The 45,189-nt window shown below is 70.8% G+C and carries 46 protein-coding genes and 2 pseudogenes; 26 read left to right on the top strand and 22 right to left on the bottom strand.

The features are described 5' to 3' along the window. Positions 1–61, bottom strand: a 61-nt coding sequence (locus tag A5655_RS28595) for a hypothetical protein (protein ID WP_231999088.1), incomplete at its 3' end; no start/stop codon positions are given. An 18-nt stretch (positions 62–79) separates the two neighbouring features. Here A5655_RS28595 and A5655_RS06660 point away from each other — a divergent pair. Both A5655_RS06660 and A5655_RS06655 read left to right on the top strand, forming a co-directional pair. Next, positions 80–250 (top strand): annotated as a pseudogene (locus A5655_RS06660) (hypothetical protein); the annotation flags it as partial. 13 nt (positions 251–263) lie between these two features. Next, positions 264–710, top strand: coding sequence for a ferritin-like domain-containing protein (locus tag A5655_RS06655; RefSeq protein WP_067007102.1), 447 nt, complete (start codon positions 264–266; stop codon positions 708–710). Between the two features lie 6 nt (positions 711–716). Here A5655_RS06655 and A5655_RS06650 read toward each other — a convergent pair whose 3' ends face one another. Genes A5655_RS06650 through mqo form a run of 8 tightly spaced genes read right to left on the bottom strand, consistent with a single transcriptional unit; the run spans position 717 to position 11,139 of the window. Further along, positions 717–2,465, bottom strand: a complete 1,749-nt coding sequence (locus A5655_RS06650) for a proline--tRNA ligase (protein WP_067007099.1) — start codon at positions 2,463–2,465, stop codon at positions 717–719. A gap of 51 nt (positions 2,466–2,516) precedes the next feature. Continuing rightward, positions 2,517–4,109: an MFS transporter gene (locus A5655_RS06645; protein WP_067007096.1), complete on the bottom strand. Its 1,593-nt coding sequence runs from the start codon at positions 4,107–4,109 to the stop codon at positions 2,517–2,519. Between the two features lie 33 nt (positions 4,110–4,142). After that, a complete protein-coding gene (cobA, locus tag A5655_RS06640) occupies positions 4,143–5,348 on the bottom strand; it encodes a uroporphyrinogen-III C-methyltransferase (RefSeq protein ID WP_067007093.1) in 1,206 nt (401 codons plus the stop codon). A gap of 9 nt (positions 5,349–5,357) precedes the next feature. Then, entirely contained in the window at positions 5,358–6,725 is a 1,368-nt protein-coding gene (locus A5655_RS06635; protein ID WP_156764740.1) for a cobyrinate a,c-diamide synthase, read from the bottom strand. Beyond that, the gene (gene cobO, locus A5655_RS06630) at positions 6,722–7,336 is read right to left on the bottom strand and encodes a cob(I)yrinic acid a,c-diamide adenosyltransferase (protein ID WP_067007086.1); all 615 of its coding nucleotides are present in this window, start codon (positions 7,334–7,336) and stop codon (positions 6,722–6,724) included. Before cobO ends, A5655_RS06635 begins: the two co-directional genes overlap by 4 nt. A 16-nt stretch (positions 7,337–7,352) precedes the next feature. Beyond that, a complete protein-coding gene (locus A5655_RS06625; RefSeq protein ID WP_067007082.1) occupies positions 7,353–9,191 on the bottom strand; it encodes a magnesium chelatase subunit D family protein in 1,839 nt (612 codons plus the stop codon). After that, positions 9,188–9,661, bottom strand: coding sequence for a GNAT family N-acetyltransferase (locus A5655_RS06620; protein ID WP_067007080.1), 474 nt, complete (start codon positions 9,659–9,661; stop codon positions 9,188–9,190). Before A5655_RS06620 ends, A5655_RS06625 begins: the two co-directional genes overlap by 4 nt. Then, a complete protein-coding gene (gene mqo / locus A5655_RS06615) occupies positions 9,658–11,139 on the bottom strand; it encodes a malate dehydrogenase (quinone) (protein ID WP_156764739.1) in 1,482 nt (493 codons plus the stop codon). Before mqo ends, A5655_RS06620 begins: the two co-directional genes overlap by 4 nt. Positions 11,140–11,253: 114 nt before the next feature. Here mqo and A5655_RS06610 point away from each other — a divergent pair, with 114 nt between their 5' ends. Then, a complete protein-coding gene (locus A5655_RS06610; protein ID WP_067007074.1) occupies positions 11,254–12,264 on the top strand; it encodes an alpha/beta hydrolase in 1,011 nt (336 codons plus the stop codon). 9 nt (positions 12,265–12,273) lie between these two features. Continuing rightward, positions 12,274–13,653, top strand: a complete 1,380-nt coding sequence (mtr, locus tag A5655_RS06605; protein ID WP_067007071.1) for a mycothione reductase — start codon at positions 12,274–12,276, stop codon at positions 13,651–13,653. Here mtr and A5655_RS06600 read toward each other — a convergent pair. Beyond that, positions 13,636–14,124 carry a Fur family transcriptional regulator gene (locus A5655_RS06600; protein ID WP_067007068.1) on the bottom strand — a complete coding sequence of 163 codons (489 nt, stop codon included), beginning with the start codon at positions 14,122–14,124 and terminating at the stop codon, positions 13,636–13,638. The genes mtr and A5655_RS06600 overlap by 18 nt on opposite strands. Positions 14,125–14,224: 100 nt before the next feature. Between A5655_RS06600 and A5655_RS06595 the strand changes: the two genes are divergently transcribed. From A5655_RS06595 to A5655_RS06500, 20 genes are all read left to right on the top strand, one after another. After that, on the top strand, positions 14,225–15,301 hold the full coding sequence (locus A5655_RS06595; RefSeq protein ID WP_231999087.1) for a HoxN/HupN/NixA family nickel/cobalt transporter: 1,077 nt from the start codon (positions 14,225–14,227) through the stop codon (positions 15,299–15,301). A 115-nt stretch (positions 15,302–15,416) separates the two neighbouring features. Beyond that, positions 15,417–15,752 (top strand): hydrogenase maturation nickel metallochaperone HypA, encoded by a 336-nt coding sequence (locus tag A5655_RS06590; protein ID WP_067007063.1) that lies wholly within the window; start codon positions 15,417–15,419, stop codon positions 15,750–15,752. A 28-nt stretch (positions 15,753–15,780) separates the two neighbouring features. Continuing rightward, entirely contained in the window at positions 15,781–16,551 is a 771-nt protein-coding gene (gene hypB / locus A5655_RS06585) for a hydrogenase nickel incorporation protein HypB (protein WP_067007059.1), read from the top strand. A 310-nt stretch (positions 16,552–16,861) separates the two neighbouring features. Beyond that, the gene (locus tag A5655_RS06580) at positions 16,862–17,917 is read left to right on the top strand and encodes a hydrogenase expression protein HypE (protein ID WP_067007058.1); all 1,056 of its coding nucleotides are present in this window, start codon (positions 16,862–16,864) and stop codon (positions 17,915–17,917) included. 43 nt (positions 17,918–17,960) lie between these two features. After that, entirely contained in the window at positions 17,961–19,760 is a 1,800-nt protein-coding gene (locus A5655_RS06575; RefSeq protein ID WP_067007057.1) for a nickel-dependent hydrogenase large subunit, read from the top strand. Between the two features lie 56 nt (positions 19,761–19,816). Then, positions 19,817–20,710, top strand: a complete 894-nt coding sequence (locus tag A5655_RS06570; protein WP_067007055.1) for a NifU family protein — start codon at positions 19,817–19,819, stop codon at positions 20,708–20,710. Further along, entirely contained in the window at positions 20,707–21,339 is a 633-nt protein-coding gene (locus tag A5655_RS06565; protein WP_067007052.1) for a DUF5947 family protein, read from the top strand. The genes A5655_RS06570 and A5655_RS06565 overlap by 4 nt, the downstream gene beginning before the upstream one ends. After that, on the top strand, positions 21,336–21,989 hold the full coding sequence (locus A5655_RS06560; protein ID WP_067007049.1) for a DUF6084 family protein: 654 nt from the start codon (positions 21,336–21,338) through the stop codon (positions 21,987–21,989). Before A5655_RS06565 ends, A5655_RS06560 begins: the two co-directional genes overlap by 4 nt. Then, entirely contained in the window at positions 21,986–23,308 is a 1,323-nt protein-coding gene (locus A5655_RS06555) for a hypothetical protein (RefSeq protein WP_067007044.1), read from the top strand. Before A5655_RS06560 ends, A5655_RS06555 begins: the two co-directional genes overlap by 4 nt. Positions 23,309–23,457: 149 nt before the next feature. Beyond that, positions 23,458–23,955 carry a hydrogenase maturation protease gene (locus A5655_RS06550; RefSeq protein ID WP_067007041.1) on the top strand — a complete coding sequence of 166 codons (498 nt, stop codon included), beginning with the start codon at positions 23,458–23,460 and terminating at the stop codon, positions 23,953–23,955. Beyond that, entirely contained in the window at positions 23,955–24,221 is a 267-nt protein-coding gene (locus A5655_RS06545; protein ID WP_067007037.1) for a HypC/HybG/HupF family hydrogenase formation chaperone, read from the top strand. Before A5655_RS06550 ends, A5655_RS06545 begins: the two co-directional genes overlap by 1 nt. A gap of 1 nt (position 24,222) precedes the next feature. Then, positions 24,223–26,562 carry a carbamoyltransferase HypF gene (gene hypF, locus A5655_RS06540; protein ID WP_067007033.1) on the top strand — a complete coding sequence of 780 codons (2,340 nt, stop codon included), beginning with the start codon at positions 24,223–24,225 and terminating at the stop codon, positions 26,560–26,562. After that, positions 26,559–27,272, top strand: coding sequence for a HypC/HybG/HupF family hydrogenase formation chaperone (locus tag A5655_RS06535; protein WP_067007030.1), 714 nt, complete (start codon positions 26,559–26,561; stop codon positions 27,270–27,272). The genes hypF and A5655_RS06535 overlap by 4 nt, the downstream gene beginning before the upstream one ends. After that, positions 27,269–27,940 carry an SIS domain-containing protein gene (locus tag A5655_RS06530; RefSeq protein WP_067007027.1) on the top strand — a complete coding sequence of 224 codons (672 nt, stop codon included), beginning with the start codon at positions 27,269–27,271 and terminating at the stop codon, positions 27,938–27,940. The genes A5655_RS06535 and A5655_RS06530 overlap by 4 nt, the downstream gene beginning before the upstream one ends. Continuing rightward, on the top strand, positions 27,937–29,049 hold the full coding sequence (hypE, locus tag A5655_RS06525; RefSeq protein WP_082978520.1) for a hydrogenase expression/formation protein HypE: 1,113 nt from the start codon (positions 27,937–27,939) through the stop codon (positions 29,047–29,049). Before A5655_RS06530 ends, hypE begins: the two co-directional genes overlap by 4 nt. 24 nt (positions 29,050–29,073) lie before the next feature. Then, positions 29,074–29,346, top strand: coding sequence for a HypC/HybG/HupF family hydrogenase formation chaperone (locus A5655_RS06520; RefSeq protein WP_067007025.1), 273 nt, complete (start codon positions 29,074–29,076; stop codon positions 29,344–29,346). A 13-nt stretch (positions 29,347–29,359) separates the two neighbouring features. Then, on the top strand, positions 29,360–30,490 hold the full coding sequence (gene hypD, locus A5655_RS06515) for a hydrogenase formation protein HypD (RefSeq protein ID WP_067007022.1): 1,131 nt from the start codon (positions 29,360–29,362) through the stop codon (positions 30,488–30,490). Further along, complete coding sequence (locus tag A5655_RS06510) at positions 30,487–31,230, top strand: DUF6390 family protein (protein ID WP_304441653.1); 744 nt, start codon at positions 30,487–30,489, stop codon at positions 31,228–31,230. Before hypD ends, A5655_RS06510 begins: the two co-directional genes overlap by 4 nt. A gap of 49 nt (positions 31,231–31,279) precedes the next feature. Beyond that, a complete protein-coding gene (locus A5655_RS06505) occupies positions 31,280–31,924 on the top strand; it encodes a hypothetical protein (protein WP_067007014.1) in 645 nt (214 codons plus the stop codon). Between the two features lie 29 nt (positions 31,925–31,953). After that, positions 31,954–33,066, top strand: a complete 1,113-nt coding sequence (locus A5655_RS06500) for an alkaline phosphatase family protein (RefSeq protein ID WP_067007011.1) — start codon at positions 31,954–31,956, stop codon at positions 33,064–33,066. 9 nt (positions 33,067–33,075) lie between these two features. Here the strand turns inward: A5655_RS06500 and A5655_RS28200 are convergent, their stop codons facing one another. Continuing rightward, positions 33,076–33,270 (bottom strand): hypothetical protein, encoded by a 195-nt coding sequence (locus A5655_RS28200; protein ID WP_197508616.1) that lies wholly within the window; start codon positions 33,268–33,270, stop codon positions 33,076–33,078. Between the two features lie 398 nt (positions 33,271–33,668). Here A5655_RS28200 and A5655_RS06490 point away from each other — a divergent pair, with 398 nt between their 5' ends. Next, complete coding sequence (locus A5655_RS06490) at positions 33,669–34,538, top strand: PPE domain-containing protein (RefSeq protein WP_231999086.1); 870 nt, start codon at positions 33,669–33,671, stop codon at positions 34,536–34,538. A gap of 7 nt (positions 34,539–34,545) precedes the next feature. Here A5655_RS06490 and A5655_RS06485 read toward each other — a convergent pair whose 3' ends face one another. Both A5655_RS06485 and A5655_RS06480 read right to left on the bottom strand, forming a co-directional pair. Further along, positions 34,546–34,851, bottom strand: coding sequence for a hypothetical protein (locus A5655_RS06485; protein ID WP_067007005.1), 306 nt, complete (start codon positions 34,849–34,851; stop codon positions 34,546–34,548). Further along, positions 34,852–35,508 carry a DJ-1/PfpI family protein gene (locus A5655_RS06480; RefSeq protein ID WP_067007002.1) on the bottom strand — a complete coding sequence of 219 codons (657 nt, stop codon included), beginning with the start codon at positions 35,506–35,508 and terminating at the stop codon, positions 34,852–34,854. A gap of 73 nt (positions 35,509–35,581) precedes the next feature. Between A5655_RS06480 and A5655_RS06475 the strand changes: the two genes are divergently transcribed. Then, positions 35,582–36,532, top strand: coding sequence for a GlxA family transcriptional regulator (locus A5655_RS06475; RefSeq protein WP_067006999.1), 951 nt, complete (start codon positions 35,582–35,584; stop codon positions 36,530–36,532). On the opposite strand, the pseudogene A5655_RS06470 reads toward A5655_RS06475, so the two are convergent. The 9 genes and pseudogenes from A5655_RS06470 to A5655_RS06430 form a co-directional block, all read right to left on the bottom strand. After that, positions 36,519–37,285: pseudogene (locus A5655_RS06470) on the bottom strand (3-oxoacyl-ACP reductase). The gene A5655_RS06475 and the pseudogene A5655_RS06470 sit on opposite strands and share 14 nt — an antisense overlap. Next, the gene (locus A5655_RS06465; RefSeq protein WP_067006996.1) at positions 37,285–38,652 is read right to left on the bottom strand and encodes an aldehyde dehydrogenase; all 1,368 of its coding nucleotides are present in this window, start codon (positions 38,650–38,652) and stop codon (positions 37,285–37,287) included. Before A5655_RS06465 ends, A5655_RS06470 begins: the two are co-directional and overlap by 1 nt. Next, complete coding sequence (locus A5655_RS06460; RefSeq protein WP_067006993.1) at positions 38,649–39,389, bottom strand: gamma-glutamyl-gamma-aminobutyrate hydrolase family protein; 741 nt, start codon at positions 39,387–39,389, stop codon at positions 38,649–38,651. The genes A5655_RS06465 and A5655_RS06460 overlap by 4 nt, the downstream gene beginning before the upstream one ends. Before the next feature lie 31 nt (positions 39,390–39,420). Next, positions 39,421–40,773: a glutamine synthetase family protein gene (locus A5655_RS06455; RefSeq protein WP_067006990.1), complete on the bottom strand. Its 1,353-nt coding sequence runs from the start codon at positions 40,771–40,773 to the stop codon at positions 39,421–39,423. Positions 40,774–40,784: 11 nt separating this feature from the next. After that, entirely contained in the window at positions 40,785–41,336 is a 552-nt protein-coding gene (locus A5655_RS06450) for an alpha/beta hydrolase (protein ID WP_067006987.1), read from the bottom strand. Positions 41,337–41,395: 59 nt separating this feature from the next. Further along, the gene (locus A5655_RS06445; protein WP_067006985.1) at positions 41,396–42,892 is read right to left on the bottom strand and encodes a cobyric acid synthase; all 1,497 of its coding nucleotides are present in this window, start codon (positions 42,890–42,892) and stop codon (positions 41,396–41,398) included. Between the two features lie 14 nt (positions 42,893–42,906). Then, positions 42,907–43,764, bottom strand: a complete 858-nt coding sequence (gene map / locus A5655_RS06440) for a type I methionyl aminopeptidase (RefSeq protein ID WP_067006982.1) — start codon at positions 43,762–43,764, stop codon at positions 42,907–42,909. 39 nt (positions 43,765–43,803) lie between these two features. Next, the gene (locus A5655_RS06435; protein WP_067006980.1) at positions 43,804–44,388 is read right to left on the bottom strand and encodes a DUF1707 domain-containing protein; all 585 of its coding nucleotides are present in this window, start codon (positions 44,386–44,388) and stop codon (positions 43,804–43,806) included. 44 nt (positions 44,389–44,432) lie between these two features. Then, positions 44,433–45,189 (bottom strand): penicillin-binding transpeptidase domain-containing protein (locus tag A5655_RS06430; RefSeq protein ID WP_255361991.1); only part of this gene is annotated, 757 nt, incomplete at its 5' end.

Here is a 45,189-nt window from a genome sequence, read left to right as displayed (position 1 = left end):
CGAGCGGATCGACGGCGTTGACGTACGTCGTGAGGAACATGGCCGATTGCGACTCGCCCACGGCGACCACGTGCCGCCCCCGCCGCCGCCGGTGCCGGACGTGATCAATTCGCTGCGCGCGTCCGCGGAGGCCGCCAGCCGGCTGGTGACGACCGAGTCGGGCTACCGGGCCGGGCTGCTGGCGTCGATCGCGGCCTCGTGCACGGCTTCGGCGACCGTGGCGCTGGTGCCCGGGGGGCCGTCGATATGAGCTCGGGCTCGATATGACATCAGGAAAAGACGCCGACAACGCGGCCCTGTGCGACGCGCTGGCCATCGAATACTCGACCGTCTACGGCTACGGCATCGTGTCCGCGCTGTCGCCGCCCAGCGTGAACGACATGGTGGTGGAGGCCCTGGGCCAGCACCGCCAACGTCGCGACGACGTGATCGCGATGCTGGCCGCCCGCAAGGTCACCGCGCCGGTCGCCGCGGCCGGCTACCAGCTGCCGATGCTGGTGGGCAGCCCGGCGGACGCGGCGCGGCTGGCGGCCCGCATGGAGAACGACTGCGCGACGGCGTGGCGCGCGGTCATCGAGCACGCGGAGACGGCGGACGACCGCGCGTTCGCCTCGACCGCGCTGACGCAGAGCACGGTCTTGGCCGCCCGGTGGAACCGGGTGCTGGGCGCCTGGCCCATCACAACGAGCTTTCCGGGCGGCAACGACTAACCCGGGCTAGGAGTCCAGGGCCGCCGCGACGTCGGTGGCCAGCGACTCGCGCACGGTCAGCTCGCTGGTCTGCCCACTGAAGCGGTCCCGCAGCTCGACCTTGCCGTCGGCCCAGCCGCGCCCCACCACGACGATCCGCGGCACGCCCAGCAGCTCGGCGTCCTTGAACTTGACGCCGGGCGACGCCTGGCGGTCGTCGAGCAGCACCTCCAGGCCCAGCCGATCCAGGTCGGCGGCCAGCGCGGTCGCCCCGGCGCGGGCCTCCGCGTCCTTGTTGGCGATGACCAGGTGGACGTCGAACGGCGCGACGGCCTTCGGCCAGCGCAGGCCGAGCTCGTCGTGGTGCTGCTCGGCGATGACGGCGACCATCCGTGACACGCCCAGGCCGTAGGACCCCATGGTCAGGCGCACCGGCTTGCCGTCCTCGCCGAGGACGTCGACGGTGAAGGCGTCGGTGTATTTGCGGCCGAGCTGGAAGATGTGCCCGATCTCGATGCCGCGCGCGGACACCAGCGGGCCGGCGCCGTCCGGGGACGGGTCGCCGTCGCGCACCTCGGCGGCCTCGATGGTGCCGTCGGCCGTGAAGTCCCGGCCCGCCACCAGCCCGACGACGTGCCGGCCGGGCTCGTCGGCCCCGGTGATCCAGCTGGTGCCGTCCACCACCCGCGGGTCGACGAGGTAGCGAACACCGTTGTCCCGCAAGGCTTTCGGTCCGATGTAGCCCTTCACCAGGAAGGGGTACTTGGCGAAGTCGGCGTCGTCGAGCAACGCGTAGTCGGCGGGTTCGAGCGCCGCACCCAGCCGCTTGTCGTCGACCTCCCGGTCCCCGGGCACCCCGATGGCCAGCAGCTCCCACTCGCCGCCGGGCTGGCGGACCTTGAGCAGCACGTTCTTCAACGTGTCGGCCGCCGTGACGGTCCGGCCCAGGCCGGCGCCGTTGGCCCACTCGACCAGCGTCGCGATCGTCGGGGTGTCGCCGGTGTCGTGGACCACCGCCTCGGGCTGCCCGTCGATGGGCAGCGCCTCCGGACGGGCGGTGATCACCGCCTCGACGTTGGCCGCGTAGCCGGATTCCAGGCACCGCACGAAGGTGTCCTCACCGACCGGGCTCTCGGCGAGGAATTCCTCGGACGCGCTGCCGCCCATCGCGCCCGACACCGCGGACACGATGACGTAGCGCACCTGCAGCCGGGCGAAGATGCGCTGATACGCCTCCCGGTGTGCGTGGTAGGCGGCCTCGAGCCCGGCCTCGTCGATGTCGAACGAATAGGAGTCCTTCATCACGAACTCCCGGACGCGCAGGATGCCGGCCCGCGGCCGCGCCTCGTCGCGGTACTTGTTCTGGATTTGGAACAGCAGCAGCGGAAAGTCCTTGTAGGAGCTGTACTCGCCCTTGACGGTCAGCGCGAAGAGCTCCTCGTGCGTGGGGCCCAGCAGGTAGTCGTTGCCGCGGCGGTCCTGCAGCCGGAACACGCCGTCGCCGTATTCGGTCCACCGGTTCGTCGTCTCGTACGGCGCGCGCGGCAGCAGGGCCGGGAACAGGATCTCCTGCCCGCCGATCGCGTTCATCTCGTCGCGGACGATCCGTTCGATCTTGCGCAGCACCCGCAGCCCGAGGGGCAGCCAGCTGTACAGCCCGGGCGCGACCGGCCGGACGTAGCCGGCCCGAATCAGCAGCTTGTGGCTGGGCACTTCGGCGTCGGCGGGGTCGTCGCGCAGGGTGCGCAGGAACAGCTCGGACATCCGGGTGATCACAGCGGGCAAGCCTAACGGCGACCGTGCGCCTGCCGAAAATCGTGACGCGGGCTAGAGCTCGCCGGCGTCGATCGCGTCCTTGACCTCTTGCGCGTGGGCGACCTGCTCGGGGGTGTAGCCGATGAGCAACGCCGCGCCGCCGACGATGACGGCCACGCCGGCCACCCACAGCAGCCCGTAGGTATAGCCGTGGTCCAGGGCCTGCAGTTGCGCGGCGTTCATGAACTTCACCGGGCCGTTGGTGCCGCCCAGGTACAGCGTGCGCGAGGTGATCACGGCCTGGATGACGGCCAGCACCAGCGGCCCGCCCAGGCTCTGCAGCATCAGCGCGATCGCCGACACCGGACCGATCTGGTCGAAGCCGACCCCGGCGATCGCCGACAGGGTCAGCGGGACCACGCAGATGCCGATCCCGACCCCGCCGACGATGATCGGCAGGACCAGGTTGGGGAAGTACGGCACGCCCCGGTGCATGAAGAACGAGCCGTAGATCATCGCCCAGAACAGCAGCAGCCCGCCGCCGATCGTCAGCACCCGCGGTGAGAACCGCGACACGAGCTGCGACGACACCCCGAGGCCGATGCCCATCGCGATGACGAACGGGATGAAGCCGACGCCGGCCCGCAGCGCGCTGTAGCCCAGGATGTCCTGCACGTACAGGCCGATGCAGACCGTCAGGCTGAACATGAGTCCGCCGGCCAGGAAGATCGCGGCGAACGTGACCAGCCGGTTGCGGTCGCGGAACAGCTCGAACGGAACGACGGGGTTCTCGGCGCTGCGCTCGACGACGATGAAGGCGAGGGCCGCCGCCGCCGCCACCGCGCCCGAGCCGATGGTGGTGATCGAGACCCAGCCCTTTTCCGGGCCCATCGAGAAGGCGTAGACGGCGGCGGTGCAGGCCAGGGTGGCCAGCATGGCGCCGGTCGCGTCCAGCTTCATCCGTTCCCGGTTGGTTTCGCGCAGCGCGGTGCGGGCCAGGTAGATCATCACCAGCCCGATCGGCAGGTTCACCAGGAAGGCCAGCCGCCAGGACACCTCGGTGAGCGCGCCGCCGACCACCAGGCCCATCACGGAGCCGATCGCGGTCATCGCGGCGAAGACGGCCGTCGCGGCGTTACGGGCCGGCCCCTTCGGGAAGGTGGTCGCCACCAGCGCCAGGCCGGTGGGCGACGCGATGGCCGAACCGATGCCCTGCAGCAGCCGGGCGATGACCATGGTCGCCTCGTCCCAGGCGACCGCGCACAGCACGGAGGAGATGGTGAACAGCGCGACGCCCACGATGAACGTGCGCTTGCGCCCGATGGTGTCGCCGAGGCGACCGCCCAGCAGCATCAGCCCGCCGAACGTCAGCACGTATGCGGTGATGACCCAGCTGCGGCCGGCGTCGGAAAGGCTCAGCTCGTTCTGGATCCTGGGCAGCGCGACGATCGCGACGGTGCTGTCCATGGTCGCCAGCAGCTGCATCCCGCCGATCGCGATCACGGCCGCGATGAAACGCCACGAAGGCAGCCACGCGGGCGAATACCTGCCGATGCGCGAGGAGGCGGTCTCCGCCGGCGGCGTAGCGCGCACCGGGGCCGGACGATCGGGGCGCGCGGAGGTCCAATTTTGGGCCGCGCGCTCTGCGTCGTTGAGAGCCGTCATAATGGGTTACCTTACAGTAATCTTAAGAATCGTTTAAACGCCGAATGCCGCTACGGCCCCGATCACGATGATCGCGGGAGGTCGGATCCCCTCGGCGCGGATCTTCTCCGGCGTGTCGGCCAGGGTGGCCCGCAACGTGTGCTGAGCTGCGGTTGTGCCGTGCTGGACCACCAGCACCGGCGTCTGTGCAGGTCGGCCGCCTTTCATCAGCACATCGACGAACTGCTCGATGCGTTCGACGGCCATCAGCAAAACGATGGTGCCCCGCATCGCGGCCAATGCATCCCAATTCACTAACGATTCGGGGTGACCCGGCGCAACGTGGCCGCTGACCACCACGAACTCGTGATTTATCGCCCGATGCGTGACCGGGACGCCCGCCAGCGCGGGCACGCCTATGGCGCTTGTCACACCGGGCACCACCGTCACCGGAATTCCGGCCTCGGCGCACGCCAGCACCTCCTCGTAGCCGCGCGCGAAGACGAACGGGTCGCCGCCCTTGAGGCGGACGACGAAGCTCCCGGACCGGGCCCGCTCGATCATGACGTGGTTGATCGCGTCCTGAGCCATGGCGCGCCCGTACGGGATCTTGGCCGCGTCGATGACCTCCACGTGCGGCGGCAGTTCCGCGAGCAGTTCCGGCGGCGCCAGCCGGTCGGCGACCACGACGTCGGCCTGGGCGAGCAGCCGCCGGCCGCGCACGGTGATCAGTTCGGGGTCGCCGGGGCCGCCGCCGACCAGCGCGACCCCGCCGCGCACCACGTCGTCGCCGTCCGGGCTTTCCAGGGTGATCACCCCGCGCTGCAGGGCCTCACGGATGGCGGAGCGGATCGCGGCCGATCGGCGGTGCTCGCCGCCGGCCAGCACCCCCACCGACAACCCGGCGTAGCTGAAGGTCGCCGGGGTCACCGCGGTTCCCTCGACGGCGACGTCGGCGCGGACGCAGAAGATCTGGCTGCGTTCGGCCTCGGCGACGACGGCCGCGTTCACCCCCGCGTCGTCGGTGGCGGCGATCGCGTACCAGGCCCCGTCGAGGTCGCCGTCGCGGTATTCGCGCACCGACAAGACGATGCCGCTCATCGCCTCGACGGCCGGGGTGGCGGTGCGCGTGATGACGTGCACCTCCGCCCCGCTGGCGATGAGCAGGGGCAACCGGCGCTGCGCGACGGTCCCGCCGCCGACCACGACGACCTTCTTGCCGGCCAGCCGCAGCCCGGCCAGGTAGGCGTTGTCGGTCACCCGGCAAGCCTAAGGGTTGTGCGACGGCCGGCCCGCGCGCGCGACGAAGCGCGCCACGGCGCCCGGTGCCGCGGCCGGGTGGGTGTGCAGGTACGAGGCGTGCACGCCGGCGTGCACGGCCCCGTCGGAGACCGCGTCCGCACCCCCGCCCCGGTACACCCACGCCGGCTGGTAAACGCGGGCGAAAGTGACTGCGGTGCGGTGGAATTCGTGCCCGACCGCTCGCTCCCCGACGGAATAGAGCGGCGAATCGGCCACGGCGACGGCCTCGCGGTAGGCCAGCGTGAGGTTCGGCGTGAAGCGCGCCGACCCGGCCAGCACCCCGCACATCGGGTGCCCGTCGAGTTCGGCGGCCAGGTAGATCAGCCCGGCGCATTCGGCGTGCACGGGCGCGCCGGCGGCGGCCAGCTCGTTGATCTGGCGGCGGACGACATCGTTGGCGGATAGCTCCGCGGTGAACTGTTCGGGAAAGCCGCCGGGCAACAGGACCGCGTCGGTGCCGTCGGGCAGCGCGTCGACGAGCGGGTCGAACTCGGCGACGTCGGCGCCGGCGGCGCGCAGCAGCTCCGCGTGCTCGGCATAGCCGAAGCTGAAGGCCTTTCCGGCCGCCATGGCGACGGTGGCGCGCGCGGCCGGCTGCTCCCCCACCGCCGCGGCGGGGTCCCACGGCCGGTCGGCGCAGCCGCAGCGGGCGGCGGCCACCACGGCGGCCAGGTCGACGTGGCGGGCGACCAGGGCGGTCATCGCCGCCACCGCGTCGTGCGCGCGCCGCCCGTACTCCACGGCCGTGACGAGCCCGAGATACCTTGTGGGAAGCTCCAATTCGGCCGACCGGGGGATGGCGCCCAGCACCGGCACGCCGGCCCGCTCGCAGGCCTGCCGCAGCACCTGCTCGTGCCGGTCCGATCCGACCCGGTTGAGGATCACGCCGCTGATGCGGGTGGCGGCGTCGAAGGTCGAAAACCCGTGCAGCAGCGCGGCGATGCTGTGACCCTGGCCGCGCGCGTCGACCACCAGGATCACCGGGGCGCCCAGCAGGCCGGCGACGTGCGCGGTGGAGCCCGCGGCGGGCGCCGTCGTCCCGATCCGCCCGTCGAAGAGCCCCATCACGCCCTCGATCACCGCTATGTCCGCGCCGGCGGCCCCGTGCGCGTAGAGCGGCCCAATGAGCCGCTCCCCCACCAACACCGGATCGAGGTTGCGGCCGGGGCGCCCGGCGGCCAGGCCGTGGTAGCCCGGGTCGATGAAGTCGGGGCCGACCTTGAACGGCGCGACGGCGTGGCCCGCCCCGCGCAGTGCGCCGATCAAACCCGTTGCGACGGTGGTCTTTCCACTGCCCGATGCGGGCGCGGCGATGACCACCGCGGGGACGCTCACCATTCGATGCCCTTCTGCCCCTTGCGCCCCGCGTCCATCGGATGCTTGACCTTGGTCATCTCGGTGACCAGATCGGCGGCGTCGACCAGCCGTTGGGGGGCGTCGCGCCCGGTGATCACCACGTGCTGGTGGCCGGACCTGGCCAGCAGCACGTCGACCACGTCGTCGACGTCGACCCAGCCCCACTTGAGCGGATAGGTGAATTCGTCGAGCACGTAGAAGTCGTGGCGCTGCGCGGCCAGCCGGCGCGCGATCTCGGCCCAACCGTCGGCCGCGGCCGCCGCGTGGTCGATTTCGCTGCCCGACTTGCGCGTCCAGGACCAGCCCGAGCCCATCTTGTGCCATTCGACTTCGCCGCCGACGCCGTCGCGGTCGTGGAGTTCGGCGAGCCGGCCGAAGGCCGCCTCCTCGCCGACCTTCCACTTCGCGCTCTTGACGAATTGGAACACCGCCACGCGCAGCCCGGCGTTCCACGCCCGCAACGCCATTCCGAACGCCGCCGTCGACTTCCCCTTGCCCGCACCGGTGTGCACCGCCAGGACGGGCGTGTTGCGCCGCGCCCGGGTGGTCAGGCCGTCGTCGGGCACTTCGAGCGGTTTTCCCTGTGGCATGGACGCGTATCCCCGCTCAGGCCGCGCCGCGCACGGCGCGCGTGAGATGGTCGGCGCGCAATTGCTCCAGCCGCACCGCCGGCGCGCCGAGCTGATCCGCCAGTTGACCGGCCAGCCCCAGCCGCACGTACGAGGTCTCGCAGTCCACGACCACCGCGGCGGCGCCCTCGGCGAGCAGCCGGGCCGCCGCGATCCGGCTGCGCCCCAACGGGTCCGGCCCGGCGGTGGCCCGGCCGTCGGTGAGCACGACCACCAGCGGGCGTCGCGCGCGGTCGCGCGCCTTTTCCCGGACGATCAGCTCGCGCGCGGCCAACAGGCCCTCGGCGAGCGGGGTCTTGCCGCCGGTGTCGAAGCGGGCCAGTCGCCGCCCGGCGATGTGCGCCGACGATGTCGGCGGCAACAACAGCCGGGCCTCGGATTGGCGGAAGGTGATCACCGCGACCTTGTCCCGGCGCTGGTAGGCGTCGCGCAGCAGCGACAGGGCGGCGCCGCTCACGGCGGCCATGCGATCCCGCGCGGCCATCGACCCCGACGCGTCGACGACGAAGATCACCAGGTTGCCTTCGCGCCCCTCGCGGATCGCGCGGCGCACGTCCCGCGGGTCCGGCCGCAGCGGTCCCGCCCCGGCGCGCTCGGCGGCCGCCAGCATGGTCGCGAACAGGTGTAGCCCGTGCGCGCCGGTTTCGCCGCCGTCGGCCGCCGCGACCACCCTGCCGGAGGCGTTGCGCGCCCGCGACCGCCGCCCGGGTGCGCCCTCGCCGACCCCGGGAACGGTCAGCGCGCGGGTGCGAAACGTCGCCGACGGCGGCGCGCTGGGTTTCGTCGAAGATGCGGGCCGCGGCGTCGAATTCGGTTGCGGCGCTGGCGCGTCCGCGGCCTGGCCGCCGCCCGGCGGATCGGGATCGGGCTCGGGGTCGTCGGAGCCGGCTTGCGCCAGGGCCTCGTCCAGCTGGTCGCGGTCGATGCCGGGGTCGTCGAACGGGTCGCGGCGGCGCCGGTGCGGCAGCGCAAGCTCGGCCGCCACCCGGATGTCCTGCTCCTCGACGGTCGTGGCGCCGCGCCACGCGGCGTGTGCGACGGCCGTGCGGGCCACCACCAGGTCGGCCCGCATGCCGTCGACGTCGAACGCCGCGCACAGCGCCGCGATGCGCCGTAACTCGTTGTCCGGCAACGCCACCTGGTCGACGAGGGCGCGCGCCGCGGCGAGCCGGCGGGCCAGTTCCGCGTCGGCGTCGGCGTAGCGCGCCGCGAACGCGTCCGGGTCCGCCTCGTAGGCCATGCGCTGCCGGATGACCTGTGCACGCACGTCGACGTCGCGCGACGCGCGCACGTCGACGGTGAGGCCGAAGCGGTCCAGCAGCTGCGGACGCAGCTCGCCCTCCTCCGGGTTCATGGTGCCGATCAACACGAAGCGCGCCTCGTGCGAGTGGGAGACGCCGTCGCGCTCGATGTGCACCCGCCCCATCGCCGCGGCGTCGAGCAGCACGTCGACCAGGTGGTCGTGCAACAGGTTGACCTCGTCGACGTAGAGCACCCCGCCGTGGGCGCGCGACAGCAGCCCCGGCAAGAACGCGTGCTCGCCGTCGCGCAGCACCCGCTGCAGGTCCAGCGACCCGATCACGCGGTCTTCGGTTGCGCCGAGCGGCATTTCGACCAGCGCCTGCTCCCCGTTTGCCGCGTCGCGTCCCGACGCGGCGGCCAGCAGCCCGGCCAGCCCGCGCACGGCCGTCGACTTGGCGGTGCCCTTCTCGCCGCGGATGAGCGCGCCGCCGATCTCCGGGCGCACGGCACACAGCAGCAGGGCGAGGCGCAGTTGGTCGTGCCCGACGATCGCGCTGAACGGATACGGCTTCACGGCTGCTCCACCGCACCGGAGCGGGAGGGCTTGAGCATCGGCACGTGCGGGATGCCGTCGTCGACGAAATCGTCGCCGGCGCGGACGAATCCGTGCTGGGCGTACATGTCGGCCAGGTACGTCTGCGCGTCGATCCGGCACGGGTAGTCGCCGACCTCGGCGAGCGCGGCGCGCAGCAGCCTGGTGGTGTGGCCCTGTCCGCGGGCGCTGCGTTTGGTGCACAGCCGCCCGATCCGGAACGCCTTCTCGCCCCCGGCGTGCTCCTCCATCAACCGCAGCGTGCAGATCACCTCGCCGTCGGGCGTTTCCAGCCAGAAGTGCCGGGTCTCGGCGAGCAGGTCGCGCCCGTCGAGCTCCGGGTACGGGCAGGCCTGCTCGACGACGAACACCTCCACCCGTAGCTTGAGCAGCTCGTAAAGGGTTGGGACGTCAAGGTCTTTGGCCCACACCCGGCGCAGCGCTTCGGTCATGCCGATGCCTCCAGCCCCAGCGCCTTCGTGCCCCACGACCAGACCTCGTCGTACAGCGCGGGTTCGCGCGACAGCTCCGTGCCCAGCGACGGCACCATCTCCTTGAGCGCGGGCGCCCATGATTCATACCGGTCGGCGAAGCAGCGCTGCAGCACGTCGAGCATGATCGGCACGGCGGTCGACGCCCCCGGGGAGCCGCCCAGCAGGCCGGCGATGCTGCCGTCGCCGGCGCTGAGCACGGTGGTGTTGAAGTCGAGCGCCCCGCCCCGGCGCCGGTCGCGGCGGATCACCTGGACCCGCTGCCCGGCGACCGTGAGCTCCCAGTCCGAATCTGCTGCGCTGGGGGCGAATTCGCGCAGCGCCCGCACCCGGCCGGGTTCGGAGAGCCGCAGCTGGCCGATCAGGTAATTGACCAGCCTCAGCTGGGTGACCCCGACGCCGAGCATCGACAGCAGGTTGTGCGGCTTGATCGAGCGGGGCAGGTCGGTGGAGTGGCCGTGTTTCAAGAACTTCGGCGACCAGCCGGCGTACGGCCCGAACACCAGCCACGACTTACCGTTGACGAACCGAAGGTCGAGATGCAGCGCGCCGAGCGGCGGCGCGCCCGGCGCCGGGGTGCCGTACACCTTGGCCCGGTGCGCGGCGGTGAGCGCCGGGTGGTCGGCGCGCAGGAACCGGCCGCCGATCGGGAAGCCGGCGTAGCCCCTGACCTCCTCGATGCCCGACTTCTGCAACAGCGGCAGCGCGTCGCCGCCCGCGCCGACGAAGACGAATTTCGCGTTAAGCCGGCGCTTTTCGCCCGTACGCCGGTTGCGGACCAGCAGCGTCCAGCTGCCGTCGGATTGGCGGGACAGGTTGCGGACCTCGTGGCCGAACAGCGCCGTCGCGCCGCGCCGCACGCAATAACCGACGAGTTGCCGCGTCAGCGCGCCGAAGTCGACGTCGGTGCCGTCGGCGGCCCAGTTGAGCGCGGTCGGCTCGGAGAAGTCGCGTTTGGCGGCCATGAACGGCAGCCGCCGGGCGAACTCGTCGGGGTCGTCGATCAATTCGGTGCGCGCGAACAGGGGGTTGTGGGCCAGCGCGCGCTGGCGCCGCCGCAGGTAGTCCACGCGCCGCGCCCCGCGCACGAAGCTGGCGTGCGGGACCGGATTCAGAAAGCCGCGGTCGGTCAGGATGCCGTTCTCCATCGCGTACGCCCAGAACTGGCGGGTCACCTGGAACTGCTCGTTGATCCGGACCGCCTTGGTGATGTCGATCGAGCCGTCGGGGTTCTCCGGCGTGTAGTTCAGCTCGCACAGCGCGGAGTGCCCGGTGCCGGCGTTGTTCCAGGGGCTGCTGCTCTCGGCGGCGACGGCGTCGAGCCGCTCGATCAGGGTGATGTCCCAATCCGGCTCCAGCCGGCGCAGCAACGCCCCCAGCGTGGCACTCATGACACCGGCGCCGACCAGCGCGACATCGGTGCGTGCGGTTCCGCCCAGGCCTGACACCGTCCCAGGTTATCCCGGCGCCATCCGGGCACTTACCGCGTGCGGGCCCTCCGTCACCAGCAAAACCTTTAAGCTGGCTTGGTGACTGGCGGGGCGACTGGCTGGGTGCCCGACGTGCTGCCCGGCTATTGGCAGCACACCATCCCGCTCGGGCCCGATCCCGCCGGCGAGGGCGAGATCGTGGCAACGCTGATCCGGCGCGGCGAGCCCACCGCGGCGCGCCACGCCGTCCTGGCCGTGCACGGCTACACCGACTACTTCTTCCACACGGAGTTGGCCGATCACTTCGCCGATCGCGGCTTCGCCTTCTACGCGCTGGACCTGCAGAAGTGCGGCCGGTCCCGCCGCGACGGCCAGACCCCGCATTTCATCACCGACCTGGCCCACTACGACGCCGAACTCGGACACGCCCTGGCCGTCATCCGCGAGCCCGGCCCGTCCGGCCGGCGAGCCAAGGTCCTGGTTTACGGCCATTCCTCCGGCGGGCTCATCGTGCCGTTGTGGCTGGACCGGTTGCGCCGGCGCGATCCGGCGGCCCACGCCGGCGTCGGCGGCGTGGTGCTCAACAGCCCGTTCCTCGATCTGCACGGCCCCGCGGTGCTGCGCCACTCGGTGACCTCGGCGGTGATCGCCGGCCTGTCCCGGGTGCGGTCCAAGGGCGTGATCCGCGGGTCCACCGAGGGCGGCTACGGCACCACCCTGCACCGCGACTACCACGGCGAGTTCGACTACAACCTGCAGTGGAAGCCGCTGGGCGGCTTCCCCATCACCCTCGGCTGGCTGCACGCCGTCCGCCGCGGCCAGGCCCGGCTGCAGCGCGGCCTGGACGTCGGCGTGCCCAACCTGATCCTGCGTTCCGACCACACGGTGCGGGAAACCGCCGACCCGGCGTCCATGCAAACCGGCGACGCGGTCCTCGACGTCACCCAGATCGCCAAGTGGGCCGGCTGCATCGGCAATCGCAGCACCATCGTCCCGGTTCTCGACGCCAAGCACGACGTGTTCCTGTCGCTGAGCCAGCCGCGCCGGACCGCGTACCGCGAACTGGAGCTGTGGCTGGACGACTACCTCAGCAACGAGAACACCGGCGCGTCGGCACCCTCGGGGAAGGGGTGACGGCCGAGCATGGAAACGTACGACATCGCGATCATCGGAACCGGTTCGGGCAACACCATTCTCGACGACCGCTACGCCGGCAAGCGCGCCGCCATCTGCGAGCAGGGCACCTTCGGGGGCACCTGCCTGAACGTCGGGTGCATTCCGACGAAGATGTTCGTCTACGCCGCGGAGGTGGCCGCCACCGTGCGCGACGCGGCCCGCTTCGGCGTCGACGCGCATATCGACCGGGTGCGCTGGGACGACATCGTCTCGCGCGTCTTCGGCCGCATCGACCCCATCTCGATGAGCGGCGAGGATTACCGGCGCTCGTTGCCCAACGTCGACGTGTACAGCCAGCACACCCGGTTCGGGCCGGTCCAGCCCGACGGGCGCTATCTGTTGCGCACCAACGCCGGTGAGGAATTCGCCGCCGACCAGGTGGTGATCGCCGCGGGCTCACGGCCGGTGGTCCCGGCGGCGATCCTGGCGTCCGGCGTGCACTACCACACCAGCGACACCGTCATGCGCATCGCCGAGCTGCCCGAACACATCGCGATCGTCGGAAGCGGCTTTGTGGCAACGGAATTCGCGCACATCTTTTCCTCGCTCGGAGCGCGAGTCACCCTGATCGTCCGGGGCGCCACGCTGCTGCGGCACTTCGACGACACCCTGTGCAAACGGTTCACCCGCATCGCGGCCACCAAGTGGGAGCTGCGCACCCACCGCAACGTCGTGGGCGCCGCCAACCGCGGCTCCGGCGTCGCGCTCGAGCTCGACGACGGGTCCACGTTGAACGCCGACCTGCTGCTGGTGGCGACCGGCCGGCTGTCCAACGCCGACCTGCTGGACGCCGAGCAGGCCGGCGTCGACGTCGAGGACGGCCGGGTGGCGGTCGACGAATACCAACGGACTTCGGCGCGAGGCGTTTTCGCGCTCGGCGACGTCTCGTCGCCGCACCAGCTCAAGCACGTCGCCAACCACGAGGCCCGCGTCGTGCAGCACAACCTGCTGTGCGACTGGGAGGACACCGGGTCGATGGTCGCGACCGACCACCGGTTCGTGCCGTCGGCGGTGTTCACCGACCCCCAGCTGGCGACGGTCGGGCTGACCGAAAACCAGGCCGTCGCGCGCGGATTCGACATCACGGTCGCCGTGCAGGAGTACGCCGGCGTCGCCTACGGCTGGGCCATGGAGGACACCACCGGACTGGTCAAACTCATCGCCGAGCGCAACAGCGGGTGCCTTTTGGGCGCGCACATCATGGGCCACCAGGCGTCGTCGATCATCCAGCCGCTGATCCAGGCGATGAGCTTCGGGGTGACCGCCGCGGAGATGGCGCGCGGCCAGTACTGGATTCACCCGGCGCTGCCCGAGGTGGTCGAGAACGCGCTATTGAGCCTCGGCTGACCGCTGGCACCGGGGGCACAACCCGTGCAGGGTCAGGCCGGCCGCCTCCGACAGCGCGAAGGAGCTGCCCGCCATCGCGTGCTCGAGCGCCGAGCTCAGCTGGCGGGCGGGCACCTCGATGATCGAGCCGCACCGCGTGCACACCGCGTGGTGGTGGGGCGCGGTGGCCAGGCCGTAGGTGGTCACGCCGCCCTCGAGGGTCAGCGCGTGCAGCACCCCCTGATCGACCAGGGTCGTGACGGTGCGGTAGATGGTCGCCACGTCGGGCGGCTGGGCGTCCGGCGGCAACGACGCGCGCACCCGCTGGTGAATCTCCGCCACCGGCAGGTGCCCGTTGACCGGCTCGAGCACCGCCAACACCTGGATCCGCGACGCCATCCGGCGCAGCCCGTGCGCCCGGAGCAGGTCGCCGATCCGTTCGGTGACGGCGGGGTCCAGCGCGGTGGCCTGTTTCGAGGCCTTGGGCGTCATCCCCACAGTGTCGCGGCCGGCGCCCGGGATTGCCAGTCTTGGCCCGCGTCTCCTGCAATCCACTTGCACTTGGCTCGTCGCCCCTCCTAGTGTCGTGATGGTGGCCAGAACGCTTCGAAGCGCCTTGGTGCCGGCGGAGTGGTGGCGGCTGGGATCCATGCTGGCCGTGATCGCCGCGCTGCACCTGATCGGCTGGGGCACCCTGGTGCTGCTCGTGGATCCGGCCCGACTCGACCTGGGGGGCAAGGCTTTTGGCATCGGCGTCGGGCTGACGGCCTACACCCTGGGCATGCGCCACGCCTTCGACGCCGACCACATCGCCGCCATCGACAACACCACCCGCAAGTTGATGAGCGACGGGCAGCGGCCCCTTGCCGTCGGCTTCTTCTTCTCGCTGGGCCATTCCACGGTGGTCTTCGCGCTGGCGCTGCTGCTGGCGACCGGCGTCAAGGCGGCGCTCGGACCGGTCGAGGACGACTCCTCGACGCTGCATCACTACACCGGCCTGATCGGCACCAGCGTCTCGGGCGTGTTCCTCTATCTGATCGCGGCCCTCAACGTCGTCGTGCTGCTGGGGATCCTGCGGGTGTTCGCGCGCCTGCGCCGTGGTCATTACGACGAAGCGGAACTCGAGCAACAGTTGCAGAACCGCGGGCTGATCAACCGGTTGCTGGGCCGGTTCACCCGATCGATCACCAAGTCCTGGCACCTCTACCCGGTCGGGCTGCTGTTCGGCCTGGGTTTCGACACCGCCACCGAGATCGCGCTGCTGGTGCTGGCGGGCACCAGCGCCGCGGCCGGCCTGCCGTGGTACGCCATCCTGTGCCTGCCGGTGCTGTTCACCGCCGGCATGTGCCTGCTGGACACCATCGACGGATCGTTCATGAACTTCGCCTACGGCTGGGCCTTCGCCAGCCCGCTGCGCAAGATCTACTACAACATCACCATCACCGGGCTGTCGGTGGCGGTCGCGCTGCTGATCGGGACCGTCGAACTGCTCGGGCTCTTCGCCGGCCAGCTGGGCTGGCGCGGCGGGTTTTGGAACTGGATCAGCGGCCTCGACCTCAACGCGGTCGGCTTCGCCGTCGTCGGCATCTTCGTGCTCACCTGGGCGGTCGCCCTGCTGGTGTGGCGCTACGGGCGCATCGAGGAAAAGTGGGGTTCGGCCCGGAGCTGACGCGCAGATCCTGCGCCGAGATTGCCGCCACGGTCGCGATGGGTCACGGATCACAGCCATGGCGGCAATCTCGGCGCCTGCCGCGGTTTGACCCATTCGGGTGTAGAAAAGTGCCATGCACGAGCTGTCGCTGTGCGAGGCCATCGCCGGTCTGGTCAAGACCCACGCCGAGGGCCGGCACGTCGACGTGGTGCGCGTGCGGATCGGCGCCCTTCGCCAGGTGGTGCCCGAATCGCTGTCGTTCTGCTGGACGCTGGTCCGGGATTCCGAGGACATGCCGGACGCCGAACTGGAACTCGAGTGCGTCGGCGCGCAGGTGAGGTGCCGTTCGTGCGGCCGCGAATCGGAGATCACGTCGGCGTGGTCGATCTGGTGCCCGCGGTGCGACAGCCCCGACGTCGAGGTGCTGCGCGGCAACGAGTTCCTGGTGACGTCCATGGACGTCTCGTGAAAAACACTCCGCCCGAACGGATTTGACCATGGGTAGATTTCACCGGCACGACGACGGAACCGTGCACACCCACGACCACGACCATCCCGATCACGAGCACGGGGACCACAGCCAGTACCGGACGGGCAAGCAGCGCATCGACGTGCTGGAGGCCATTTTCGCCGAGAACGACGTCCTCGCGGAGGCCAACCGCGCGGCGTTCGAGCGCAACGGCATCCGCACGCTGAACCTGATGAGCTCCCCGGGATCGGGCAAGACGACCGTCCTGCAGGCCACGCTCGACGAGCTGGCCGGCGAATTCGCGATCGGCGTGATCGAGGGCGACATCGCCACCGACCTGGACGCGGCCAAGCTCAGCGGGCGCGGCGCCCAGGTGTCACTGCTCAACACCAGCAATGGGTTTGGCGGCGAATGCCACCTCGACGCGCCCATGGTCAACCGCGCCCTGCCCGGCCTCGACCTGCCCGGCCTGGACCTGGTGATCATCGAGAACGTCGGCAACCTGGTCTGTCCGGCGGAGTTCGACGTCGGCGAGCACGCCAAGGCCATGGTGTACTCCGTGACCGAGGGCGAGGACAAGCCGCTGAAGTATCCGGTGATGTTCCGGTCCGTGGACGTGGTGCTGCTCAACAAGATTGACCTGGTGCCCTTTCTGGACGTCGACGTCGACTCGTACATCGCGCACGTTCGGGAGGTCAACGCCACGGCCGAGATCCTGCCGGTCAGCGCGCGCACCGGCGCCGGCATGGGCGCCTGGTTCGGATGGCTGCGGCGATTCGCAGCCAACGCCGCGGACTGACGCGGCCGTGCTGCGATCGGTTCGCAGGACGAACTTGCCAATCACTTGCATGACGACCGCGTTGTTCGGCTCTTCGTTAGGCTGGCTCACCGGTTGGCCGCCCGCCCCGCCGGCGGCCGAAAGCCCTTGCCCGCCAACGCCAATGGCCGAAGCCGGGAACCAATAGCACATCTGTATATTTGCCGGCAACCTCCGGACCGTTGACAACCGTCTGAGGCGGGAGTAGACCCAAAATCAGCGCTGCGCAAGTGGGCCGACGGTCGACTCCGGCGGCGCAGGAGCATCCAGCCCGGCTCCGGAAAGCTGCAGCATGCCAACAGAAGCAGCAGTCAAAGCAGAAGAAACATTGATCCATGTGCTATGGATCAACGCGGGCCTCAGTTGCGATGGCGATTCGGTGGCGCTGACTGCCGCCACCCAGCCCAGCGTCGAGGAAATTGCCCTCGGTGCGCTTCCGGGCTTACCGAAGGTCGCCGTGCACTGGCCCCTGATCGATTTCGAATGCGGCCCGAACGGGGGGGCCGACGACTTCCTCGAGTGGTTCTTCCGAGCCGATCGCGGCGAGCTCGAGCCGTTCGTGCTCGTTGTCGAGGGATCCATCCCGAACGAGAAGATCAAGGACGAGGGCTACTGGTGCGGGTTCGGCAACGACCCGGCCACCGGCCAGCCGATGACCACCAGCGAGTGGCTCGACCGGCTGGCGCCGAAAGCCACCGCGGTGGTCGCGGTCGGGACCTGCGCCACCTACGGCGGCATCCACGCGATGGCCGGCAACCCGACCGGGGCGATGGGCGTGCCCGACTACCTCGGCTGGGACTGGAAGAGCAAGGCCGGCATCCCGATCGTCTGCGTTCCGGGCTGCCCGATCCAACCGGACAACCTGTCCGAGACACTCACCTACCTGCTCTACATGGCGACCGGTCAGGCGCCGATGATCCCGCTCGACGACGCGCTGCGCCCCACGTGGCTGTTCGGCAACACCGTGCACGAGGGGTGCGATCGCGCCGGCTACTACGAGCAGGGTGATTTCGCCACCGAGTACGGGTCACCGAAATGCATTGTGAAGCTTGGCTGTTGGGGCCCGGTCGTCAAATGCAACGTGCCCAAGCGCGGGTGGATCAACGGTGTCGGCGGCTGCCCGAACGTCGGCGGCATCTGCATCGGCTGCACCATGCCCGGCTTCCCGGACAAGTTCATGCCGTTCATGGACGAGCCGCCGGGCGGCAAGGTGTCCACCACCGCGTCGGGTCTGTACGGGAGCGTGATCCGCAACCTTCGGGGCATCACGGGGCGCACCGTCGACAAAGAGCCGAAGTGGCGCCACAACGGCGACCAACTCACCACCGGGGCGCGCCGCACCTGGTAGGTCGCGGCACGCCTTCTTCTCAACTTCACCCGGAGGGACTTCGATGACAACTATCGTGCCCGAGCCGACCACCGCCAAGCGGGAACCCGGCCAGCTCGTCGAAATGTCCTGGGATCCGATCACCCGGATCGTGGGCAGCCTCGGCATCTACACCAAAATCGATTTCGAGAACAAGGAAGTCGTCGAGTGCCACAGCACCTCGTCGATCTTCCGCGGCTACTCGATCTTCATGAAGGGCAAGGACCCGCGCGACGCCCACTTCATCACCAGCCGCATCTGCGGCATCTGCGGCGACAACCACGCCACCTGTTCGTGCTACACGCAGAACATGGCGTACGGGGTCAAGCCGCCGCACCTCGGTGAGTGGATCGTCAACCTCGGCGAGGCCGCGGAATACATGTTCGACCACAACATCTTCCAGGAAAACCTGGTCGGCGTGGACTTCTGCGAAAAGATGGTCTCCGAGACCAACCCCAGCGTGCTGTCGCTGGCCGAGAAGACCCAGGCGCCGCACGCCGACGCGCACGGGTATAAGACGATCGCCGACATCATGCGCTCGCTCAACCCGTTCAGCGGCGAGTTCTACCGCGAGGCGCTCCAGGTCAGTCGCTGGACGCGAGAGATGTTCTGCCTCATGGAGGGTCGCCACGTGCATCCGTCCACGCTGTACCCCGGCGGGGTCGGCACGGTCGCGACCGTCCAGTTGATGACCGACTACATGACGCGGCTGATGCGCTACGTCGAATTCATGAAGAAGGTCGTGCCCATGCACGACGACCTGTTCGACTTCTTCTACACCGCACTGCCCGGCTACGAGAAGGTCGGCCTGCGGCGCACCCTGCTCGGCTGCTGGGGCTCGTTCCAGGACCCCGAGGTGTGCAACTTCGCGTACAAGGACATGGAGCGCTGGGGCAACGCGATGTTCGTCACGCCGGGGGTGGTGGTCGACGGCAAGCTGGTCACCCACTCGCTGGTGGACATCAACCTCGGCATCCGAATCCTTTTGGGCAGTTCGTATTACGACGACTGGACCGACCAGGAGATGTTCGTCAAGACCGATCCGCTGGGCAACCAGATCGACCGGCGCCATCCCTGGAACCAGCACACCAACCCACACCCGCAGAAGCGGGACATGGACGGCGGCAAGTACAGCTGGGTGATGTCGCCACGCTGGTTCGACGGTAAGGACCACCTGGCGCTGGACACCGGCGGCGGTCCCCTGGCCCGGTTATGGTCGACGGCGCTGGCCGGGCTGGTCGACATCGGTTACGTCAAGGCGACCGGCAACAGCGTCAAGATCAACCTGCCCAAGACCGCGCTCAAGGGCCCGGTGGAGCTCGAGTGGAAGATCCCCGAGCACGGCAGCAACACGATCGAACGCGACCGGGCCCGCACCTACTTCCAGGCCTACGCGGCGGCGTGCGCGCTGCACTTCGCCGAGAAGGCGCTGGAGGAGATCCGCGCCGGGCGCACGAAGACCTGGGAGCGCTTCGAGGTGCCCGACGAGGCCATCGGCTGCGGCTTCACCGAGGCGGTGCGCGGCGTGCTGAGCCACCACATGGTGATCCGGGACGGCAAGATCGCCAACTACCACCCGTACCCGCCCACCCCGTGGAACGCCAACCCGCGCGACAGCTACGGCACCCCGGGCCCGTACGAGGACGCGGTGCAGGGCCAGCCGATCTTCGAGGAGAACGGCCGGGACAACTTCAAGGGCATCGACGTCATGCGCACGGTGCGCAGCTTCGACCCGTGCCTGCCGTGCGGCGTGCACATGTACCTCGGAAAGGGCAAGACCCTGGAGAGACTGCACACGCCGACGCAATCGCCTGTCGGGGCGTGACGATCGCAAGCGCGGCGAAGCCGGGCGCAGCGGGTCGTCACGATTTTGGAGGACGCATGGTGGATCGCCCGGGGAACCCCGAGAACGACACGCAGTGGCGCGCAGCGGGCGATCGGATCCAGAGACTCCTGGACTCCTGTGCGGCGAGTGGGGCGGCCGCGCACGAGCGCGCCCAGCAGTTGGTCCGCGAGGTGGTTGGGCTGTACGGCGCCGGCCTCGAACGGATCGTGCAAGCCGGCGACGCCGGTTTCGCCGAGCGGCTGGCCACCGACGACCTGGTGGCCAGCCTGCTTCTGGTGCACGGGCTGCACCCGCACGACGTGCACCGGCGGGTCTCCGACGCGCTGGACCGGGTCCGGCCCTACCTCGGGTCGCACGGCGGCGACGTCGACCTGCTGGAGATCGTCGGTGGTGACACCGTGCGGCTCGCCTTCAAGGGCAGCTGCAAGAGCTGCCCGTCGTCGGCGGTGACGCTGGAGCTGGCCGTCGAGGACGCGGTCCGGGCCGCCGCGCCGGAGATCTCGTCGATCGAGGTGGTGACGGCCGAGCCGGCCAGCAACGGGGCCGTGATCCCGACGGAATCGCTGATGGCACACGTCCGTTCGAACGGCCAGGGCCCCGGGGCCGGCGACTGGTACCCGCTTCCCGAATTGGCCGAGCTGGAGCCCGGCGACGTCGCGGGATTCCGGGTTGCCGGCACCGCGCTGCTGGTGTGCAGGGTCGGCGACCTGCCGCTGGCCTACCGCGACCACTGCCCGGTGTGCGACGACTCGTTGGCGGGCGCACGGCTGAACGAGACGCTGCTGGGGTGCCCGCGCTGCGGCACGCAGTTCGACGTCGTGCACGCGGGTGCCGGCCCCGACGGAACTCACCTCGAGCCGCTCCCCCTGTTGCCCCGCGACGGGGTGCCCTCGGTGGCGCTGACCGAACCGACGGGAGCCCGCGCATGACCGGCCCATATGACGTTCTGGCCCGCATCCGAAGCGACCGGGCGGCTCCCGAGCCGGCGGACGAGCGGTGCGAAATGTGCTCGGAGATCATTGCCGACGAGCACCAGCACGTCGTCAACGTGGCCGACCGGCAGCTGATGTGCGTGTGCCGGGCCTGTTATCTGCTGTTCACCGACCGCACCGCCGAACTGCGCTACCGGGCGGTGCCGGACAGGTATCTGGCTTTCCCGGGCTTCGCGCTGGACCGCCGCGCGTGGGAGGCGCTGCAGATCCCCGTCGGCGTCGCCTTCTTCTTCACCAACTCCGCGCTCGGGCGCACCGTCGCCTTCTATCCCGGCCCGGCCGGGGCGACGGAATCCCAACTCGACCTGGAGGCCTGGAATGCCATCGGCGGCGCCGATCCGCGGGTGGCCCTGCTGGCCGACGACGTCGAGGCGCTGCTGGTCCGCGTCCCCGAGGGCGAATCCGCCGCGCCGCAAAGCTATCTCGTGCCCATCGATGCCTGCTACGAGTTCGTCGGGCGCCTGCGCATGCTGTGGCGGGGATTCGACGGCGGCCAGGAGGCCCGCGCCTTCATCGACGACTTCTTCTCCCGGCTCGCCGCCCGCGCGGTGGAGACGCCACCATGACGACAGAGCACATGGACGTGAACTTCGCGGTCCTCGACGTGGCACCCGAACCGTACTCGGTGAGCCCGGTGCTGACGGCGCGGGTGAGCGTCGCCTCCAGCGGCGACGACCCGGTGCACGCGATTGCCCTGCGCTGCCAGGTCCGCATCGAGCCGCTGCGCCGCTCCTACTCGGAGGCGGAGGGGGCCGGGCTGCTCGACCTGTTCGGGCCGCGCGAACGCTGGGCCGCCACCCAACGCACCTTCCTGTGGCAGCACGCCACCGCGATGGTGCCGGGCTTCGCCGGCAACACGACGGTCGCCCTCCCGCTGGACTGCACCTACGACTTCGAGGTCGCCGCCGCCAAGTACCTGCACGCGCTGCGCGACGGTGCGCTGCCCCTCCAGTTCCTGTTCAGCGGAACGATTTTCGTCAAGTCCGAACGCGGGTTCTCGGTCCAGCAGGTGCCGTGGGACTGCGAGTATCGCTACGACATGCCGGTCTCGGTGTGGCGGGACCTGATCGCGCAGCATTACCCGAACACCGGCTGGGTGCGGCTGAGCCACGAAACCATCGCGGCGCTGGCGTCCTACAAATCGGCGCGGGGAATGCTCGACCTCGACCACGCGGTCACCACGCTGCTGGGCGTCGACCGGGAGGAGGCCAAATGACCTCCGATTGGGACCGCGCCCGCGCCGTCGCCGACGCCGTGCTGTACGAGGGCTACCTGCTCTACCCGTACCGCGGGACGTCGAGCAAGAACCAGTCGCGCTGGCAGTTCGGCGTTTTGGGACCACCCGGCGCCGCGGAAGCCGGCCTGGGCGAGGACGACACCCTGGCGGCGCAGTTCCTGGTCGACGGGACCCAGGCGCTGACGCTGGTGGTCCGGTTCCTGCAGCTGCAGCACCGGACGGCGGAGCGCGAATTCGCCCACGGCGCGTTCGAACCGGTCGACGAGCTGACCACCGCGGCCGGGTCGTGGCTGACCTGGGACGAGGCGGTCGAGTGCGAACTGTCCTTCGGCCCGCTCGAATTGGACGGCCGGCCGCACGCGCTGCCGGTCCTGGCGAAGGCCGCGACGGACATCGAGCTGCTCGCGGGTGGGCGGCTGGTCCGCGAGCGCCGCGAGGTGCGCGGGGAGCTGACGGTCGCCGGCGAGCCGGACGGCGAGCTGCGCCGGGTCTCGGTTCGGGTCGCCAACGTCGGCGCGGCCGCGGCCGACAAGACCGACTCGATCGCGCGGTCCATGATCGGCACTCACCTCATCGCCGAAGTCGTTGGCGGTGAGTTCGTTTCGCTGCTCGAGCCGCCACCCGGCGCCACCGACGCGGCGTCGCGGTGCCGCCAGCACCGGTGCTTCCCCGTGCTGGCGGGCCCCGCGGGCACCCGCGACATCCTGCTGATCTCCCCGATCATCCTCTACGACCATCCCGAGGTCGCCGAACAGAGCGACACGGCGCTGTACGACTGCACGGAGATCGACGAGATCCTCACCCTGCGCGTGATGACGATGACGGACGGGGAGAAGGCCCAGGCCCGCGCCACCGACCCGCGGGCCGCGCGAATCATCGACCAGTGCGACGCCATGTCACCCGACGCGATGGCGCGCCTGCACGGGGTGCTGCGCGACCCGCACGCCCTGTCCGGGCTGGTCCCCGAGATCCCGGAGGGCGTCGACTGGTGGGATCCGCTGGCCGACAACGCCGTTCGTCCCGAGGTCGACGCGGTGCTGGTGAACGGGGTGCGGGTCGCGCGCGGCAGCCGGGTCCGGTTGCGGCCGGCGCGCAACGCCGACGCGCAGGACATCTTCGTCGCCGGCAAGACCGCCCGCGTGACGTCGGTGCACGAGGACGTCGAGGGCAACAAGCACGTCGCGGTCGTCGTCGACGACGACCCCGCCGCCGAGCTGCACGACTGGTACGGCCGCTACCTGTACTTCTCCCCCGACGAAGTCGAGCCACTCGAAGCCGGACAACCCGCAAAACCCTGAAAGGAGTTCCAAAATGGAAGTCTTGGGCTGGATATTCATCGCCATCGTCGCGCTGGTGGCCGCGGTCGCAGTCATGCTCGGACTGATATCGCTGCCCGACGCCCGCCGCTACCTGAAGCTGAGGCGGATGTAGCCGACCGGGGGGACCGATGACGACGCGCATCCTGGTGGCCGGGATCGGCAACATCTTCATGGGGGATGACGGATTCGGCTCGGAAGTGGTCCGCAACGCCGAGATCCCGCGGGACGGCGCGGGCGGCAATTCCTGCGTCCGGGTCACCGACTACGGCATCCGCGGCATGCACCTGGCCTACGACCTGCTCGAAGAGTGGGACTCGCTGGTCCTCGTCGACGCCGTGCCCAGCCGCGGCAGCCCCGGCACGTTGCACGTGTTCCAGGCCGACTGCGAAGAACCTTCGGCCGCAACGGGTTTGGATGCCCACAGCATGGATCCGGCGGCGGTGTTCGCCAGCCTGCGGGCCCTGGGCGGCAGCCCGCCGTACACGGTCGTCGTGGGATGCGAGGCGGGCAGTGTCGAGGAGGGCATCGGCCTGACCGAGCCCGTGGCCAAGGCCGTTCCCCGCGCCGCGCGGGCCGTCCAGGAAATCGTCGCGGCGCTGCAGACCGCGACGCGGGAGGACCGCTGATGTGCCTGGGGATCCCGGGTCAAGTGATCCGGATGCTGGACGGCTACGAGGGACAGCTCACACTGGTCGACGTCGCCGGCGAGGAGCGCCGCGTCAACGTCGGCATGCTGCCGGAGGAGACCTTCGCGCCCGGCGACTGGATAATCATCCATATGGGCTTCGCCGTGGAGAAGACCGACCGCGCCGGCGCGGAGGAGGCGATGGCCGGCCTCGAGCTGATGGGCAGGGGCCGCGCCGACCCGACGGTCAGCCCGGAGGGCGGTTGAGATGACCGAGTCCCCCCTGATGCTGCGGAGCGAAGACGTCCGGCAGCGCTTCACCGTGACCGGTGTCGTCCAGGGGGTCGGCTTTCGTCCTTTCGTCCACCGCATCGCCAGCGAGCTCGGCCTGGCCGGATTCGTCGGCAACGATTCCGGCGCGGTGTTCCTCGAGGTGCAGGGCGACCGCGCGCGCGTCGACGAATTCGGGCGCCGGCTGCGCGCCGAGGCCCCGCCGCTGGCGCGGATCGGCAGCGTGACCGTCACCGACCTGGCCGCCGAGGGCGCCGCCGATCCCGCGTTCCGGATCGTCGAGAGCCGGACGATCGCCGGCGAGGCGACGCCCATCCCCCCGGACATCGCGATGTGCGACGACTGCGTGCGCGAGTTGTTCGACCCGCGCGACCGGCGGTACCGGCATCCCTTCGTCACGTGCACCAACTGCGGCCCGCGGTTCACCATCATCCGCGAGTTGCCCTACGACCGCCCGGCGACCACGATGGCGGGCTTCGCCATGTGCGAGCGGTGCGCCGCCGAATACCACGATCCGGCGGACCGCCGGTTCCACGCGCAGCCGATCGCCTGCCCCGATTGCGGCCCGTCGCTGCGGTTTTCGTCACCGGCCGGTGAGGTGACCGGGTCGGACGCCGCGCTGGCGGCCGCCCAGCGCGCGCTGGCGGCCGGCGCCGTCGTCGCCGTCAAGGGGATCGGCGGGTACCACCTGGCCTGCGTCGTCGACGACGAGTCGGCGGTCGGCGCCCTCCGGACCCGAAAGGCGCGGGGCGCCAAGCCGTTCGCCATGCTGGTGCGCGACCTCGACGTCGCCCGGCGCTGCGCGCACGTCGACGCCGACGAGGCCGCGGTGCTGTCGAGCCCCGCTCGCCCGATCGTGCTGCTGCGCCGCCGCGACGGAGCTCCCGTCGCCGACGCCGTCGCGCCGGGCAGCCCGCTGCTCGGGCTGATGCTGCCCTACTCCCCGATCCACCACCTGCTGCTGGCGCCGGCACCCGGCGGCGTCGAACGGGTGCCCGACGCGCTGGTGCTGACCAGCGCCAACCGCTCCGACGAGCCCATCTGCTTCACCGACGAGGATGCCGCCGAACGGCTTTCGGCGCTGTGCGACGCGGTCCTCGACCACGACCGGCCGATCCACGTGCCGTGCGACGACTCGGTGGTGCGCGTAGTCGACGGTCGGGAATTGCCGATCCGCCGGTCCCGCGGTTACGCGCCGCTGCCGGTCGAGCTCGGACGCGCGGGCCCGGCCGTGCTCGCCGTGGGCGGGGAGCTGAAGAACACCTTCTGCCTCACCCACGGCTCGCGCGCCTACCTGTCCGGTCACATCGGCGACATGGCCACCTGGGAAACGCTGCGGGCCTTCGAGCGCGCGGCCGGTCAGCTCACCGGGATGCGCGGCGAGCCGGCGCGGCTGGCCGCCGACCTGCATCCCGGATACCACACCCGGGGCTGGGCGGAGCGCCGGTGCGGCGGGCGCCCGCTGGATCTCGCCCAGCACCACCACGCGCACGTCGTCTCGCTGCTGGCCGAGCACGGCCGCATCGGGCAGCCCGTCATCGGGGTCTCGTTCGACGGGACCGGCTACGGCTGCGACCAAACCATCTGGGGCGGTGAGATTCTCGCCCTCGGCGCCGACAGCCACCGGTTCGTTCGCGTCGGCCACCTGCTGCCGGTGCCCCTGCCGGGCGGTGACGCCGCGGTGCGCAACCCGTGGCGGATGGCGCTGTCCCAATTGTGGATGGCCGGCATCGACTGGACCCCGGACCTGGCGCCGGTCGCCGCCGCTACCGCGGACGAATTGCGGCTTACCCGTTCGCAATTGGAGAGCGGCGCCGGGTGTGTGCCGTGTTCGAGCGTCGGCCGGCTGTTCGACGCCGTCGCCTCGCTGCTCGGGGTGCGGCACCGCATCGACTACGAGGGCCAGGCCGCCATCGAACTCGAGGCGCTCGCGGAGTCCGCCGTGGACGATCGGGGGCCGTCGCTGCCGCTGATCGTGCGGGCCGACGGGGTGATCGACCCGACGACCATGGTGCAGACGATGGTGGCGGCCCGCTACGCCGGCACCCGGCCCGCGCTGCTGGCCGCCGCCTTCCACGAGGCGCTCGCCGACGCCGTCGCCAAGGTGGTCGGTCTCGTGGCGGGCGAGGTCCGGCTGGTGGGGCTCACCGGCGGGGTTTTTCAGAACGTGCTGCTGCTGCGCGCCTGCCGCACGCGATTGCAGCGCAACGGGTTCGAGGTGCTGACCCATCACACCGTCCCGCCGAACGACGGCGGGCTGGCGCTGGGTCAGGCCGCGATCTCGATGCTGACGGGATTGGAAGAGGCTGACCGATGACCACCACCGCGATCGACCGCGGCCTGAGCGCCGAACTGGCCGAGGACCTGGCCGCCACCGCATTCACACTGGCCAAGCGGTTCGCCGCGGGGGCGACCATGTGGTCCATCGCGCCGTCGTGGGAACCGCACGCGCTGCACATCGCGGTCGAGTTCGTGCATCCGGTGATCGTGGGCAAGCGCGCGCTGCCCGCGGTGGCGCTGACCGGACCCGAGCTGGTGGACCTGGTCCGGGTGTCGGTGCGGCCCGGCGACATCGTGGTCGCGGTCTCCGGAGCCGACGACGCGCAGGTGCGCTCGGTGATGCGGCGCAGTCCCGCGTGGGGCGCGACCACGATCTGGATCGGCAGCGGCGAACGCCCCGCGGCCGGAATGGCCGATCACGTGCTGTGGCTCGACGACCCCGACCCGCGGGTGCCCGCGACCGGCGGCTTCGTGCTGTTCTATCACCTGCTGTGGGAGCTGACCCACGTGTGTTTCGAGCACCCGGGGCTGCTGAAAGACGAGTGCTCCGAGGACGTTTGCGTGACGTGCGGCGACGAGGGACGCCTGGGCGAGGTGGTGAGCGCGTCCGAGCACGGGCAGGCCACCGTGCGCACCGCGCGTGGCGTCGAGGACGTGATCACCACGCTCGTCGACCCGGTCGCGGCGGGCGAGTTGGTGCTGGTGCACGCGGGGACGGCGATCAGCCGGCTGGAGGACTGCCGATGAGCCAAGACGAGCCCACCAACTTCCTGTACCCGTTCATCGACGCGCAGGAGGATGACGCGAAGTCGCTGCTGGCCGACCTGGCCGCGTCGGCGCAGGCGAAGGCCGCCGAGAGCCTGGCGCTGCGGCGCTCCACCCTGGAGGCCAACGCCGACCTGGTGGAGGCGGCCGCGGCCGAGATGGCGCGCCGCTTCGCGGCGGGCGGGCGGCTGTTCACCTTTGGAAACGGCGGCAGCTGCACCGATTCCACGACGCTGGCCCGGCTGTTCGCCCGGCCCCCGATCGGCCGGCCGCTGCCCGCGTGGCCGCTGACCGCCGACCAGGCCGTGCTGACCGCGCTGGGCAACGACGTCGGGTTCGAGCTGGTGTTCGCCCGCCAGTTGATCGCGCGGGCGAAGGCGGGCGACATCGCGATCGCGATGTCGACGAGCGGCGGGTCGCCCAACCTGCTCGCGGCGCTGGCCGAGGGCCGCCAGCGTGGGCTCTACACAGTCGGTTTCGCCGGTTACGACGGCGGCGCCTTCGCCGACAACCCGAACGTGGACGCCTGCTTCGCCGTTCGGTCGCAGAGCGTGCACCGGATACAGGAATCGCAGGCGCTGCTGGGCTACCAGCTGTGGCTGAGCGTGCATCACCATCTCGGCGGCGACCGGGGTCTGGGGGCGGCATGAACAAGCCGGCGGGCGAATACCTTTCGTCGGGGCCCCGCTTCGGCGAGGGCGAGGTGATCGAGCGGATCGAGTCGTTCCGCAGGCGCCGCCCCCGGTTGCTCGACGACCACGTGACGCTGGCCCACGGGGCGGGCGGCAAGGCCTCGGCGGCTCTGGTGGACGCGGTGTTCATGGAGGCCTTCCGCAACCCGCTGCTGGAGTCCCTCGGCGACGGCGCGGTCCTGACGCTGCCCGGCGGCGAGCGCCTGGCGATGTCGACGGACTCGTTCGTGGTGCAGCCCAGGCGCTTTCCCGGCGGGTCGATCGGCGAGCTCGCCGTCCACGGCACCTGCAACGACCTGGCGATGGCGGGCGCGGTGCCGTCGTGGATCTCGGCGGCGTTCGTGATCGAGGAAGGCTTCGGAATCGCCGAGCTGAAGGAGATCGTCGCCGACATGGCGGCCGCGGCCGCGGCCGCGGGCGTGCAGATCGTCACGGGTGACACCAAGGTGGTGCCCAAGGGCGCGGCGGACGGGCTGTTCGTCACCACCGCCGGGGCCGGCGTCATCCCGGAGGGGCGGGCGCTGTCGGCGGCGTCGGTGCGCACCGGCGACAAGGTGCTGCTGTCGGGGTCGATGGGCGATCACGGCATGGCCGTCATGCTGGCCCGCGGCGACCTGGCGATCGAGGCCGACATCGCCTCGGACACCGCTTCGGTCAGCCCGTTGGTGGAGCTGCTGCTGGCGGCCGCCCCGTCCACCCGGTGGATGCGCGACGCGACTCGCGGCGGGGTCGGCACCGTGTGCAACGAACTCGCCCAGGCGTGCGGCCTCGGGGTGCTGCTGGAAGAGGAGCGACTTCCGGTGCGGCCCATGGTCAATGGCGCGTGCGAGCTGCTCGGCATCGACCCCCTCTACGTCGCCAACGAGGGCAAGTTCGTAGCGGTCGTCGCACCGGCGGAGGCCGGCGCCGGGCTGGCCGCGTTGCGGTCCCATCCCCTGGGCGCCGACGCGGCCGAGGTCGGCGAGATCGTGGCCGAACCCGCCGAAACCGTGGTGCTGCGCACCGGGTTCGGCGGAACGCGGATCGTCGACATGCTCGTCGGGGACCCGCTGCCTCGAATCTGCTGAGCTCTGCTGAAAGGAGACGCTGGTATGTGTCTTGGGATTCCGGGCCGGATCGTCGAAATCACCGACCCGGCAAACTATCTGGCCAAGGTGGACGTCAGCGGCGTGCAGCGCACGATCAGCGTGCGCCTGCTGGAGGACGACATGCCCGAACCCGACGACTGGGTCCTGGTCCACGTCGGGTTCGCCATGGCCAAGATCGACGAGAGCGAGGCGCTGCTCACCCTGGCCGCGATCCAGAAACTCGGCGAGGCCTATGCCACCGAGATGGAAGCCTTCGACTCGTCGGCCATCATTTAAGGGAAGGCGCACAATGAAATTCGTTGACGAATTCCGCGATCCGGCCGCGGCCCGCAAGCTGCTCGGCGCCATCGAACGCCTGGCCGGGACCGACGGCGATCAGTTCAAGTTCATGGAGGTGTGCGGCGGGCACACGCACACCATCTACCGGCACGGCATCGAACACCTGCTGCCCGACAACGTGGAGCTGGTGCACGGGCCGGGCTGCCCGGTCTGCGTGATCCCGATGGGCCGCATCGACGACGCGATGTGGCTGGCCGGCCAGCTCGACGTGATCTTCACCTGCTTCGGCGACATGATGCGGGTCCCGGGGTCGGGCGGCAGCCTGCTGGACGCCAAGGCGCGGGGCGCCGACGTGCGGTTCGTCTACTCCCCGCTGGACGCGCTGAAGATCGCCGTCGACAACCCCGACAAGCAGGTGGTGTTCTTCGCCATCGGCTTCGAGACCACCGCGCCCTCGACCGCGGTGACGCTGGTGCGCGCCCGGGACATGGGCCTGGCCAACTTCAGCGTCTTCTGCAACCACGTCACGATCGTGCCGCCGATCAAGGCCATCCTGGAATCGCCCGACCTGCGGCTGTCGGGGTTCATCGGCCCCGGTCACGTGTCGACGGTGGTGGGCAACCGGCCCTACCGGTTCGTGCCCGAGGTCTACGGAAAGCCGTTGGTGGTGGCCGGTTTCGAGCCGCTGGACATCCTGGCGGCGGTCGCGATGCTGCTGACCCAGATCCGCGAGGGCCGCTGCGAGGTGGAAAACCAGTACAAGCGCGTGGTGCCCGAGCGCGGCAACCCCGCCGCGCTGGCGCTGATGGGCAAGGTGTTCGCGCTGCGCCCGCACTTCGAATGGCGCGGGCTGGGGTTCATCTCGCAAAGCGCGCTGCGGCTGCACGACGACTTCGCGGAATTCGACGCCGAGCTGCGCTTCGCGATGCCCGGGGTCCGCGTCGCCGACCCCAAGGCCTGCCAGTGCGGCGAGGTCCTCAAGGGCGTGCTCAAGCCTTGGGAGTGCAAGGTTTTCGGCACCGCGTGCACACCGGAGACGCCGATCGGCACGTGCATGGTCTCCCCAGAGGGGGCGTGCGCCGCCTACTACAACTTCGGGCGCATGCACCGCGACGCCGTGAAGCTCGTGGGGCGCACTTGACCGACGTCCGGGGAGCCGAGATGTTCGCCCGGTACGCGTACGCCCCCAACGCCCTGGGCTACTGCGGCCCCCCGCTGGGCGCCACCCTGCGCGACGGTTCCGTCGACGAGGTCCGGCGCGCGGCGACGGGGTTCTCCGGGGCGTGGCCGTACCTGCGGGTGCTCTCCGAGCTGACCGGCATCGCCGACCCGCTGGATTACCGGCTCGTCGAATCCTATTGGCTCGGCGGAGGTCTCGGCGCCGGCCTGGACCCGCACGCGTTCTTCGACGCGCTGCTCGCGATCATCGGCCCACAGGCCGGTCGGTACTGGTCACACCTCACCCCCGAGCTGGCCCACGAGGCCGCCGCCAATCACTGCTTCCACGTGTTCGGCGTGTACCCGTGGACCCGGTTCTTGGGCCTAAAAGGCGGAAGCATGGACGAGCACCCGCTCAGCGTCCTGGACAACTGCCGAATCACTTGGGGCACAGTCGTTTCCCGCGACGGCGACGACGTCGAAGTGTCGTGTCGGAAGCTGCTCTGGGACGGCCGGGCCCTCACGCTGTCCGCGCCTGCGGTCCGCCCGCTCGACGTCTGGGCCGACGGATACAGCGCCCTGCCCGACGTCGCCGTCGGCGACGAGGTCGCGGTGCACTGGGGCCGGCTGTGCGGCCGGCTCTCACCGGAGCAGCTTCGCGCGCTCGCCGACAGCACCGATCGTCAGCTGCGGGTGACCAGTCGGCGGCTGGCTCACCGTTAGGCAAGAATCGCGCAAGGATTAGGCAAGGCGCCCCCCGGACGCTTTGCTCATGACTACGAACTCCTACCGTCAGCGGGCCCTCGCCAAGCTCGCGCTGATCGCCGCGGCGACCGTTTTGGCAGCGTGCGCGCACACAACAGCGCCCGCAACGGTGATGCCCAAGACCAGTCCGACGACCACATCGTCTGTGCCCGGCAAGGGCGCGGTCACCTTCGAATACTTGCAGCGCGCGCCCGTCCCGGCGCTGTGCGAGCACGATCCGGGCCAACTGAGAGGCGGTGAATTGCCGCCACAAGGAGGGCATCCCGGAGACGTCGGGATCGCGTTGAACTACACCACCGGCGCCTACAAGGTCGCGTTCGGCGACCTGACCGGGCGCGGAGGCGACGCCGCCGTGGTCATCCACTGCAATGCCGGTGGGGTCGGGTGGCCGGAGACCGTGCAGCTCTATACCGCGGGCCCGCAGCTCTCAAAAACCGGGCCCAGGCGGCTGGGTGGAATCGACCTCGGCGACCTCACCCACGGCGGCAGGGAAGCCGTGACAGATCTGTCCATCTCGGACCGTGTCGTGCATGTGACGTGGATGACCACCGGTCCGAATGAGGCAATGTGTTGCGGGACGGTGGAGATGAAGGCCGACCTCCGTTGGGACGGTTCCACGGTAGTTGCCGAGAACGTGCGCCGGGCCAACTGAGAACGTCCGGCTCGTGCCAGACTGACCCGATGCCCGGTTCGATCCGCGACGTGCTGCCCGCCGCGGCCGCCCTGCTCGGCGCCCCGGATGCCGTCGACCGCCTGGGCCTCGCGGAATCGGTCGGGGCGAAAGACCGCGTCGCGGTCGTGCTGGTGGACGGGATGGGCTGGCACCTGCTACCCGAGTTGGCCGGGGACGCGCCGCTGCTGGCCGCCGTGCTGGCCGGTGACACCGGCAGCCTGACCGAACTCACCTGCACGTTTCCGTCGACGACGCCGAGCAGCCTGGTGTCCCTGGGCACCGGCGCCTGGCCCGGCCAGCACGGCATCCTCGGTTTCACGCTCAACGTGCCCGGCACCGACCGGGTGCTCACCCACATCGTGTGGCGCGACGAGCCGCCCCACGCCGAATGGCAGCCGCTGCCGAGCTGGTTCGGCCGGCTCGAACGGGCGGGCATCGCGGCGCGCGCCGTGCTGCCGGCGCCGTTCATCGGCAGCGGGCTGACCGACGCGGCCTATCGCGGCGCGCGCTTTCGCCCGACTCAGCCGACCGACGACTACGCGCAGCTGCTGGCCGAGGAGCTGCGCGCGGCGCCGGGCCTGGTCTACGGCTACATCGCCGACCTGGACACCGCGGCCCACCTGTTCGGCATCGGCTCCGCGCAGTGGCACGAGGCGGCGGTTCGCGTCGACGCGCTGCTGGCCCGGCTGGTCGACGCCCTGCCCCCGAACGCGGCGCTGCTGGTGACCGCCGACCACGGCGGCCTCAACGTCCCGCCGGACGCCCGCGTCGACCTCGACGCCGACCCGCGGCTGGGCCAGGGGGTGCGGGTGGTCGCCGGGGAGCCGCGGGTGCGCTACCTGCACACCGAACCGGGCGCCGCCGCCGACGTGCGGGCCGCCTGGGCCGAGGCGCTCGACGGCCGGGCACGCGTCTACGACCGCGAGCAGGCGGTGGCCTCCGGCATGTTCGGGCCGGTCGACCCGGCGCACCTGGCGCGCATCGGCGACGTCGTCGTCGTCTGCACCGGCGACACCGCGGTGCTGGCGACCGCCCACGAGCCCCCGGAAACCGCCCGCCTCATCGGCTTTCACGGCGGGGCCACCCCGGCCGAGATGGCGATCCCGCTGATCGTTTTCTGAACCGCCCGTCTACCACCAGGCCATCCGAAACCGGGTCAGGTCCCTGAGCCGAACGAGGGCGCGCCACAGACCCATCGGGACAATCTCCCGCAGCAGCGGGGTGCGGACGCGCCGGCGGGCGGAGCCGGTGTCCGCACCCTCGGTTCGAATTTGGGACCTGTCCGGGACCAGCCACCGGGGCGCCCCCGCCAACTCGGCGGGCATGGGTTCGTGCAACATTCTGGGGCAGCGCCCGCCGGCCGACCGCAGGCAGTGAACACCATTGGGATCGCTTCTCGACGAGCCATCGCGGGGAATCCACACCCCCGAAGGGTGCTGGACGATTTCCCTGCCGCAGTGGCGGCAGGTGGCAGCGTACAACTTCTCTCGTCCCCCTGTGATATCTCGCTGACAGGTCCGCGCCGCCCCCGACTGCACCGCTGGTTATGTCAACCTTACGTCGCAACCCCACCGGAATGAAAGCGCGTGTTTTCAATGTTCGTTTCAAGTCCGACTTCGAGCGTTTTCACAGGTCGCTCCCGTCGTCGGCCAAGCATGCGGCTCTACCGTCGGGGCACGTGAGCGCTGGCTGTAACCCCTGGGCGTATCTCAAGGAAGATTCGATGCTTTCGCGTGCGGAGGTGGTAATGGATTTCGCGGCGCTTCCGCCGGAAATCAACTCGGGGCTGATGCATTCGGGCCCCGGGGCGGGTTCGATGGCGGCGGCCGCCACGGCGTGGGAGCGGCTGGCCGCGGGGCTGCAAGCGGCCGCGGCGCGGGCGCCGGCGACGCAAGGCGCGGCGCCCTACGTGGATTGGCTCAAGGCCGCCGCGGCGCGCGCGGAGCAGGCGGCCACCCAGGCCGAGGCGGCGGCGAGCGCCCACCTCGCGGCGCTGACGGCGATGGTTCCGCCGCCGGCGATCACCGCCAATCGCGCCCGGAGCAGGTCGCTGGCCCGAGGGAACCACCTGGGGCAGGCGGGCCCGGCGATCGCGGAGGCCGACGCCGAGTACGAGCGCATGTGGGCCCGGGACGCCCACGCCATGTACGCCTACGCGGGCGCCGCGGCCGACGCGGCGACGCTGGCGCCGTTCACCTCGCCGCCGGGTTACCCGGGCGCGGCCGCGGGTCCCTGGGCCCTGCACTCGGCGCCGGACGTCGTGTCGGCCGGCAACCGGGTGATGTCGGCCATTCCCCAAGCGCTGCGGGCGTTTTCGGCGTCGCCGCTGGCCTCGCTCGAGTCGTGCCTGTCGCCGGTAACCCCGTCGCTGTCCAGGCTGAGTTCCCTGTGCGCGCCGTCGGGCGCCGCGATCGGGCGCCTGAACGCGCTCAACAAGGCGGCGGCGTTGCGGTGGCTGTTCGCCAAACCCGCCGGCCGCGCGGCGGTCACCCCCCGGCTTGGGCATGGCGCGTCGATCGGAACGCTGTCGGTGCCGCCGGCCTGGGCGACCGCGACGGCGCCCGTCCGCGTCTACCGCGGGACCGTCGCGTAGGGCATGGTCACGGGCGCGTTCGGCGCGTGCCGGTCACGGCCGACCGCGGCAGCCGGCCGGCCCGCGAATGGCCGGATAGCGTGTCGCCGTCGACGTGCACATCGAATGCCAGGTGCAGCCGCATCGGTTTCGTGACCGATTGTCGCCAGGTCGCCCGGTCGCCGTCGATCGAGATGTCCTGCAGCGCAACGGTTTCACCCTTGTAGGTGGCCGTGCCGGCCGCGCCGTCGACGGTCTGCCGGAAGGTGTAGGAGACCGCCAGGGAGCCGATCGGGGTTTTGATCGTCACGTCCCAATCGCCGAACACGCTCATTCACAACTCCATCGGTTCGCGCCCGGCCGGCTTCCACACCGTGCCGCGGCGTTCGTACTCGAACAGTTCCTCGACGGCGTGCGCGATCCGCGGCCCGTAGGACCGCTCCACCAGGTACAGCGCCAGGTCGAGGCCGGACGTGACGCCGCCGCCGCTGATCAGATCGCCGTCGTCGACCACCCGGGCCCGCACCGCGCGCACCCCGGTCGCTTCGAGGAGGTCCACGCCGAGGTGGTGGGTGACCGCGTGCCGGCCCTCGATCAGCCCGGCCATGGCCAACACCATCGAGCCGCCGCACACGGTCGCCACGGTGACCGCGGGATTGTCGAGGGCCTCGCGCAACAACGGTGTCAGCGCGCTCTGCGACGCGCGGGCGAGCAGCACCGGGATGGTGGCCACCCCGTCGTCGGGGTCTCCCGCGATCGGCCCGCTGGCGCCGGGAACCAGCACATACCCCGGCTTGGCCGGATCCAGGCGCCCGCCCGCCGCGAGGCTCAGGCCCCGGGTGCCGCTGACAACGTCGCGCGCCCCCTCGGCCGAAACCAGCTCGACCGCGAGATCACCACCGGCGGCGTCGCTTCCGGCGGCGAGCACCTCGAACGGGGCGATGACGTCGAGCGGGTCGAAGCCGTCGTACAACACGATCTGCGCATGCACGCCACCAGACTCGCCGACCCCGAACCCACGGACCAGTGGCCAGAGCGCCACATTGCGACGGTATTTTGCCAACATGCATCGCGTCGTCATCGTGGCACTGCCGGACAGCATCGCGTTCGACCTCGCAACGCCCGTCGAGGTGTTCGGCCGGACGTTCCTGCCCGACGGCCGACCCGGATACGACGTGCGGGTGTGCGGCACCGAACCGGTCGTGACGGCGGGCCCGGTGCGGATCGCCACCGAGTACGGCATCGATGCCCTCGCGGGGGCGGACAGCATCGTCGTGCCGGGCCGCGGTGACGTCACGGCGCCGGTCCCCGACGGGGTCATCGCGGCGCTGAAAGACGCCTACTCCAAGGGCATTCGGATCGCATCGATCTGCACGGGGGCCTTCACGCTGGCCGCGGCCGGGATCCTCGACGGCAAGCGGGCGACCACGCATTGGCTGGCCGCCGATGAGTTTCGCGCCGCTTTTCCCGGCGTCCGGCTCGACGCCGACGTGCTCTACGTCGACGAGGGCCGGATCCTGACCTCCGCCGGGGGGTCGGCGGGCCTGGACCTGTGCCTGCACATGGTCGCGCGGGACTACGGCTCGGCGGTCGCCGCCGACGCCGCGCGGCTGGCGGTGGCGCCGTTGCATCGCGCCGGCGGGCAGGCGCAGTTCATCGTGCGCAACCGGCGGCCGGTGAACACCGAACTCGGTCCGCTGCTGGCCTGGATCGAGGAACACGCACGCGACGACCTGAGTCTCGCCGACCTCGCGGCGAAGGCGTCCAGCAGCATCCGGACCCTCAACCGTCGCTTCCAGGCCGAGACCGGCCAGACGCCCATGCAATGGATCACCGGAGTGCGGGTCCGTCACGCGCAGGAGCTGTTGGAACGCACGCCCGATGGCGTCGAACAGATCGCCCGCCGGGTCGGGTTCGCATCGGCGTCCAGCTTCCGCGAGCAGTTCAAGCGGATCGCCGGGGTATCACCGCAGGGCTACCGCAACACGTTTCGCGATCGGGCTACAGCGGGGTGACGTAGGCGGAGCTGATGCCGCCGTCGACCAGGAACGTCGACGCCGTGATGAACGACGCGTCGTCGCTGGCCAAAAACGCCACCGCGGCGGCGATTTCGTCCGGCTCGGCGAATCGGCCCAGCGGCACGTGCACCAACCGGCGCGCCGCCCGCTCGGGGTCCTTGGCGAAAAGCTCGGCCAGTAGCGGGGTGTTGACCGGCCCCGGGCACAGCGCGTTGACGCGGATGCCCTGCCGCGCGAACTGCACCCCCAACTCCCGCGACATGGCCAGCACCCCGCCCTTGGACGCGGTGTAGGAGATCTGCGACGTGGCCGACCCCAGCACCGCGACGAACGACGCCGTGTTGATGATCGACCCCTTCTGCGCGGGCACCATGTGCCGCAGCGCCGCCCGGCAACACAGGTACACCGATTTGAGGTTGACGTCCTGGACTCGCTGCCACGCCGGAAGCTCGGTGTTCTCGATCAGGTCGTCCTCGGGCGGCGAGATGCCGGCGTTGTTGAACGCGATGTCGACCCAGCCGTAGGTCTCGGCCGCGGCGTCGAACAGCGCGTTGACCGCCTCCTCGTCCGAAACATCGGTCGGCACAAACAAACCCGACAGCTCCTCGGCGGCGGCCGCGCCGGCGTCGCGGTCGACGTCGCCCACGACGATGCTGGCGCCTTCCGCGCCCGCGCCGCGGCCAGCCCGATGCCGCCGGCACCGCCGGTGATCACCGCCACCCGGCCCGCCAGTCGCTGCGACAGGTCCATTACGAGCCCTCCTTGACGGCGACGAACACGTTCTTGGTCTCGGTGAATTGCAGCGGCGCGTCCGGGCCCAGTTCGCGGCCCAGCCCGGACTGCTTGAAACCGCCGAACGGCGTGTTGTACCGGACCGACGAGTGCGAGTTCACCGACAGGTTGCCGGACTCGACCGCCCGCGACACCCGCAGGGCGCGGGACAGGTCGTCGGTCCAGATGGATCCGGACAGCCCGTAGGCGGTGTCGTTGGCGAGCGCGACGGCGTCGGGCTCGTCGTCGAAGGCCAGCACGGTGACGACCGGGCCGAAGATCTCCTCGGTGGCGGTGCGGTCGGTGCGCTGCGGGGTGAGAACCGTTGGCGGAAACCAGAATCCGGGGCCGACCGGCGCCGCGCCGCGGAAGGCGACGGGGGCGTCGTCGGGCACGTAGGAGGCGACCTTGTCGCGGTGCGCGCGGGACACCAGGGGACCCATCTCGGTGTCCCGGGAGGCGGGGTCGCCGACGGCGACGGCCTTCACCGCGGGCTCCAGCAATTCCATGAACCGGTCATAAACGCTGCGCTGCACCAGGATCCGGCTGCGCGCGCAGCAGTCCTGCCCGGCGTTGTCGAACACCCCGGCGGGCGCGGTCGCCGCGGCGCGCTCCAGGTCGCAGTCGGCGAAGACGATGTTGGCGCTCTTGCCGCCCAGTTCCAGCGTCACCCGCTTGACGTACGACGCCGCGCCGGCCATCACCGTCTTGCCGACCTCGGTGGAGCCGGTGAACACCAGCTTGCGCACCCCCGCGTGGGTGACGAGCCGCTCCCCCACCACGTCGCCCTTGCCGGGCAGCACCTGCAGGAGGTCCGGGTCGAGCCCCGCCTCGACGGCCAGCTCGCCCAGCCGCATCGTGGTCAGCGGCGTCCACTCGGCGGGCTTCACCAGCACGGCGTTGCCGGCGGCCAGCGCGGGGGCGATGCTCCACGACGCGATCGGCATCGGGAAGTTCCACGGCGTGATCACGCCGACCACGCCCAGCGGTTCGTTGAAGGTGACGTCGAGCCCACCGGCGACGGGAATCTGCTTGCCGGACAGGCGTTCCGGGCTTCCCGAGTAGAAGTTCAGCACGTCGCGGACGTGTCCGGCCTCCCATTCGGCCGATGCGATCGGGTGCCCCGAGTTGGCCACCTCGAGGGCGGCCAGCTCGTCGACGTGGGCGTCGACGACGGCGGCGAACGCGCGCAGGGCCGCCGCGCGGTCCGCCGGCGCCAACCGCGCCCAGCGCCGCTGGGCCGCCCGGGCGCGCTGCACGGCGTCGTCGACCGCGGGGGCGTCGAGCAACTCGACGGACGCCAGCGCTTCCTCGGTGGCCGGGTTGACCAGTTGCGTTTGGGTCATCGGGTGACCGCGTGCGACCGCGCGGCTTCGACCACCGCCCTGAACAGCCGCAGGTCGTCGAGCGACTTCTCCGGATGCCATTGCACCGCAAGCACGAAACTCGCGCCGGGCACCTCGACGGCCTCGACCACGCCGTCGGCGTCCGTCGCGCTGACCACCAGCCCGTCGCCGACCTTGTCGATGGCCTGGTGGTGGTAGCAGGGCGCGTCGGCGCCCTCGCCGATCAACGCGGCCAGGCGCGTGCCGGCGACGGTGCGCACCGGCAACCGGGCGAACACCCCGTTGCCGGCCCGGTGGCCGTTGTGGCCGAGGACCTCGGGCAGGTGCTGGTGCAGGGTGCCGCCGAACGCGACGTTGAGCAGCTGCGCGCCGCGGCAGATGCCCAGCACCGGCAGCCCGCGGTCCAGCGCGCCGCGCAGCAGCGCGAATTCCCAGGCGTCGCGGTCGGTGCGGGGCGAGTCGGTGGCCGGGTGCGGGTCCTGGCCGTAGCTTGCGGGGTCGAGGTCGTAGCCCCCGGTGATCACCAGGGCATCCAGGCTGTCCAGCAGGCGGTCGGCGACCTCGGCGTCCACCGGCTGCGGCGGCAGCAGCACGGCGATTCCGCCGGCCATCACGACGCCCTCGAAGTAGTCGGCCGGCAGGTAACCGGCGGCGATGTCCCAGACCCCGGTCCGCACCTGCTCCAGATAACTGGTCAGGCCGATCACGGGCTTCAGTGGCGATCGCAAGCGCGGCATAGCCGGGCGCGGCGGGTCGCCACCAACGGACTCAGAGCCGTTCAAACCCTCGCATCCTCTCCCAGTCGGTGACCGCCGCGTTGAACGCCGCCACCTCCACGCGGGCGTTGTTCAGGTAGTGCGCGACGACGTCGTCGCCGAAGGCCTCGCGCGCGAGCGCCGAGCCTTCGAAGAGCTCCGCCGCCTCGGCCAGCGTGGCGGGCAGTCGCTCGACGTCGGTTGCCTCGTAGGCGTTCCCGGCGTAGGGCGCGGGCGGCTCGAGGCCCCGTTCGATACCGTACAGGCCCCCGGCGATCAGCGCCGCCGCGGCGAGGTAGGGGTTGACGTCGCCGCCGGGCACCCGGCATTCGACCCGCAGGTTGCGCCCGTGGCCGACCACGCGCAGGGCGCAGGTGCGGTTGTCCAGGCCCCACGCGATCGCGGTGGGCGCGAAGCTGCCGTCGGCGAATCGCTTGTAGGAGTTGATGTTTGGCGCGTAGAACAGCGTCAGTTCGCGCAGCGTGGCCAACAGGCCGGCGAGGAAACCGCAAAACGTCGCCGACATGCCGTGCGGGCGGCTGTCGTCGCCGAACACCGCTTTCCCGTCCTGGTCGCGCAGCGACAGGTGGATGTGGCAGCTGTTTCCTTCGGCCTCATCGTATTTCGCCATGAACGTCAGGCTCTTGCCGTGCTGGTCGGCGATCTCCTTGGCGCCGTTCTTGTAGATGGTGTGGTTGTCGCAGGTGACCAGAGCCTCGTCGTAGCGGAACCCGATTTCCTGCTGGCCGCGGTTGCATTCGCCCTTGACGGCCTCGAACCGCAGGCCCGCGCCCTCTATGCCGAGCCGGATGTCGCGCAGCAGCGGCTCCATTCGCGACGACGCCAGCATCGCGTAGTCGATGTTGTAGTCGCTGGCCGGCGTCAGCCCGCGATAGCCGCCCGCCCACGCCTGGCGGTACGGCTCGTCGAACACGATGAACTCCAGCTCGGTGGCGATGTCGGCGGCCAGCCCGCGCTCACCCAGCCGGCGAAGCTGGCGGCGCAGGATCGCCCGAGGCGCGACGGCGACCTCGCCGCCGCCGGCCCAGCCGAGGTCGGCGATCACCAGGGCGGTGCCGGGCAGCCACGGCACCCGGCGCAGCGTGGCCAGGTCCGGGGTCATCACCATGTCGCCGTAGCCGGTTTCCCAGCTCGACATCGCGTAGCCGGACACGGTGTTCATGTCGACGTCGACGGCGAGCAGATAGCTGCAACACTCGGCGCCGTGCGCGGCCACTTCCTCGGCGAACAGCCGGGCCGACACGCGTTTGCCGACCAGCCGGCCCTGCATGTCGGCGAACGCCACGATGACGGTGTCCACGGCGCCGCTTCGGATCAGCTCGTCCAGCGCGGCCGGCGTGAGCATGGCGGGAGGCGCTACCACGTGCTGGTGCGCAAGACGATCTCGGCGGCCAGCTGCGCCGTCGACTCCTGCACGTTGCGCCGGCCCATCTCGACCACGCGGTATTCGGCGTAGACGTACCGCTGGCTCGCGGTGGCCACCGCTTTGGCGGCCGCGGAGCTGACCAGCACGGTGGTGCCGATTTCGACCGGCGGGCAATGCTCGTCGAGCACCACGCCCTTGGGGTCGGCCACCCGGGGATGCCCGCGGTCGATCACGACCAGGCCGACGAATCGGCCCAACCGGGTGGCGGCGAGTTCCCAGGCCAGCTCGCCGCCGGCGCGGTCGCCGAAGACCACGGCCCAGCGGATGCCCAGCGAGTCGAGGATGCCGACCACCGATTTCGCGGTCAGCCGCGGATCAAGGCCGATGACCACGGTCCGCAGCGAGGCGGTGTGCAGGCGCTCGCACACCGCGTCGTAGGCGACCGGCGCGCGCTGCTGGTCTCCGAGGATGACGACGACGACGCCCTTCTCCGGTCCGGCCACGGACACCGGAACGGGAAATCCGTCGAGCGTGGTCATCATCGAGTGCACCCACGCACGTTACCTGCTAAAGGCCAGCGTGCGCGAGGTTTCCTCCTCTCCTACTGGCGTAACGCGCTGGCGATCAGCGGTCGCGGCGGCGGCCCGTCGAGCAGCCCGAGGACCGCGTCGACGTCGAGATGGGCGGCCAGCAGGTCGGCGATCGCGTCGAGTTGGGCATCGCGGCGCGCGGCGACGTCGGTGTCGGCGACGACGAACCCGCCGCGGCCGGCCGCGTCGGCGACCCGGGCGAGCCACCCCCGGCGGAAGTCGTCGTTGTCGAGCAGGCCGTGCCAGTGGGTGCCGAAGACGGCGCCGCGCACCACCCCCTGGGGTTCGGAGTCCTGCGCGAACCAGGCCTCCTCGCCGCAGCGGGAGACCCGCCCGTGGTGGATTTCGTATCCGGAGAGCGGCCGCTGCCAGCGCCGCAGCACCTTGGCCTCGCCGAAGGCGATGTCGGCGTCCAGCAGGCCCAGGCCGGCGACCTCCCCCGCGCCGGATTCGACGGTGTCCTCGATGCGCCGGCACAGCATCTGGAACCCGCCGCAGATGCCCAGCACCGGCTTGCCGGCCCGGGCGTGGTCGACGATCGCGCCGGCCAGGCCGCGCTCCCGCAGCCACGACAGGTCGGCGACGGTCGCCTTGCTGCCCGGAACCACGATCACGTCGGTGTCGGCCAGGTCGGCGGGATCGGTGATCCAGCGCACCAGCACGCCGGGCTCGCAGGCCAGGGCCTCGACATCGGTGGAGTTGGAGATCCGCGGCAGCCGGATCGCGGAAACCCGCAGCCACTCGTCGCCGCGCGGCGGAGCGGGCGTGCCGACGACGCGGCGCGCGACCACCGACAGCGAGTCCTCGGCGTCCAGCCAGAGCTCCTCGGCGTACGGCAGCACCCCGTAGGTCGGGCGCCCGGTCAGGGCCTGCAGCTGTCGCAGCCCGGGTTCCAGCAGGGCGGGGTCGCCGCGGAACTTGTTGACGACGAAGCCGGCGATCAACGCCTGGTCGTCGGGCTCGAGCACCGCGACCGTCCCGAACAGATGCGCCAACAGGCCGCCGCGATCGATGTCGCCGACCAGGAGCACGGGCAGGTTCGCCGCCCGGGCCAGTCCCATGTTGGCCAGATCGGTGGCCCGCAGGTTGATCTCGGCCGGCGAGCCGGCGCCCTCGCAGATCACCGCGTCGAATTCGTCTCGCAGCGAAGACAATTCGTCCGCGACGATACCGGCCAGCCGGTTGCGATGCGTGAAATAGCCGGCCGCGCTGACCGACTCGGCGACCTGACCCCGGATCACCAGCTGCGACGTCCGATCGCCGCCCGGCTTGAGCAGGATCGGGTTGAACCGCACGCTGGGCTCCAGCCCCGCCGCGTGCGCCTGAATCGCCTGGGCGCGACCGATCTCGCCGCCATCGACGGTGACCACCGAGTTGTTGGACATGTTCTGGGCCTTGAACGGCGCCACCCGGATCCCCTTGCGGGCCAACAGCCGGCACAGGCCCGCCACCACCACCGATTTACCGGCGTCGGAGCTGGTGCCCGCGACCAGCAGAGCCCCGCTCATCCGGTCACGGCTTGTTACACCGAGGTGAGGATCTCGGCGCCGGTGTCGGTGACCAGCAGCGTGTGCTCGAACTGGGCGGTCCACTTGCGGTCCTTGGTCACCACGGTCCAGCCGTCGTCCCAGATCTCGTAGGGCAGCGCGCCGAGGTTGATCATCGGCTCGATGGTGAACGTCATGCCCGGCTGGATGACGGTCGCCACGGAGGGCTGCTCGTAGTGCAGCACGACCAGCCCGTTGTGGAAGGTGGTGCCGATGCCGTGGCCGGTGAAGTCACGAACGACGTTGTACCCGAACCGGTTTGCGTACGACTCGATGACGCGGCCGACGACCGAGAGCGCGCGGCCCGGTTTGACGGCGTTGATCGCGCGCATGGTGGCCTCGTGCGTTCGCTCCACGAGCAGCCGGTGCTCCTCGGAGACGTCGCCGGCCAGAAACGTCGCGTTGGTGTCGCCGTGCACCCCGTCGATGTAGGCGGTGACGTCGATGTTGACGATGTCGCCGTCCTCGATCACCGTCGAGTCGGGGATGCCGTGGCAGATGACCTCGTTGAGCGACGTGCAGCACGACTTCGGGAAGCCCTTGTAGCCCAGCGTCGAGGGGTAGGCGCCGTTGTCGATCATGTACTCGTGGGCGATCCGGTCGAGTTCGTCCGTCGTCACGCCGGGGGCGACCGCCTTGCCCGCCTCCGCCAAGGCGCCCGCCGCGATCCGGCCGGCGACGCGCATCTTCTCGATCACCTCGGGCGTCTGCACCCAGGGCTCGCTGCCCTCCTGGGCGGTCGGCTTGCCGACGTACTCGGGACGGGGGATGCGCCCGGGCACCGGCAGAGTCGGCGATATCACCCCCGGGGAAAGCGCGGTGCGAGCTGGCATGCGGACCAGCTTAATTGAGTGTGAGCGCGGGGCGAGCGGTCAACCGGATCGGCGGCGCAACAGCGAGCGCCGCGGGCCGCGGATGATCAGCGACCCGCACACCACCCGGCCCGTCAACACGACGTGCGGCGTGCCCTCGCCCGGCGCGTCCTTGCGACGGTCGCTGGCGCTGCCCACGTAGACCTCGACGTCGTCGATCGACGCGCTGGCGCCGTCGGGCAACCGGACCTCCACCGAGCCGAACCGCATGTCGAGCTCGATGATCACCACCGGCCCCGCGAATCGGGCCCTGGTGAGGTCGAGGTGCACCGAGCCGAGCCGGCGCACCAGCGCCAGCCGGGTGGGCACCGTCCACTCGCCATGGCGCTTCAGCGAGCCGGCCCAGCCGCGCAGCTCCACCCGGTCGGCGGCGGACGAGACGAACGCGCCGGGCCCCGGCAGGTCACCGACCAGCCCGTCCAGTTCGCTTCGGGTGCGCGCGTAGGACACCTGGGTCGAGCGCTGCTCGAACTCGTCGATGTCGATCAGGCCGAGCGCGACGGCGTTGTGCAGCCGCCGCATAGTGCCGTTCCGGTCGGCGTCGGAGACCCGTACCGCCAGCATGTCCCCGCCGGTGTCGGTCATGTTCGCAATTTACCGCTGTTGCGGGCCCCCAGGGACCGGGCAGTTCAGGCCAGGTAGCCCGGCGGCATGGACTCGAACATGAATTTCGTCATCCGGACCGCCCACTCCGAGCTGCCACCCCCGACGATCAGCGCGGCGAAGGCCAGGTCGCCGCGGTAGCCGGCGAACCAGGAGTGCGATCCGCCCGGGAACTCGGCCTCACCGGTCTTCCCGTAGATCTCGCCGCAGCCGTTGATCTCCTTGGCGGTCCCGTTGGTCACCACCAGCCGCATCATCGGCCGCAGCGCGTCGACCATCTTCGGGCTGATCGGGGTGTCGTCGCCCTCGACCGTCGTCGGGCGGCCGGCGATCAGCTGCGGCACCGGGGTCTTGCCGGCCGCGACCGTCGCCGCCACCAGCGCCATGCCGAACGGGCTCGCCAGCACCTTGCCCTGGCCGAAGCCGTCCTCGGTGCGCTCGGCCAGGTCCACCGTCGGCGGCACCGACCCGGTCACGGTGGTGAGGCCGTCAACGGAGTAGTCGAGCCCGATGCCGTAGCGGGTGGCCGTTTGGGTCAGGCCGCGGGGCGGCAGCCGGCTGCTCAGCTCGGCGAACGTGGTGTTGCACGAACTGGCGAACGCGCGCGACATGGGCACCACGCCCAGGTCGAAGCCGCCGTAGTTGGGGATGGTGCGATGCCCGATGTCGATGTGGCCCGGGCAGCCCAGCATCGAGTTGGGCGTGGCCATGTCGCGGTCGATGGCGGCGCCGGCGGTGATCATCTTGAACGTCGACCCGGGCGGGAACAGGCCGTTGGTGGCC

It is taken from the genome of Mycobacterium sp. 1081908.1 (assembly GCF_001673535.1).
In the GTDB taxonomy this organism is placed as follows: Bacteria; Actinomycetota; Actinomycetes; order Mycobacteriales; family Mycobacteriaceae; genus Mycobacterium.
Note: the sequence above shows the minus strand (reverse complement) of the source record. Positions and strands in the feature narration are given on the sequence as shown.

What these genes read in the sequence shown, in the direction of transcription:
- A5655_RS06590 (WP_067007063.1), top strand. Translation starts at nt 15,417, where the DNA reads ATGCACGAGCTGTCGCTGTGCGAGGCCATCGCCGGTCTGGTCAAGACC.
- A5655_RS06520 (WP_067007025.1), top strand. Translation starts at nt 29,074, where the DNA reads ATGTGTCTTGGGATTCCGGGCCGGATCGTCGAAATCACCGACCCGGCA.
- A5655_RS28200 (WP_197508616.1), bottom strand. Translation starts at nt 33,270, where the DNA reads ATGCCCGCCGAGTTGGCGGGGGCGCCCCGGTGGCTGGTCCCGGACAGG.
- A5655_RS06500 (WP_067007011.1), top strand. Translation starts at nt 31,954, where the DNA reads ATGCCCGGTTCGATCCGCGACGTGCTGCCCGCCGCGGCCGCCCTGCTC.
- A5655_RS06505 (WP_067007014.1), top strand. Translation starts at nt 31,280, where the DNA reads ATGACTACGAACTCCTACCGTCAGCGGGCCCTCGCCAAGCTCGCGCTG.
- A5655_RS06570 (WP_067007055.1), top strand. Translation starts at nt 19,817, where the DNA reads ATGGTGGATCGCCCGGGGAACCCCGAGAACGACACGCAGTGGCGCGCA.
- A5655_RS06535 (WP_067007030.1), top strand. Translation starts at nt 26,559, where the DNA reads ATGACCACCACCGCGATCGACCGCGGCCTGAGCGCCGAACTGGCCGAG.
- A5655_RS06460 (WP_067006993.1), bottom strand. Translation starts at nt 39,389, where the DNA reads ATGCCGCGCTTGCGATCGCCACTGAAGCCCGTGATCGGCCTGACCAGT.
- A5655_RS06465 (WP_067006996.1), bottom strand. Translation starts at nt 38,652, where the DNA reads ATGACCCAAACGCAACTGGTCAACCCGGCCACCGAGGAAGCGCTGGCG.
- A5655_RS06445 (WP_067006985.1), bottom strand. Translation starts at nt 42,892, where the DNA reads ATGAGCGGGGCTCTGCTGGTCGCGGGCACCAGCTCCGACGCCGGTAAA.
- A5655_RS06655 (WP_067007102.1), top strand. Translation starts at nt 264, where the DNA reads ATGACATCAGGAAAAGACGCCGACAACGCGGCCCTGTGCGACGCGCTG.
- hypD (WP_067007022.1), top strand. Translation starts at nt 29,360, where the DNA reads ATGAAATTCGTTGACGAATTCCGCGATCCGGCCGCGGCCCGCAAGCTG.
- A5655_RS06435 (WP_067006980.1), bottom strand. Translation starts at nt 44,388, where the DNA reads ATGACCGACACCGGCGGGGACATGCTGGCGGTACGGGTCTCCGACGCC.
- A5655_RS06485 (WP_067007005.1), bottom strand. Translation starts at nt 34,851, where the DNA reads ATGAGCGTGTTCGGCGATTGGGACGTGACGATCAAAACCCCGATCGGC.
- A5655_RS06490 (WP_231999086.1), top strand. Translation starts at nt 33,669, where the DNA reads ATGCTTTCGCGTGCGGAGGTGGTAATGGATTTCGCGGCGCTTCCGCCG.
- A5655_RS06560 (WP_067007049.1), top strand. Translation starts at nt 21,336, where the DNA reads ATGACGACAGAGCACATGGACGTGAACTTCGCGGTCCTCGACGTGGCA.
- hypB (WP_067007059.1), top strand. Translation starts at nt 15,781, where the DNA reads ATGGGTAGATTTCACCGGCACGACGACGGAACCGTGCACACCCACGAC.
- A5655_RS06455 (WP_067006990.1), bottom strand. Translation starts at nt 40,773, where the DNA reads ATGCTCACGCCGGCCGCGCTGGACGAGCTGATCCGAAGCGGCGCCGTG.
- A5655_RS06620 (WP_067007080.1), bottom strand. Translation starts at nt 9,661, where the DNA reads ATGACCGAAGCGCTGCGCCGGGTGTGGGCCAAAGACCTTGACGTCCCA.
- A5655_RS06545 (WP_067007037.1), top strand. Translation starts at nt 23,955, where the DNA reads ATGTGCCTGGGGATCCCGGGTCAAGTGATCCGGATGCTGGACGGCTAC.
- map (WP_067006982.1), bottom strand. Translation starts at nt 43,764, where the DNA reads ATGCCAGCTCGCACCGCGCTTTCCCCGGGGGTGATATCGCCGACTCTG.
- A5655_RS06475 (WP_067006999.1), top strand. Translation starts at nt 35,582, where the DNA reads ATGCATCGCGTCGTCATCGTGGCACTGCCGGACAGCATCGCGTTCGAC.
- hypE (WP_082978520.1), top strand. Translation starts at nt 27,937, where the DNA reads ATGAACAAGCCGGCGGGCGAATACCTTTCGTCGGGGCCCCGCTTCGGC.
- A5655_RS06555 (WP_067007044.1), top strand. Translation starts at nt 21,986, where the DNA reads ATGACCTCCGATTGGGACCGCGCCCGCGCCGTCGCCGACGCCGTGCTG.
- A5655_RS06550 (WP_067007041.1), top strand. Translation starts at nt 23,458, where the DNA reads ATGACGACGCGCATCCTGGTGGCCGGGATCGGCAACATCTTCATGGGG.
- hypF (WP_067007033.1), top strand. Translation starts at nt 24,223, where the DNA reads ATGACCGAGTCCCCCCTGATGCTGCGGAGCGAAGACGTCCGGCAGCGC.
- A5655_RS06580 (WP_067007058.1), top strand. Translation starts at nt 16,862, where the DNA reads ATGCCAACAGAAGCAGCAGTCAAAGCAGAAGAAACATTGATCCATGTG.
- cobO (WP_067007086.1), bottom strand. Translation starts at nt 7,336, where the DNA reads ATGCCACAGGGAAAACCGCTCGAAGTGCCCGACGACGGCCTGACCACC.
- A5655_RS06530 (WP_067007027.1), top strand. Translation starts at nt 27,269, where the DNA reads ATGAGCCAAGACGAGCCCACCAACTTCCTGTACCCGTTCATCGACGCG.
- A5655_RS06565 (WP_067007052.1), top strand. Translation starts at nt 20,707, where the DNA reads ATGACCGGCCCATATGACGTTCTGGCCCGCATCCGAAGCGACCGGGCG.
- A5655_RS06645 (WP_067007096.1), bottom strand. Translation starts at nt 4,109, where the DNA reads ATGACGGCTCTCAACGACGCAGAGCGCGCGGCCCAAAATTGGACCTCC.
- mtr (WP_067007071.1), top strand. Translation starts at nt 12,274, where the DNA reads ATGGAAACGTACGACATCGCGATCATCGGAACCGGTTCGGGCAACACC.
- A5655_RS06600 (WP_067007068.1), bottom strand. Translation starts at nt 14,124, where the DNA reads ATGACGCCCAAGGCCTCGAAACAGGCCACCGCGCTGGACCCCGCCGTC.
- A5655_RS06450 (WP_067006987.1), bottom strand. Translation starts at nt 41,336, where the DNA reads ATGATGACCACGCTCGACGGATTTCCCGTTCCGGTGTCCGTGGCCGGA.
- A5655_RS06575 (WP_067007057.1), top strand. Translation starts at nt 17,961, where the DNA reads ATGACAACTATCGTGCCCGAGCCGACCACCGCCAAGCGGGAACCCGGC.